We start from the raw sequence: 54,883 nt of genomic DNA, 5'->3' as shown, positions 1-54,883 counted from the left end.
GAATGATCGATCCACCTTCCAGACGCAGATACGCCGGTTGACGCGGTAAGCGCTCAAGTTCCAGGGCCGAGGCCAGGCCGATCACCTCAATCTCGAATCGATAAGGCTGGTTGAGTTTTTCCTGACCGCTGAAGTGCAGTACCTGCAGGCTCAGGTCAGCGTCCAGCAGGGTCAGGGTGTAGGGACTTTCCTTGTCATTGTGCATGGAACGCGCTTCTGCCATGGGGACGGGCGCTGAGGGTACGAAAACGTAGGCCTTTTGGGTCACTCTAAACCCACATTTCAGAATTGCCCTACATGCTTGGGTGAATAAGTTGATCAGGCATGGCGGTGAGCGGCTCGAATTTTTGGTCGATTGCCAACTTTAGGCCGTATAAACTTGCGCAAAGCGTCGGCCAATAGATGTCTCGGCGCCACAGACAAGAGAGTGAGTAATGGGCGCACAGTGGAAGGTTAAACACAAAGAAGCGGCATCCAACGCCAAAGGCAAAATCTTCGGCAAGCTGGTGAAGGAACTCACCATTGCTGCGCGCAACGGTGCCGACACTGCCACCAATGCCCACCTGCGTCTGGTGGTCGAGCAGGCCAAAAAAGCTTCGATGCCGCGTGAAACACTGGAGCGTGCAATCAAGAAAGGCTCGGGCCAGCTCGGCGAAACCGTGCAATACCACCGCGTCACTTACGAGGGTTTTGCACCGCATCAGGTGCCGCTGATCGTGGAATGTGTGACGGACAACATCAACCGCACTGTTGCCGAAATCCGCGTTGCGTTCCGCAAGGGCCAACTCGGTGCTTCCGGTTCGGTGGCCTGGGACTTCGACCACGTCGGCATGATCGAAGCATCGCCGGACAGCCCGGATGCCGACCCGGAAATGGCGGCGATCGAAGCCGGTGCACAGGATTTCGAACCGGCTGAAGACGGTGCGACCCTGTTCATCACCGAGGCGGCTGACCTCGACGCCGTGCAAAAAGCCTTGCCGGAGCAGGGGTTCACGGTGCTGTCGGCGAAGCTCGGTTACAAACCGAAAAACCCGGTCAGCGGCTTGAGTGATGAGCAAATGGCTGAGGTCGAATTGTTTCTTGAAGGCCTGGATAACCATGATGACGTGCAGGATATGTTCGTCGGCCTGGCTGGCTGAGTCTCACTGAGCCTGTGGCGGAAGGTGAAGGGCTTGCCTGTGGTGATGGGGCTTGCCTGTGGTGAAGGGCTTGCGTGTGGTGAAGGGGCTTGCCTGTGGTGGAGGGGCTTGCCTGTGGTGAGGGGCTTGCCTGTGATGGAGGGGCTTGCCTGTGGTGAGGGGCTTGCCTGTGATGGAGGGGCTTGCCTGTGGTGAGGGGCTTGCCTGTGGTGAGGGGGCTTGCCCCCGTTCGGTTGCGCAGCAGCCGTCGCTTTTGGGGTCGCTTTGCAACCCAACGGGGGCAAGCCCCTCACCACAGGGAGCCCCGTCCAGATGCGCAGCAGCCGTCATTTTTTGGGGTCGCTTCGCGACCCAACGGGGGCAAGCCCCCTCACCACAGGCAAGCCCCTCCACCACAGGAAGCCTCTTACGGGAGCCCCTGACCACAAATATGTATCCGCCTACTCACCCGCGAACGCAGCCAATTCCCGCTCAATCTCGCCAAACCCCGGCCGCGCCAGCACATCGGGCTGACAGCAACGCTGATGCAATGTCTCCAGTCGAACGCGCGCCGCATCGCTCAACCCTGAATCGATCCGCTCCAGCAATTCCCCCAGAAGAACCCCGAACGCCCGTACTTCAATGCGCTGCAACGCGCGGCTCTCCCGGCTGTCCGCCGTGGCGTGGAATGACGCTGCGCCGAAGTCTCCAAGCAAACAATCCCCGCGCTCGTTGCACATAATGTTGTGGCCATACAGGTCGCCGTGGGTGATGCCCTGCCGGTGCAGATGCTCGGCCACCGATGCGATGCCGGTGGCGATGCGCAACGCCACCTTTGCGCTGAACCCCGCATCGTTGGCGTAAACGTCCCGAGTGCACGAGGCCAGGCTTGGCAGTCCCGCGAGGTTGGCGAAGCCTGGATCAACCAGCTCCATCACCAGGCCCTTCTGCGCCTCAGGATGCCCGTCGATACGGCCTTGAACCCGGATCAGATTGGGATGCAATCCGGCGGTGATGCAGGCATTCATTTCGTGCAGCGGCGAGCCGTCACTGGTCATCTCGCCTTTGTACAGTTTGACCGCGACCTCGGTGGCGGGTTGGCCCTGTCGTTGCCACACCGCTCGGTAAATAACCCCCGAGGCGCCTTCGCCCAATTGCGCTTGCAGGCCCAGCGTAGACCAGGCGATGACGGGCGTCGCGTCGAGCGCGGCGGCGTCGGCTTCGGTTTCCAGCGGATTGCCGGCGTAGGCCAGCCAGCTCAGGCCAGGCAGGGTCAGCAGCCACGGCGGCAGCCTGGTGAGACGGTTGGCAGCGACGCGAATCAGTTCCAGCCGATGGCATTGATGAAGGGACTCGGGCAACCGCTGCAGACGATTTCCCGACAGCATGAGTTTCTGCAGATGCGGGCGTTCGCCCAGCTCGCTCGGCAGTTCGCGGATGCAGTTATCGGTGAGGATCAACCACTGCAACGACGTCGGCAGGGAAGCGCCTGGCACGCTTTCGATTTTGTTGGCCTTGAAGCCGACCATGGTTAGCGCCGTGCATCGACCCAGGCATACCGGCAGTTCGGTGAACAGGTTGTCCGAACAGAAAATCACCCGAAGATGCGTCAGCCGATACAAATCATCGGGCAGGCTGCTCAAGGCGTTGCCGCTGAGATTGAGCACTTCGAGCGAATCGGCCAGCGCAAAAATTTCCCGGGGAAACTCGCTCAGTCCACAGGACAGGTCCAGGCGAGTGATGCCCGACAATTGGCCGGCACGTAGTTGGGCGAGGGTGTGCATGAACGGATTCGCTTTTGATTGTCGAGGTGGCGCGTGCCCTGGGAATGACCGACATGATAGCGGGAAAGTTGCCGTCGTCAGGACGCTTTGACGTTCACTAGTTGGCCCAACCGGCTGCGGGTACGGGCCAGATCAATCGCATCACCGCTGAGACTTTCGCGCAACGAGTGCTGGCTCAGCAAAATCAGGTGCTTGTCCTGATCATAAAGAACATCCACCAGGTTGATGAACCGTTGCTGCGCAGCGATCGAACAGTCATTCAGCAAGGGCAGTTCATCGATGATCCAGCGATCAAAGCGCCGGCATAACTCCAGGTAATCCACCACCGCAGTGGTCTGATCGCACAGGTCGCTGAAGGTAAACCCGACCGTGCGAGCTTCACAGAAGCGGGCGCGCAAATGCCGGGTCCCGACAGGCAAGGCAACGGTGGGAGCGTCAGGGGCGGGGATGTTCAACGCCTCGCGCTGCGCCACGCTGGCAGGCCAGACGTACCGGCCTTGAGTGAACAACTGATGGGCATTGGGTTTTGCCTGGCTGCGATAATCGTGGTCACCGCCGACTTCCATGACTTGCATGCGTGCATTGATCAGTTCGATCACCGGTTTGAAACGCGCGTGATAAAGCGGGTTGGGCAACAGGCCTTCCGGCGGGTAGTTGGAGGTGACCAGCAGCAGGATGCCACGCTGGAACAGTGCCTTGAACAACCGCGTGATCAGCATCGCGTCGCCGATGTCGTGTACGTGAAACTCGTCAAAACACAGCACCCGACAATCCTGCAGTATCGCGTCGAGCGTTGCTGTCAGCGCATCCGGATGATCGCGATGGGTGAACATGCCTTGATGTAACTGCGCGAAGAATGGGTGAAAGTGCAGGCGTTGTTTTTGCGCGATTGGCAGCGCCTGGAAGAACCCGTCGAGCAGCCAGCTCTTGCCGCGGCCGACAGCGCCGAACAGGTACAAACCGGGCAAGGTTTTCCTCGAATCACTCAGCAGCACGCTGGCGTGCTGCGCCATGCTGTCGATGACCCGCTGCTGGCTGTGGCTGAGGGTGTAACCCTGAACGTGTGCTTTTTGCCGAAAAAAATCGTGAATCACGCGATTCGTTGTCGCGCTGCCAGGTACGGGCGCAGAAAGCTTGCCGAATAGTCGTTGCAGGGGAGACCAGCGGGGTATGAAGCGTGAACGGCTGGGCGGTCGAACGGCCACTGTGAAGTCATCCCGTTAAGGTCATGCAAGCTCGCCGGGAGGCGGCGCCGTATTGTAAACAAATCGGCAAGTTTGCTTCCAGCAATGTCAGTGTTTAAGCGAACGGAAAAGGCCACCCACAGAATTGGCTCGCGATCAAAATTGCTCGGTCTGCTTAAGCATCTGCGCAGCCGCTGTATCCGTCGGGCTGACCATCGCATAGTTGTAGCCGGCGCCGGACCAGTACTCGGCCTGCAACTCTCCGTCACTGCGACTGCCCCGGGGCAGCAGAAAGTTTTTCGGTCCGGGTGGACGCACGTAGAAACTGATTTTTTGCCCGCGCGAGTCTTCGTAAACCACCATTGCCGCTGGCCCTTGCTCGGTGATGAGCAGGCGACCGCTGACCGGTTTGAAACCCGCGTCGGACAAGTCCGGGAGGCGATTGGCCTGAGTGAAGTAGCGGTCGAGCCAGCCCTGCATATCGCCGTTGCCATTAACTTTGTAATCGGCAGGCAGCAGGCCTTTTTGCGCGAACAGCCGGTAAGCCTGCATCGCATCGCCCATCGGCTGCGCAGCGCTGAGCAGTGTCATCTCCCGCGCCTGCCAGCCGCTGAAACCGCCGATGCTGACAGCGATCAGCAACACCGCCGCGCTGGCCAGATGGCGCCGCGACTGACGTTTCAGCCGCTGGCGAATCAACGCAGGATCAAGGTCCGGATTGGCTGGTTGCTGCAGGGCGCCGCTCAGTGCCGCTCGCAACTGCTGAGCGTCCTGTTGCCAGGCGCGCACTTGGGCAGAAACGTCGGCATTGCTTGCCAGAAAAGTGTCCACCAGACGCCGGTCTTCGTCGCTGAGTTGATGGTCGATGTAAGCGTGCAGGTCGCGCTCGCTCGGGGGCATGCTGATCATTTGAGTCTCCGCAGGGAAGGGCGGGTGATTTCGCCGTCGCTGAGTTCGCGCAAGGCCTGGCGGGCACGGGACAGGCGCGACATGACGGTGCCGGTGGGCACGTCGAGGATCTGCGCGACCTCTTTGTAGCTCAGGCCTTCGACCGACACCCACAGCAACAGTGCACGTTGTTCGCTATTCAACTGATCGAACGCTTGCAGGGTCGATTGCGCGATCACCGTGCGCTCGACCGAGGGTTGAGCATCGTCACGACCGGTAAAAAATTCGAGCATTCGTGCGTATCGGCGCGAGCGTCGGTGCGCATCCAGGAACTGCCGGTACAGAATCGAAAACAGCCAGGCGCGTAAATCGCCATCGGGACGCTTGTCGCCCCAACTTGTCAGTGCACGCTCAAGGCTCGCCTGCACGAGATCGTCTGCGCTGGTGGAATTGCGCGTCAACGACACCGCGAAACGGCGCAGTCTGGGAATAATTTCTCGCAGTTGTTCGTCGATCTCGTTCATGAAGTTCTGGCTAGTCACTACGCTGTGGACTAGAGAGACGCCCGGCACTCAAGGTTATTCCACGCTCGAAAAAATAAATACGCAGCGATGGAATAAACATGCGTGGGGTTCGTCTGCCTGTTTCTTCTCACTTGTGGCCGATGGCCCTGGAGTCTTTCATGGTAGATCGCTCATCACCGCCCACCCGGCCGCCGCTGAGTGCAGCAAGCCTGACCTTGCGCCTGGCGGCCATTGCAGTGGTCATTGCCGCCGTGGCCGGGGCTTTTGCCTACGTCAACGGCACCTTCGACCCACAACGTCTGACCCCGACGAAGCTGGTCAATGTGCTGGAAACCAACAACGGTGTGCACCCCGGATTTCGCCGCAACCATTCCAAAGGTGTGTGCGTGATTGGCTATTTCGAGAGCAGTGGCGAGGCCCGCAGCTACTCTACGGCTCAGGTGTTCAATGAGGCGCGCACGCCAGTGGTGGGGCGTTTCGCATTGCCGGCCGGTAATCCCTATGCGCCGGACAGCAGCGTGCCGATCCGCAGTCTGGCGTTGCGCTTCACCCAGGCCAATGGTCAGCAGTGGCGCACCGGGATGAACAGCATGCCGGTGTTTCCGGTGGGCACGCCCGAGGCGTTCTATCAATTGCAACAGGCTCAGTCGCCGGATCCCGCCACCGGAAAACCAAACCCGGCAGCGGTGCCCGCATTCTTTAAATCGCACCCGGAAGCCGGGCCGTTTCTGGCCTGGATCAAAAACGCAAAACCTTCGGCCAGTTACGTGACGGAAACCTACAACAGCGTCAACGCGTTTTACCTGATCGATGCAGCCGGGCAAAAGCAAGCTGTGCGCTGGAGCATGGTACCGGTGGCGCGCGATGCAGCCGGTGCAACGGCGCCGGAAGGCGCTGATTTCCTCGAAAAAGATCTGCAACAGCGAATGGGCGCTGGCCCGTTGCGTTGGCAATTGAACCTCACGCTGGCCAATCCCGGCGATCCGGTCAACGACGCAAGCAAGACTTGGCCGCAGGACCGCAAGGTGCTGAATGCCGGAACACTTGTACTTGAAAGCGCTCAGCCGCAATTGAATGGCGAGTGCCGCGACATCAACTACGACCCGCTGGTGTTGCCATCCGGCATCGAAGGGTCTGACGATCCGTTGCTGGCCGCCCGTTCTGCCGGTTACGCCAGTTCCTACCTGCGTCGCACCAGCGAAGTCAGCCAGTTGCCTGCCGCTAAACAGGAGACTCAACAATGAGCGCTCAACCGAGTCATTTCGCGCCTTTGGCGCGACTGCTGCACTGGCTGATGGCGTTGATGATCATCGCCATGCTGTTTCTCGGCGCGGGCATGGTCGCTTCGGTGTCCGAGCGTCATGAGTGGCTGCTCAATCTGCACAAACCGCTGGGCATCACGATTCTACTGCTGGTCATCGTGCGGCTGGGCGTACGCTTCTCAACCCGGCAACCTCCGCTCCCGGCTGATCTGCCAACCTGGCAAGCGCTGGCCGCCAAGGCTTCGCATCTGTTGCTGTATTCGCTGATGTTCATTCTGCCGCTGCTCGGCTGGGCGATGATTTCGGCAGCAGGCGATCCGGTGATGCTCAGCAGTTCGCTGCAACTGCCGTCGATCCTGCCGGCGGATGCGCAAGTGTTTGCGTTCCTGCGCAAGGCGCACGGGTATATGGCTTATCTGTTGTTTTTGACAGTGTTGCTGCATCTGGCGGCGGCATTGTTCCACGCTTGGGTGCGCCGCGATGATGTGCTGGACAGCATGTTGCGAGGCAGGGATCGCGGCTGAACTCGGCCCTCAGACGTGCACGTACAACGTAGGATTTGCCGAAGGCTGCGATCTTTTGCTGAAAATCTGCCAGGACGCACACATCCAATGTAGGAGCTGCCGAAGGCTGCGATCTTTTTGCTCTGAAAATCGAGAGTTCCTTCAAAGCCAACGATCGCAGTGTTCGACAGCTCCTACGGTCTCAGTGACTGAATCAACGTGAAGCTGCTTCTACGGGCTGGTTTCGGGCAGCCAGCGTTCGCCACCAATAAATCAACGCTGCCGCGTTGATCCCTGCCCCCAACAGACAAACACCGGTCCACCCGGCCCACGCATACATCGCCGTCGAACCGATCGAACCCAGCGCACTGCCGATCGAATAGAACAGCATGTAGCCCGCGGTCAGACGACTTTGTGCTTCGGGGCGCACGCTGTAGATCATGCTCTGGCTGGTGACATGCACCGCTTGAAGACCCAGATCGAGGGTGATCACGCCAAGTAACAAGGCCCACAGCGAGGATTGAGTGAGGGCCACAGGCAGCCACGACACCAGCATCAGCAGCAATGACAAGCCACTGATCCAGTGTCCCCAACCCCGATCGGTCAGATGCCCGGCGCGAGCAGCGCCCAGTGCCCCGGCGGCTCCAGCCAGACCAAACAAGCCGATTTGCGTGTGGGACAGTGACAGCGGTGGGGCGCTGAGCGGCAACACCATGGGCGTCCACAGCACCATGGCGCTGGCAAAGGTCAGCAGTGCCAGAACCGCCCGCTGGCGCAGCACGGGTTCCTCCCTGAACAACACGAACACCGATTCCAGTAACGACGCGTAGGATTGTGCGGGTTGCGGGTCTTCATCTTTGGGCAGCACCCGCAACAGCAACAGGGCCATCAGCAGGGTCAAACCTGCCGACAGCAGATAAACCGAACGCCAACCCGCCAGATCGGCCATGCCACCGGCCACAGTGCGGGCCAACAGGATGCCGACAACGATGCCGCTGGTGACCACGCCCACTACCCGGCCGCGCTCGGCCGGGATCGCCAGCCTTGCAGCGTAGGCCACCAACACTTGGGTGACGACTGCCAAAAAACCTGTCAGCGCCATCCCGCTTAACAGCCAGGTGCTGTCGGTGGCTAAAGCGATCATCAACAGCGCCAGCGCCGACAGCAGCGTTTGGGAGACAATCAACCGCCGCCGGTTCAGCAGATCGCCAAGCGGCACCAGCAGCACCAGCCCCGCGCCGTAACCGACCTGAGTCAGCGTGACGACGATGCCGATGGTGGCCGGCTCCATTGCAAAGGTCTCGGCGATAGCATCGAGCAGAGGCTGTGCGTAATACACATTGCCCACGGCTAACCCGCAGGCCACGGCGAACAGCAGCACGACGCTCGTGCTCAGGGTTGACGGGCTGTTTTTCATGCGCAACTCCAAAGTGGTTTCTAAATAAAACCAGTTGAACGGTAGAGAGTCCGGTTTTATATTGCAACCACATTTGTGTTGGAGAGTGTCTTCGTGGCCAAGCGAACGAGTATGGAAAATGCCGAGTGCCCGGTTGCGCGCTCACTGGATGCCATTGGCGACTGGTGGTCGTTGTTGCTGGTGCGCGATGCGTTCGATGGAGTCTGCCGGTTTGGAGAGTTTCAGCGCAGTTTGGGCATGGCGAAAAATATTCTGTCCGCTCGTTTGCGCACCTTGGTGACCCACGGGATTTTCGATCTGGTGCCAGCGTCGGATGGCAGCGCGTATCAGGAATATGTGCTGACGGAGAAAGGCAAAGGGCTGTTCCCGCTGATCGTCGGTCTGCGGCAGTGGGGCGAGGCTTTTTTCTTCGAGGAAGGAGAGGCGCATTCCCGGGTGGTCGATCGCCTTCAGGGTCAGCCGGTACGACCGCTGGAATTACGCGCCGAAGATGGGCGTTTGCTGGGGCCGGAGGATTGCGTGCGGATCGCAGCCGGATAATTGCCGATCTGCAGGCTTCGCCACGCTTCAGAGCTGGCGCAGCCTGCATCGTCAGACCCTCGCTCAGCGCAAGTGATCGACCATCTCCGCCACGGTCGTCAGCACGTCCTTGCCCAATTGCTTCGAACGTTTGCCGGACCAGCCCGTCAGCGGGTCGGGCTTGTCATTGTTGTCCTTGAAAGGCATCTCCAGGGTCAATGACAGGCAGTCGAATTTTTCGCCGACGCTGTTGCACGCGAGGGTCATGTTGGCTTTGCCGGGCAGGTCGCGGGTGTAACCGTATTTGGTCTGGAAGTCCTTGGTCAGGTTCTTCAGATGGCCACGAAAATGCTCTTCGAGTTTTTCCAGACGCGGTGTGTAGCCCGGGTTGCCTTCACATCCGGCCGTGAAGACGTAGGGGATTTCTTCATCGCCATGGATGTCGAGGAACAGGTCGACGCCGTACTTTTCCATTTGCTGTTGAGCGAACAGCACCTCCGGACTGATTTCCTGGCTGGCGCTCTGCCAGGCCCGGTTCAGGTCCTGGCCCATGGCATTGGTGCGCAAATGGCCGTGGAAGGCGCCGTCCGGGTTCATGTTTGGCACCAGGTACAGGTCGGCGCCGGCGAGCAGTTTCTGCATGACCGGATCATCGTGATTTTCCAGGCGTTCGATCACCCCTTCCATGAACCACTCGGCCATGTGCTCACCCGGGTGTTGCTGCGCAATCATCCAGACTTTGCGCTGGCCTTCAGCACCGCTGCCTTTACGCAGCAGCTGAATGTCACGGCCCTCAACGCTCTTGCCGGTGGCCAGCAGTTCGGCGCCGGCCTTGGTCAGCGCCTGCTCGATGAGCCAGTCATGGCGACCGCGGCTGTAAGGTTCGAAATAAGCAAACCATGCGTGCGTGGCGGTGGCTTCGAGGCTGAAACGCAGGCAATCGCCTTCGAAGATTGTCGGCACCCGGAACCAGTTGACGTGATCGTAAGAGGCGACCGCCTGGTAACCGTCCCAGGCTTTGTTATAGGAAGACTGGCTGGCATTGTTCAGACGAAACCAGTGCTCTTGACCCACATGCAGGCCGCTGGCCTTAAAATGAAACCACTGGAAATGCTTGCTGCGAGTGTCGGGCCGAATGGCGAGCAGCGCTTGGAGCGGATTGCTGATGTCCAGCACTTCGATATTGCCGCTGTCGAAGTTTGCACTGATGCCGAATGAGGATTTAGCCACGGTCATAATCGGTTCCTGAATATGATTTTTATGGCTGCTACTTTACACGCTGAAGAGGAGGGAATCGGTACAAAATGCGCAGTAAATAGGGGGGCGTCTTCCCTGACGCCGGCGCAGCTTAGAGACTGCGCGATTGATTCTCAAGTGCTATTTTTGATTAGTTTTGACCAATGATGACGGGGCTGTATTGCCATTTAATGTTCCTTTGCTATCATCCGCGCCATTGGATTAGCCACCCCCTAAGACTTCATTAGCCTGAAGGTAAAGCCGGAATAACCGGCAAAAAAAGACCCGGCGAAAAGCCGGGTCAAAAACCGTGATTAGCCTGATGAGGAGATCGTTCAGGAGACCGACCTAAGGTCACCTGGACAATCGACTGATCTCGCGACCAGCTGCATGCAATAATAATCATTCTCGTTTGCAAGTCAAATGATTTTATCGCCGCTATAGGATTACTGCGTCTCGGCGACGTTCTGAAAATCCTCCAGCTTTATTTGCCCCCTTGCAAGGAACGGTCGACCATCGCTTTCGCCATGTCGATCATGTGCACTGTGGAAAAAGCCAGGTCTCGGTTGACGCCCTGCAGATGGCTGGCCGACTCGTAGGCAATGGCAGCTGCACAACGTAGCAAATCCGTTGCATGCACCAAGGCCTCTTCGCTGCTGATATTGCGGCTTACATCAAAGAACCGATCCTCGACCACCTCATCTGAAACAGCCGGTTTCAAGTAATAGTCCAGCGCGCGCTGAGCGGCAGCGGAGCCTTTTGCAGAGGTGAGCGAAGTGTCGATGGGTACGTCGGGTATGTCGTGGCTGGGGATTGACGGGGTCATGGTCCACTCCTTGAAAGACTGATATCCGTCATCCAATCTTAGTACAGGCTGTATTTGTTACCAGCATTTAACTACTACAATGTGTGTTTTGCAGGCGGGAGTCGCCCACGTATCGTACCGCCCATGGATAAATGGATAGAGCTGGTCAAAGCCAAGATGAGTGAGCTGAAAATCACTCAGGAAGTTCTCGCCGATCGCCTCGGTATGTCCCAGGGCGGCGTAGGGCATTGGCTGAATAAACGTCGTGAGCCGGGTATCGATGACATGAATCGAGTACTTCGCGCGCTTGGCATGGAGTTTCTCGAAGTGGCACTGGTCATCAGGGAGCCGGACCCTGCTGCGGATGAAAGTCAGGACCTCGTGCAAAAATACAATCCGTTCTTCCGTTACCCGGTCAGCGACTGGCGGGAGACTGGCGAGGTACGCGACGGCGAGCGGACCGTGTACCGCAAGCCGCAGTTCGAATTGACCGATTACCACGCCCGGGGCGCAGCGTTCTGGCTGAGAGTGGTGGGCGATGCGATGACCGCACCCAGCGGCCTCAGTATCAGCGAAGGCATGATGATTCTGGTCGATCCGGACATTGTCCCGGAACCGGGAAAAATGCTGATTGTGCAGTGGCCCGACAGCAGCGAAGCGACTTTCCGCAAGTTGATCGAAGAGGGCGGTCAGCGTTACCTGGTCCCGCTCAATCCCACTTATCCGAAAGCGCTGTTCACCGAAACGTGCCGAATTATCGGCGTGGTGGTCCAGGCGACTGCCCGATTCTAGTCAGACCGGTTCTGCGCAACTGCAGGACCGATCTTCATTTCACGCTTCCTCCAGTTCTACCAGCGCAGCGCCCTCGCTGACCATTTCGCCTTCCTGGCAATACAGCGCCCTGATTACTCCGGCGTGCGGCGCGCGAATGCTGTGCTCCATCTTCATTGCTTCCAGCACCACCAATTGAGCGCCGGCTTCAACCGTTTGCCCGGGTTCAACCAAAATTCTTACGATGCTCCCGTTCATCGGTGCGGTCAGTCCGCCCTGATGGCTGTGACTGGCTTCGACAGCACTGATCGGGTCGTAAGATTCGATGCGCCGCAGCTCACCTTCCCATTGCAGATAAACAACGTCGTCGCTGCGAATAGCGCGATGCTGGCGGCGCATCCCGTTGTGCTCGGTGGACAGATGATCGCCGTTGAGGTGCGCTGAAGCTACATCGCCCAACGTCAGCGCCCGGTCCTGACCTTCGCACATCAAATGCAGGGTCGTCTCGCTCGGCAGCCCAACCCGAAAACCGTTGCTGGTCGCCCACGGTGAAGCAGGATCATCGACACGGGGAATGCTCGGCCGGCTTTGCGCAAACGCCTGCGCGGCGGCTTGCCAGAATTCATCACTCAGGGCCGCAGCCGGCGGCAGCAATTGCTCGTGATAGCGAGGAATAAACCCCGTATCGAGTTCCGCTGCGGCGAAGGCTGGATGAGCGATGATCCGCCGCAGAAAATTGATGTTGGTCTTGAGCCCGCCAATCGCAAATTCATCGAGCATACTCAGCAATCGCAAGCGTGCCTGCTCACGGTCCTCGCCCCAGGCAATCAATTTGCCAAGCATAGGATCATAGAATGGCGAAATCTCGTCGCCTTCTTCAACACCGCTGTCGACCCGACGTCCCGGACCTGGCGCGGATTCGCGATACAACTCCAGTTGGCCCGTCGCGGGGAGGAAATCATTGCCAGGGTCTTCGGCATACAAACGCACTTCAATGGCGTGGCCCAGCAGCGGAACCTGATCCTGTCTCATCGGCAGCGCTTCACCCCGCGCTACGCGGATTTGCCAGGCGACCAGGTCGAGCCCGGTAATGGCTTCGGTGACGGGATGCTCGACCTGCAGACGTGTGTTCATCTCCATGAAGAAAAACTCACCGCGCGCATCCAGCAAAAACTCTACAGTACCGGCGCCGACATACCCGATGGCTTGTGCGGAACGCACGGCGGCTTCACCCATGGCCCGACGCAGTTCTGCGCTCAACCCGGGTGCCGGGGCCTCTTCGACGACTTTCTGGTGACGTCGCTGGATCGAGCAATCACGCTCGTTGAGGTACAGACAGTTACCGAGCTGGTCAGCGAAAATCTGGATTTCGACGTGGCGCGGTTTCAGCAGGTATTTCTCCACCAGCATGCGCGAGTCGCCAAACGAGGACTGCGCTTCGCGTTGAGCCGAGGCGAGGGCTTCGGCCAGTTGGCTGACTTCCTCGACGACTTTCATGCCTTTGCCGCCGCCCCCGGCCGTGGCCTTGAGCAGCACCGGGTAGCCGATGCGTTCGCAGGCATCGCGGAAGGTGTCGAGGTCCTGGGCTTCGCCGTGATAACCCGGCACCAATGGCACTCCGGCGGTTTCCATCAACGCCTTGGCTGCGGATTTGCTGCCCATCGCGTCGATGGCCGAGGCGGGCGGGCCAAGGAAGATAAGCCCGGCGGACTCGATGGCGCGGGCGAACCCGGCGTTCTCAGACAAGAAACCGTAACCCGGATGAATCGCCTGGGCTCCACTGGCCTTTGCAGCGGCGATCAGTTTATCAATTTGCAGATAACTGTCGGCGGCCTTGCTGCCACCGAGGTCTACGCGAATATCCGCTTCGCGGCTGTGCCGGGCATCACGGTCGGTCGCGCTGTGCACGGCCACGGTGGTCAGGCCCAACGCTTTGGCGGTGCGCATCACTCGGCAAGCGATTTCGCCACGGTTGGCCACCAGCAAAGTGGTAATGACAGGTGCGCTCATCAACGCGGCTCCTTGGTTGCGGCATGCCAGTTGGGTGGACGTTTTTGCAGAAAGGCCCGCAAACCCTCCTGGCCTTCAGGGCTGACGCGGATACGGGCGATCGCATTTTCGGTGTAGCGGCGCAGCGCCGGCGTCAGTGCGCCGTTACCCACTTCGCGCAGCAGGTCCTTGCTGACGCGCATGGCGGCCGGGCTGTTGAGCAACAGGTTGTCGATCCATTGCTCGACACTCCGCTCCATTTCGGGGGCGGGATAACTCTCCGACAACAAGCCGATCTCCCGCGCCCGTTGTCCGCCAAATCGCTCGGCAGTCAGGGCATAACGGCGCGCCGCCCGTTCGCCAATGGCCTGCACCACGAACGGGCTGATCACCGCAGGGGCCAGGCCGATGCGCACTTCCGACAGGCAAAACTGCGCGTCATCGGCACCAATCGCCATGTCACAGCAACTGATCAAACCCAGCGCGCCGCCGAATGCTGCGCCCTGCACCACGGCAAGGGTCGGGATTTTCAGTTTGGCGAGGTTGTACATCAACTCCGCCAGTTCCCGCGCGTCATCAAGGTTGGTGTGGTAATCGAGTTCGGCCGATTGCTGCATCCAGGCCAGATCGGCACCGGCGCTGAAATGTTTGCCGCGCCCGCGCACCAGCAGAAACCGCAGGCTGGCGTCGCTCGACACCTTGTCCAGCGCGAGGATCAGCTCGCGGATCATCTCGGCGTTGAAGGCGTTGTTCTTTTCTTCACGGCTGAGCCACAGGGTGGCAAAACCCCGCGGGTCGTTCAGCAGTTCGATGGTATTGAAGTCACTCATATTGGTCCGTCTCCACAACTCATGTGGGGGGATTGCCGGGGATGGCGATTGCTTCGCAATCGAACGGGGGCAACCCCCCTCGCCACACAAGCCCGCTCCCACAGAAAATCACATCCGGAACACGCCGAAGCGGCTCGGTTCGATTGGCGCATTCAGCGACGCAGACAGAGCCAGCGCCAATACGTCGCGGGTCTGCGCCGGGTCGATGACACCGTCATCCCAAAGTCGCGCGCTGGAGTAGTAGGGGTGACCCTGCTTTTCATACTGATCGAGAATCGGTTGCTTGATCTCGGCTTCCTGCTCGGCGCTGAAAACCTGGCCACTGCGCTCGGCCTGCTCGCGCTTGACCTGCGCCAGCACGCCGGCGGCTTGTTCTGCGCCCATGACGCCGATGCGCGCGTTCGGCCACATCCACAGGAAACGCGGATCGTAGGCCCGTCCGCACATCCCGTAGTTACCGGCGCCGAAGCTGCCGCCGATGATCACGGTGAACTTGGGCACCTTGGCGCAGGCGACGGCAGTCACCAGTTTTGCACCGTGCTTGGCGATACCGCCGGCCTCGTATTTCTGGCCGACCATGAAGCCGGTGATGTTCTGCAGGAACAGCAGAGGAATGCCGCGCTGACAGGCCAGTTCGATGAAGTGCGCGCCTTTTTGCGCGGCTTCGGCGAAGAGGATGCCGTTGTTGGCGAGGATCGCGATCGGGTAACCGTGCAGATGCGCGAAGCCGCACACCAGCGTGGTCCCGAACAGCGCCTTGAATTCATCGAACACCGAACCGTCGACCAACCGCGAGATCACTTCACGCACGTCGAACGGTTGCTTGGCGTCGGCCGAGACCACGCCGTACAACTCGTCGCTGGCGTACAGCGGGGCGATCGGGGTGCGTTGCTGGACTTCGCCAAGTTTGCGCCAGTTGAGGTTGGCGATGCTGCGCCGGGCAATGGCGAGAGCGTGTTCGTCGCTCTCGGCATAATGGTCGGCAACCCCGGAGATCTTGCAGTGCACATCGGCACCGCCGAGGTCTTCAGCGCTGACTACTTCACCGGTCGCCGCTTTCACCAACGGCGGGCCGGCGAGGAATATGGTTGCCTGCTGGCGCACCATGATGGCCTCGTCCGCCATCGCTGGCACATAGGCGCCGCCCGCAGTGCAAGAGCCCATCACCACGGCGATTTGCGCAATGCCCATGGCGCTCATGTTGGCCTGGTTGAAGAAAATCCGACCGAAGTGTTCACGGTCCGGAAATACTTCGTCCTGACGCGGCAGGTTGGCACCGCCCGAGTCCACCAGATAAATGCACGGCAGTCGGTTCTGCTGGGCGATGGTCTGTGCGCGCAGGTGTTTTTTCACGGTCAGTGGATAATACGAGCCACCTTTGACCGTGGCATCGTTGGCGACAATCATGCACTCCACGCCTTCGACGCGGCCGATCCCGGCAATGACGCCAGCGGCCGGAACGTCTTCGCCGTACACCTCGTAGGCGGCGAGTTGGCTGATCTCGAGGAATGGGGATCCCGGATCGAGCAAACGATTGATGCGCTCGCGGGGCAGCAGTTTGCCTCGTGAGGTATGACGTTCCTGCGCTTTGGCGCCGCCACCTTGCTGCACTCTGGCGAGCAGGGTCTGCAGCGCGTCGACTTGTTCAAGCATCGCCGCACGGTTGCTGGCGAACTCCGCTGAGCGCGGGTTGAGCTGGGTATGCAAAATCATCGGGCTACTCCGTGGCAGCTTCAAGCTTCAAGCGACAAGTCAGAAGCAAGAGCGCTTGTTCCTTGCTGCTTGAACGTGTCGCTTGCCGCTAACGACATTTATTTCGTTTCGTTGAACAGTTCGCGGCCGATCAGCATGCGACGGATCTCACTGGTGCCGGCGCCGATTTCGTACAGCTTGGCGTCACGCAACAGACGTCCAGCGGGGAATTCGTTGATGTAACCGTTACCGCCCAGAATCTGGATCGCGTCGAGGGCCATTTGCGTGGCGCGCTCAGCGCTGTAGAGGATCACGCCGGCGGCGTCCTTGCGGGTGGTTTCCCCGCGTTCACAGGCTTGCGCGACCGCGTAGAGGTAGGCGCGGCTGGCGTTGAGCTGGGTGTACATGTCGGCGACTTTGCCTTGTATCAACTGGAACTCGCCGATGCTCTGGCCGAACTGCTTGCGGTCGTGGATGTACGGCACGATCAGGTCCATGCACGCTTGCATGATCCCGGTCGGGCCACCGGAAAGCACGACGCGCTCGTAATCGAGCCCGCTCATCAGCACTTTCACGCCACCGTTGAGCACGCCGAGAATATTTTCTTGCGGCACTTCAACGTCGTCGAAAAACAGCTCGCAGGTGTTCGAACCGCGCATGCCGAGTTTGTCGAATTTGTTGCTGCGGCTGAAGCCTTTCCAGTCGCGCTCGACGATAAAGGCGGTGATCCCGTGCGGGCCTTTTTCCAGGTCGGTCTTGGCGTAGATCACGTAAGTGCTGGCATCGGGGCCGTTGGTGATCCAGGTTTTGCTGCCATTGAGCACGTAGTGGTCGCCGCGTTTGTCGGCCCGCAGTTTCATTGAAACCACGTCGGAGCCGGCATTCGGCTCGCTCATCGCCAGCGCACCGACGTGCTCGCCGCTGATCAGCTTGGGCAGGTATTTTATTTTCTGTTCGTGATTGCCGTTGCGGTTGATCTGGTTTACGCAGAGGTTGGAATGTGCGCCATATGACAGCGCGACCGATGCCGAGCCCCGGCTGATTTCTTCCATCGCCACTACGTGCGCCAGGTAACCCAGGCCTGCGCCGCCGTACTCTTCCGGCACGGTCACACCGAGCAGGCCCATGTCGCCAAATTTGCGCCACAGATCGGCGGGAAACAGGTTGTCGATGTCGATTTGAGCAGCGCGTGGAGCGATCTCTTTGGCGACGAAGGACTGAACCTGATCGCGCAGCATGTCGATGGTTTCACCGAGGGCGAAGTTCAGGGATGGGTAGCTCATGGGGCACCTTTTGGCTTTTTTGTAGGGCGGGGAGGGCATGATGCGAGCTCTCACCTTTACGTTAACGTAAACCTGTGATGAATGGCTGTCAATCGCCCTTTACGTTAACGTTAACTTGAGTGATTCTGTAGCAGCAAAGCTTGCTCGCGAAGGATTCAGCTCCAGAGGCGCCGGCGTGACAAAACCGATGCTCTTATCTCGGCGAGCGGACACGTTCTTACAAAAACAATAGGGGACGCCACTTCATGGATCAGCCCGGCGCAACACCGCAGCGCAGCTACACCTGTGGTTCTCACGACATACCGCTATTGGCGATGACCATCGGCGAGGCGTTCGATAAAACGGTCAAGCAGCATCCCCACGGTGAGGCGCTGGTCGTCCGGCATCAGCAGTTGCGTTACACCTGGCAGCAACTGTCCGACGCTGTTGACCTTTACGCCCGGGCTCTGCTGGCACTGGGCCTGCAAACCGGCGACCGCTTGGGCATCTGGGCGCCGAATTGCGCGCAGTGGTGCATCAGCCAATTCGCCAGTGCCAAGCTGGGCGTGATTCTTGTCAACATCAATCCGGCTTACCGCAGTTCCGAGCTTGAGTACGTGCTGAAGCAGTCAGGCTGCCAGTGGCTGGTCTGCGCCGGTGCTTTCAAAACCTCGGATTACCACGCGATGTTGCAGGGGTTGGTGCCGGAACTGGCCGAGCAATCGATCGGGCAGTTACACAGCAAGCGCCTCCCGGATCTGCGTGGCCTGATCAGTCTGGATTCGCAGCCACCCGCAGGATTTCTGCCGTGGGCGCAATTGGCCGATCTTGCGCTCGGCGTTTCGCCGCAGCAGTTGCGCGAGCGTCAGGACAGCCTGCACTTTGACCAGGCGGTGAACATCCAGTACACCTCGGGCACCACGGGGTTTCCCAAAGGTGCGACCCTCAGTCATTACAACATTCTCAACAATGGCTATATGGTCGGCGAAAGCCTCGGGCTGACCGCGAACGATCGTCTGGTCATTCCTGTACCGCTGTACCACTGCTTCGGCATGGTCATGGGCAATCTGGGGTGCATCACCCATGGCAGTACCATGATTTATCCCAATGATGCATTCGATCCACAACTGACGCTGGCCACCGTCGCCGAAGAAAAAGCCACCGCGCTTTACGGCGTACCGACTATGTTCATTGCCTTGCTCGATCAGCCGCAGCGTGCCGAATTCGATCTGTCGAGCCTGCGCACCGGGATCATGGCTGGCGCAACTTGCCCGATCGAGGTGATGCGTCGCGTCATCAGTGAATTGCACATGAGCGAAGTGCAGATTGCTTACGGCATGACGGAAACCAGTCCGGTGTCGTTGCAGACCGGCCCGTCGGACGAGCTGGAATTGCGCGTCACCACCGTCGGGCGCACTCAGCCGCAACTGGAAAGCAAGATCATCGATGAAGCGGGTAACCCGGTGCCCCGCGGCACCATCGGCGAACTGTGCACCCGCGGTTACAGCGTCATGCTCGGCTACTGGAACAATCCACAAGGCACCGCCGAAGCCATTGATGCGGCCGGTTGGATGCACACTGGCGACCTGGCGAGCATGAACGATGACGGCTACGTGTGCATTGCCGGGCGCAACAAGGACATGATCATCCGCGGCGGTGAGAATATTTACCCGCGGGAGCTGGAGGAGTTCTTCTTCACCCACCCGGCGGTTGCGGATGTGCAGGTGATCGGCATTCCGTGCTCGCGTTACGGCGAAGAAATCGTTGCCTGGATCAAGTTTCATCCGGGCCACAGCGCTAACGAACTGGAATTGCAAACCTGGTGCAAGGAGCGCATTGCCCACTTCAAGACGCCTCGGCATTTCAAATTCGTCGAGGAGTTTCCGATGACGGTCACTGGCAAGATTCAGAAATTCCGCATGCGCGAGATCAGTATTGAGGAGCTGCGCGAAGAGCCGTTATGACAATTTCTCCCCTTGTGGGAGCCAGCCTGCTGGCGATAGCGGTGGTTCAGATACGCGAATGTTGATGGACACTCCGCAATCGCCTGCAGGCTGGCTCCCACAGAGGTGGTGAGCAAACCCGAATCGCAGAAAGCACAAAGGGGAGCCGAAGCTCCCCTTTAATTTGTCGTTGCGTGCTCTTTTTTATTATTGAGGGGCGGCCTTTGTTGTTTTTGGAAACCGTGACCCTTTACCGCTGTTTTTGTCGATCCCCATCCGGGATCAAGAGCAAACGTATTTTTTTGAGCGCTGATCTACTTTTTCGCTGAGCGATCCAACCAGTACGGGAGCTACCTGAAGGTAGTTTTATTATTCTCTGTCCGGTTGCGGGTTACTCCGAAAAGCACCCTGAAAAGCACATCCTCTCCAAAAAAATCTGTTAGCTGCGTCTCTGCCGTGTTGTTCTTGTTATGTCAGAGTCGTTTCATCTTATTTTTATTGGTTTGCTGCTTTTTATTCTTGTTATGCCATAGAGATAGCAGATGCCGTGCCAACTTTATAAAACCCTTTAAATTCAAGGGGTTGAAAATTTGTAGGAATTTTCTTTCAGGTGAAATCCGACAATTTGTTTCCGTGTTACTCGTTTGTGCCCCACATTCCAGACCGCACGGTAACACCTTGTTCACATCTGTCCGCTCACAGTGCGCTCCGCACCTTGGCCACCCGCGAACCGGTCGGGCGACCCAGCACCGTGCAGATCTGCTGACCCGCCAGAATCAGGGCTTCAAGATCAATCCCAGTGTCGATGCCCAAACCATTCAACAAATAAACAACGTCTTCGGTCGCGACGTTACCGCTGGCGCCTTTTGCGTAGGGACAGCCGCCGAGACCGGCGATGGAGCTGTCGAACACCGAGATGCCTTCGAGCAGGCTGGCATAGATATTGGCCATCGCCTGGCCATAGGTGTCGTGGAAATGCCCGGCCAGTTTTTCCCGAGGCACATCCGCCGAAACCACTTCAAACATCGTGCGGGTAGCGCCCGCAGTGCCAGTACCGATGGTGTCGCCCAGAGACACTTCGTAGCACCCCATCGCATACAGCTCCCGGGCGACCCGGGCAACTTGCCCGGGTTTGACGTCGCCCTCATATGGGCACCCCAGGACGCAGGAGACGTAACCGCGCACCTTCACACCGTGCTGCCGGGCGGCGTCCATGATCGGCTCGAAGCGCTGCAGGCTTTCGCTGATCGAGCAATTGATGTTGCGCTGGGAGAACGCTTCCGAAGCGGCGGCAAACACCGCGACTTCCTTGACCCCGGCGGCAATTGCATCTTCGAAACCGCGCAGGTTCGGCGCGAGGGCGGCATAGGTCACCCCCGGTTTGCGCTGGATCTGCGCGAAGACGTCAGCGGAGCCGGCCATTTGCGGCACCCATTTGGGCGATACGAAACTGCCGACTTCTATATAGCTCAGGCCAGCGGCGGTCAGCGCGTCGACCAGTTGTACTTTGTCGGTCACGCTGATTGGCTGAGCTTCGTTTTGCAGACCGTCGCGAGGGCCGACTTCGACCAGGCGTACGTGGGAGGGTAGGGGCATGGGAATCGACCTGTGCTGATTGACTGAGTGCACTGAAGACCTGTGGGAGCGGGCTTGGTCTGGGCGGCATTCCGACGAAGCGGTGTATCCGCCAACATTTTTGTTGAATGTGAGCCCGCATTCGTCGGAATGCCGCCCAGACCAAGCCCGCTCCCACAGGAGACAGCGTGAACCTACTGAATTGATTGACTCTTGATTGTCTGTTCCAGCGCCTGAGTGCAGCGCTCCTGCGCGGTATCAAGCTCCAGCTTCATCTGCTCGATGTCGAGCATCTGTTGCTCCAGCTGTTCACGACGCTCGGCGATCTTCAACAGCATGGTTTGCAATTGCTTCTGATTGCCACCTGTAGGGTCGTAGAGCTCGATGAGCTCCCGGCATTCGGCCAGCGAAAAGCCGATGCGCTTGCCGCGCAAAATCAATTTGAGGCTGACTTTGTCGCGGGGCGAATAAATACGTTCCTGGCCGCGCCGCTCCGGGCTGAGCAGGCCTTGCTCTTCGTAAAAACGAATCGCCCGGGTGGTGATATCGAGCTCGCGGGCGAGGTCGGAGATGCTGTAGGTCTGGCTGCTCATGGAAGCGCTCTCAAAGGTCATGGCGCTAAGCTAATGGCAGGTTGACGTTTACGTCAAGGGGCGCGGTTCCATGGTATTGCCGCTGGCCTCATCGCGAGCAGGCTCGCTCCCACATATAAGCGCATTCTTTCGAGAGGACTTGAACGAATATGGGAGCGAGCCGGCTCGCGATGAGGGCGGCCGGGTTACGGCTCCTAAACCTTATCGAGCTTCTTCTCATGCGCCGTGACTTGCTGACACAGTTCGATCATCTGCTCGCGCATCCAGCGGTTAGCCGGGTCCTGATCGGTGCTTTCGTGCCAATAAAGGTGAGTTTCCACCGGTGGCACGTCATTCACGGGGAGGCTGAAGGCATGCAGATCGTTGCGCCGGGCAAAGCGCTCCGGCACGGTCATGACCATGTCGGTCTGTTGCAACACTTGTGAAGCCATCAGGTAATGCTGAGAGCGCAGGGCAATCTTGCGTTGAATGCCCATTTTGCCCAACGCCAGGTCAACGTGACCGAGGCCACTGCGGCGACTGGAAATATGAATGTGGGTCAGCGCCAGGTAATCATCGAGGGTCAATTTATCTTTGCCGGCCAGTGCATGCCCCTTGCGCATGGCGCACACGTAGCGGTCTTCCATCAACTTGACGTGGCGCACTTGTGGGTCGGTGTTGAGCGGCGCATCCACGGCGAAGTCGAGACGACCGGCTGCCAGTTCCTTGGTGGTTTCGCGGCGCTTGGACAGGAAACTTTCGATGATAACCGTCGGCGCCAGGCGGCGCAGGCGCTGGAACAGCGGCGGCAGGATCACCGCTTCGGTCAGGTCGGTCATGCTGATGCGATAGGTCTTGGCCGCCTGCAGCGGGTTGAAAATGCGGCTCTCCTGCACGGAAACCCGCAGCAGCGACAATGCGTTACGCACCGGGCCAATGATGTTCTGCGCCATGGGTGTCGGCACCATGCCCTGGGCCGTACGCACGAACAATGGATCGTTGAACGTCTCGCGCAGGCGGGCCAGAGCGTTCGAGACCGCCGGTTGAGTGATGCCGACAATCTGCCCCGCGCGGGTCAGGTTGGCTTCGGTGTAGATCGCGTCGAAGACGATGAAAAGGTTGAGGTCGACCTTGCTCAGATTCATTGCGCGGCACTCTTATTGTTGGGGTCTCAATCAGCCGATCATATATCGGTGATGAATGTTAATACACGCCGAGAATAGGCTAGGTAAATTTTCGTAGCTGTTCTAGCATCGATTTCATGATCTGAACAACTCCTCTGAAACCTCATTCTCAAAGGTAGAGCTGCCCATGGATTTCGCTTATTCGCCCAAGGTGCAAGAACTGCGTGAGCGCGTGACCGCGTTCATGGACACTTACGTTTACCCCGCCGAAGCCGTATTCGAGCGTCAGGTTGCCGAGGGCGATCGCTGGCAGCCGACGGCAATCATGGAGGAGCTCAAACTCAAGGCCAAGGCTGAAGGGCTGTGGAATTTGTTTCTGCCTGAGTCGGAACTTGGCGCCGGCCTGACCAACCTCGAATACGCGCCACTGGCGGAGATCATGGGCCGCTCGCTGCTAGGGCCAGAGCCGTTCAACTGCTCGGCACCGGACACCGGCAACATGGAAGTGCTGGTGCGCTATGCCAACGAAGAGCAGAAACAACGCTGGCTCGAGCCGCTGCTGCGCGGCGAAATTCGCTCGGCATTTGCCATGACCGAACCGGACGTGGCTTCATCGGACGCCACCAACATGGCCGCCCGCGCCGTGCGTGATGGCAATGAGTGGGTGATCAATGGCAAAAAATGGTGGACCTCCGGCGCTTGCGATCCGCGCTGCAAGATCATGATTTTCATGGGCTTGAGCAACCCCGACGCGCCGCGTCACGCTCAGCACTCGATGATCCTGGTGCCGGTGGATACCCCCGGCGTGAAGATTGTCCGTCCGCTACCGGTGTTCGGTTACGACGATGCGCCTCACGGTCATGCTGAAGTGCTGTTCGAAAATGTCCGCGTGCCGTACGAAAACGTTCTGCTGGGTGAAGGACGCGGCTTTGAAATCGCTCAAGGTCGGCTCGGGCCAGGCCGGATTCACCACTGCATGCGTTCGGTCGGCATGGCGGAGCGTGCGCTGGAATTGATGTGCAGACGCTCGGTCAACCGCAGCGCTTTCGGTAAACCGTTGGCGCGCCTGGGTGGCAATATCGACAAGATCGCCGACTCGCGGATGGAGATCGACATGGCACGCCTGCTGACGTTGAAAGCGGCCTACATGATGGACACCATCGGTAACAAGGTCGCCAAGAGTGAGATCGCGCAGATCAAGGTGGTTGCACCGAACGTGGCGCTGCGGGTGATTGACCGAGCGATCCAGATTCATGGCGGGGCAGGGGTGTCCAACGATTTCCCGCTGGCCTATATGTATGCGATGCAACGCACGCTGCGCCTGGCCGATGGTCCGGACGAAGTACACCGCGCGGCGATCGGCAAATTCGAAATCGGCAAATACGTGCCGAAGGAAATGCTGCGCAGTAACCACTGACTCTGGTTAAAACGCTATCTCGTAGCAGCTGGCGCAGCCTGCGTCCCATCTCGGCCGGAGCCCTCGCCAAAGGCTGCTAAATTTGTGTTGCGTCCAAGGACGGCATACCAAAAAAAGCCCGCGCACACGCGGTCGTGTGCGCGGCTAGATCTTCCTCGCTTTCCCCGCGATGCACTGCCACTTCCCGCAACACTTCGGTCAAATACGCCGGCTCGTTGCGGCCGTTTTTTGGCTTCGGCCGCAAGCTGCGTGGCAACAGGTAAGGCGCATCACTCTCCAGCATCAACCGTCCGCATTTGATCTCCTTCACCAGCGGATGCAGATGAGTGCCACGGCGTTCATCACAGATCCAGCCGGTGATACCGATGTGCAAGTCCAGGTCGAGGTAGCTGAACAGCGCCTTTTTTTCGCCGGTGAAGCAATGCACCACGGCGGCAGGTAGTTGATCGCGATAATCGCGAAGGATTTCCAGCATGCGCTGATTGGCGTCGCGCTCATGCAGAAACACCGGCAATTGCAGTTCGACTGCCATCGCCAGCTGTTCTTCGAGGACCTTTTCCTGCTGTGGACGAGGCGAGAAATCACGATTGAAATCCAGCCCGCATTCACCCACCGCGACCACTCGTGGCTCTTTGAGCAAGCTGCGCAGACGCTGAGCGCTGTCAGCGTTCCAGTCGCTGGCCGAATGCGGATGAAGGCCGGCGGTGGCGAACAACCGCAGCGCCGTTTCATCCAGCTGCTGGCACAGCTCCAATGCCTGCTCGCTGCCCTCGACACTGGTGCCGGTCAACACCAGTTGGCAGACGCCTGCTGCATAGGCGCGATCAAGCACAGCCTGATGTTTGTCGGCGAAACCGGGGTTGGTCAGGTTGACGCCAATATCGATGAGTTGCATGGTGCTACCTCGGACCAAAGGCCGGAAAGCATATCAGAGCTGAACATTTATAAGAAAAGCCAAGAACTACAAAGGGTTGTGGCGGTCTGCTGATGCCTGAAGACTGGCCGGATTGGCAAGGTGCTATCACTGTGCCAGTCTTGCGCACTCGCTTGGGCTCAATGCGCTCTGTTTCTGTCGTTCGATTTGCCGGCATTTTTCGCAATCGCCTCAGTATTCTTCCCGGAGAGTGGATGACACGTCCCTCGATTCTGCTACTGCTGTGTTGTTCATTGCTGCTGCCGATGCCGGCGGTCGCACGACTCGCCGGCCCGCTGCAAGCCGTGCCGGCGGCGAAGGTCCGCGATCTCGCTGAGATCCGCAGCAGTCGTGTACTGCGCGTACTGGTCAATCAGAGCCGCAACAGCTCCGGCGAAGTGCAGGGCCAGGCGATCGGTGTCGAATATCATCGTCTGCGCGCCTTCGAGCAATACCTGAATGGCCACGCCCGTGATGGTCAGGAAATCACTCTCAAGATCATTCCCAAAGCCAAGGATCAATTGCTCGGCGCGTTGCAGCGCGGCGAGGGCGACCTGGTCGCGCCCGGTGAACTGCTCGATCTGCAGCCCGGTTATGCGGTGAGCTCAAGCGAACCGGTCGCCCGGAATGTGCCGTTACTGCTAGTGGGGATCAAAGGTGAACGGCGCTATACCCGACTGGAACAGCTCTCCGGCAAAACCCTTGCGTTGCCAACCGGCAGTGCCGCGGGGGATGCCGTCAGCCAAATCAACCAGAAGCTGGCGCTGCACAAGCTGCCGCCAGTGAACATCGAATGGGTCGACCCCAGTCTGGCAGTCGAGGATGTGCTGGAAATGGTTCAGGGCGGGATCTTCCGCCTGACTATCGTTGAGCAACCCATTGCCGAACGCTGGGGCAAGATTTTGCCGAAGTTGCGTTTCGATCGGCAGGTACTGATCAGCGATCCGGGCGAGGAGTTCTGGTTCGTGCGCCGCGATGCATCGATGCTGCGTGCCAGCATCGATCGTTTTCTGACTGGCTATAAAAAGCCCTCGGATCAGGACGTGGCGTTTCTGCGCATCTATCGACGTTTGTATCAGGTGCACTATCCGTTGGCGAAAGCGGATCGCAAACGGCTCGAAAGCCTGCGGCCTGTGCTGCAGAAACACGCCGATGCGCAAGGCATGGACTGGTTGAACCTCGCGGCGCTGGCGTTCAAGGAGTCGCGCTTGCAACCCAATGCGCGCAGTGGCAGCGGCCCCACCGGCTTGATGCAAATCACGCCATCGGCAGCGCAGCGGGTCGGGGTCAACAATATTCAGAATCTTGATGCCAATGTGCAGGCCGGTGCCAAGTACCTGGCAATGATAAGACGCAAGTTCTTCGCCAGCCCCAGACTCAACGAACGCGAGCGCATGGCGTTTGTGTTGGCCGCCTACAACATTGGGCCGGAGCGTGTTCAAGCGATGCGTGCCGAGGCGCGGCGACGAGGCCTCAATCCTAACCAGTGGTTTTTCCAGGTCGAGCGTATTGCCATGGAGCAGGTGGGAATGGGACCTGTCAGCTATGTTAATAGCGTGAACAAGTATTACTTGGCGTTCGATCGCGAGCGGGAGTCGCTGGAGCCCCGAGGGCAAAAAGTCCTCTCTCGCAAATGATCAGATAAATTGATGATTATGACGAGATATATGCGCTTTTAACATTTGCCAATTCGATTAAGATGGCGGCCAATCACACACAACTCTCAAAATGGATGACACATCATGAGCTCGATGATCAACAAGGTTTTGTTTTCCCGCGCCGGCTACGGTCTGACAGTTTTGCGTATTTTCGTCGGTATCATCTTTGCTGCACACGGTGCCCAGAAGCTTTTCGGAGCGTTTGGCGGACACGGGCTGGCGGGGACTGCGCAGTTCATGGAAAGTCTTGGGCTGGCTCCAGGCTACTTGATGGCGACGCTCGCCGGCGGTACCGAGTTTTTTGGCGGTCTGGCTTTGATCATCGGCCTGCTGGCTCGTCCTGCGGCATTGGGTCTGACGTTCGTTTCACTGGTGGCGATTTTCACGGTGCACATCAGTAATGGTTTGTTTATGGCCAACAATGGCTATGAGTTTGCGCTGGCGCTGCTCGGCGGGAGCATTGCGGTGTTGATCGAGGGGGCTGGTAAAATGTCGGTTGATCGGGCCATTGCCGGGTAATACCGCGAGTGCCGAGGCTGCCTACGAGGTAGCCTGACCTGGACGGGTGTGCAGTGGAGACAATGGACGCAGAGCATCCATGACCTCTCACTGCACACCCGTTTTTTCTTGCGCGTCATTCTTGACACTGCTCGGTCAGCTTCTCTAGGATGCTGCTCATGCGCCGATTTAAACAGCTACTTGCGGGGCGCCAGGTGACTCACAGAGTTGCCGACAGAAGCTTGCGACACAGCTTCGAAATACCGCTAAAGCGCTGGTTCGGTGTTGCCTCTCACCTGCCATGCAGACTTTTGAGGCAGAGACACGACACGATGAATGCACTAAGCCCCGTTGCACGCCCCGCGCCGATCACGGCACACCTCACCCAGCGCAATCCAAAAATCCTGCTTGGCGGCAAGCATCAGCCGACGCTTCTGCGTTACCTCGATGGCTGGCCACGTCGTAACGGCGGGCCTGCGGCTTTTCTCATCCAGTTTGTCGAAGACGGCGAATCACTGGCACGTTTCGCCAGCGACAGTTTCGATCTGGCGGTGATTCAATCACCCAATCTGGAGAGCGCAGCTGAAGTGATCAAGCAACTGACACGCGTCGCTCGACAGGGGCTGATTACCCGGCGCTAAGGCTTACGGGTAGTCGATCGCCACGACATACACGCACTGTTCGCCGGTCGGCGTCTGGACGCGGACTTCGGCGTCCAGCGCCTTGCCGATCAGGGCGCGGGCGAGCGGTGAGTCAATGCTGATGAGGCCTTGCTTCAAGTCCAGTTCGTCAGGGCCGACAATGCGATAGCGCGATTGTATGCCGTCCTCGTTTTCAATCGTGACCCAGGCGCCGAAGTAGACCTTGTTGGGATCGCTTGGTTTTTCGCTGACCACTTTCAGCGCCTCCAGGCGTTTGGTCAGGAAGCGTACGCGACTGTCGATCTCGCGCAGCATCTTCTTGCCGTAAGTGTATTCCGCGTTCTCCGAACGATCGCCCTGGGCTGCCGCCTCGCTGACCGACTGCGTGACCTGCGGCCGGCGTACGTGCCAGAGCTCATGGAACTCCGCCCGCATTCGCGCTTCACCTTCAGGGGTGATCAGCGCGGTGCCGGCGGTGCGGGGAGGGCGATAACGGCTCATGGCGACTTCTTGTGGTTGAGAAGGCTAAAGTCTATCAACCCTCGCGCAGCACTGTCAGGGGGCTGGCGTTCAAGGCGCGTCGCGTGCCGAACACACCAGCGCCGCCGATCAGGATCGCGCCAATCACTGGCAGTACCAGCAACCAGGGGTGCGGATGCCACGGCAGGTCGAAAGCGTAGCGGTACAACACCAGACTCACCAGCTCCGAGCCCAGCGCTGCCAGCAAACCGCTGACCGCGCCAAGCAAGCCGAACTCGATTCGCCGGGCCTTGACCAGCAACTGCCGCTCAGCCCCCAGCGCTCGCAGCAGCGCGCCTTGGCGGATGCGTTCGTCCAGCGTCGCTTGCAGCCCGGAGAACAGCACGGCCATCCCGGCAGCCAAGACAAACAGCAACACGTATTCTACCGCCAGGGTGACCTGGGCGAGGATGCTGCGCAGTTGTTCCAGCAATGCCTCGACGCCCAGAATGGTCACTGCCGGGAAACTGCGCGACAGATCGACGATCTGTTGGTCGTGACCGGCCGCCAGATAGAAGCTTGTGAGGTAAGTCGCCGGCAGGTCCTTCAAAGTGCCGGGCTGGAAAATCATGAAGAAGTTCGGCTGGAAATTGTCCCAGTTGATGTCCCGCAAGCTGGTGACTTTTGCTTCGCGATTGACCCCGCCGACGGTGAACACCATGTGATCGCCGAGCTTGAGTTTGAGGCTTTCGGCAACCTTGCCTTCGACCGAAACGCCCGGGATTTCATCCGGCGGCTGCTCGGACCACCAGTTGCCGGCCGTGAGTTTGTTACCCGCAGGCATGTCTGCGGCCCATGTCAGGCTCAGGTCGCGCTGGATCGCGCGATCACCGGCGGAATCCTTGCTCACGATGTCCTGCACCGGCTCGCCGTTGATGCTGATCAGTCGTCCGGGCACCACCGGGTAGAGCGGCGCCGAGTGCGCCGACAGTTCGATCAGGCGGTCAGTGAATGCCTGTTTGTCCGCTGGCAGAATGTTCAGCGCGAAATAATTCGGAGCATTCTTCGGCAGTTGATTTTGCCAAGTGTCCAGCAGTTCACCGCGCAGTAAAGCGATCAGCGCCATCGACAGCAGGATCAAGCCGAAGGCCAGCGATTGGCCCGCCGCCGCCAATGGGTGTCGCAGCAGTTGGCCCAGGCCGAGGCGCCATGGCAACGAAGCGCGCGCGAGCATCCGGCGCAGGCTCTTCAGCAACAGCAACAGCAAACCCCCCAGGACCAGCGCGGCAATCACGCCGCCGCCGAGCAGGGCGAAGGTCAGAACCAGGTCGAGGCTCAGGCGCCACATGATCAGGCCGAGCGCGCCCAGCGCTGCGCCGTAGACCATCCAGGTGCTGGACGGAATTGGCAGCATGTCGCGGCGCAGTACGCGCAACGGTGGCACGCGACCGAGTGCGGCGAGTGGCGGCAGGGCAAAGCCGGCAAGCGCCACCAGCCCGGTGCCGATCCCGGCGATGGCCGGGAACAGGCCACCCGGTGGCACGTCGGTCGGCAACAAATCATCCAGCAACGCGAACAGGCCGAGTTGCGCCAGCCAGCCGATCACGGCGCCGCTGATGCTCGCGAGCAGTCCCAGCACGGTCAGTTGTAAACTGAACAAGAGCAAGGTTTCCCGGCGCGACAAGCCCAGGCAGCGCATCAACGCACTGGCGTCGAATCGTCGTGTGGCAAAGCGCGTCGCCGACAACGCCACCGCCACGCCGGACAGCAACACGGCCACCAGACTGGCCATGTTCAAGTAACGTTCGGCTTTACCCAGCGCGCCGCCGATTTGGCGGTTACCGTCGCGGGCATCCTGAATTCGTTGATTCGGTGCCAGGCCGGGTGTGATGGATTGGCGATAGGTTTCCAGCGTCTCGGCTTTGCCGCGCCAGAGTTCGCGGTAACTGACGCGACTGCCGGGTTGCACCACGCCGGTCGCTTGCAGGTCGCTGAGATTGATCAGCACGCGTGGTGTCAGGCTGTAGAAATTGCCCGCGCGGTCCGGTTCATAGGTCAACACGCGCGCCAGTTTCAAGGTGCGCATGCCGACGTCGATGCTGTCGCCAATTTTCAGATCCAGCGCAGTCAGCAATCGTGCTTCGACCCACGCTTCACCGGGTTTCGGCCCGCCGCCGACTTCTTCCGGGGCGAAGGGCGCCGGTGCGCTTTTCAATTCGCCGCGCAGGGGGTACACATCGTCGGCGGCCTTGATGCTCGACAATTGAATGCCGTTGTCGGTGGCAATCACGCTGGAAAATTCCACGACTTGCGCGTGCTCGAGTCCCAGTGCGGTGCCGCTGCTGATCTGTTCCGGGCGCGCCGGCGAGCTGCCTTCAAGGAGCAGATCGGCGCCGAGGAATTCGGTGGCGCGCAGCATCATGGCGCCGTTAAGGCGAGCGCCGAAGTAACCGATCGCGGTACTCGCGGCCACGGCGACCAGCAGGGCGAAAAACAAAACGCGCAGCTCACCGGCGCGGGCATCGCGCAGCAATTGGCGGAGGGCGATACTGAACAGGCGCAACAGCGGCAGGCGTGCCATCAAGGCTCCAGAGGGGCGACCAGCAGGCCGGCTTCAAGGCGGATCAGGCGCCGGCAGCGATGTGCCAGGCGTTCGTCGTGGGTGACCAGCACCAGGGTCGTGCCGCGTTCTTTGTTCAATTCGAACAGAAGATCGCTGATGCGCTCGCCGGTGTGGCTGTCAAGGTTGCCGGTGGGCTCATCGGCAAACAACACGTCCGGTTCGGCGGCAAACGCCCGGGCGATGGCTACGCGTTGTTGCTCGCCGCCGGAGAGCTGGCGCGGCGAGTGAGTCAGGCGCTGACCGAGGCCGACCCGTTGCAGCAACTGGGTGGCGCGTTCGCGGGCATCCTTGCGACCGTCCAGTTCCAGCGGCAGCATGACGTTTTCCAGGGCATTGAGGCTGTCGAGCAATTGAAATGACTGGAACACGAAACCCACGTGTTCGGCGCGGATGCGTGCGCGCTGGTCTTCGTCGAGATTGCTCAGTGCCTGGCCGGCGAGGGTGACTTCACCGCTGCTCGGCAAGTCGAGACCGGCGAGCAGACCGAGGAGGGTAGATTTGCCGGAACCGGACGCGCCGACGATAGCCAAGCTATCGCCCTTGTTCAGTTCCAGGCTGAGTTCGTGCAGGATAGTCAGTTCACCTTCCGCGCTGGGAACCACTTTGCTGAGGTTCTTCGCGGTGAGAATGCTTGCGCCCATGGAGAATCCGATGCGAGTGTGGTTTTTGAGTGCTGGCCTGGCCTTGATGTGCATGGCCCAGAACGCAGCGGCGGGTACAGTCCTGATCGTTGGCGATAGTATCAGCGCCGGTTTCGGCCTGGATACCCGCTTGGGGTGGGTGTCATTGCTTGAGCAGCGGCTCAAGCGCGAAGGTTTCGACGATAAGGTGGTCAATGCGTCCATTAGCGGCGACACCAGTGCCGGAGGTCAGGCGCGCCTGCCCGCGCTGCTTGCAGAGCATAAGCCCGAACTGGTTATCCTCGAGTTGGGGGGCAACGACGGCCTGCGCGGAATGCTCCCCACTCAATTGCAACAAAACCTTGCAGCGATGATCGACAGCTCGCGCGCCAGTGGCGCCAAAGTGTTATTGCTCGGCATGCAGCTTCCGCCTAATTATGGTGCGCGTTACACCAAGGCTTTTGCCGAGGTCTACCCCTCCTTGGCGGAGCAGAAAAAAGTCCCGTTGGTGCCGTTTTTTCTCGAGGGCGTAGGCGGTCATCCGGACTTGATGCAGGCTGATGGTTTGCATCCGGCTGCGGGGGCTCAGGGGAAGTTGCTGGAAAATGTCTGGCCGGCACTGAAACCGCTGCTTTGACGCTTTTCTAGTGGCGGTGTTTCGGCTAAGGTGGCGCCCCCGATTTGGAGCCCCCGATGCCGCGTCCCGCCTGGTCCCTTTTTGCCTACCAACTGATCGAGCCCGACGAGCAGCTGGACCTGTTTGCTTGTCAGGAAGTGCGGGTGCATCTGGTGGCGCGTCAACTCGAACTCGGCGGCTCAGCTGATCGCACCTTGTGCGGCAGCCTGTTGCCGGCACAACCGCGCTGGTCCACGGTTGATCGCCGGGTATTTCAGGATCAGCGGCTGTGCTCGCTGTGCCGAGCCATTCTGGAGTCGCAAAAGCGCGGCACTTCGCCGATCTGGCCCGAGCTGCGCTTCGAGCTCTAAATCGCCATCGCGAGCAGGCTCGCTCCCACATTGAGTGGTGGCGAGCACAAACGCCACGTCCGGCACTCACCTATGTGGGAGCAAGCCTGCTCGCGAAGAGGCCGGTACGGCCAGCCATTTTTCCGGCTCAAACCGCCTTGCATCGCCTGCCACGCCCCGGCTTCCCCGAAATAACGGTCGTCAGTGTACAATCCGTTTTTATACCCTTGTCGATCATGCGAAGGATTTTCCGGATGTTGCCGCGTTTTCCTGCCGTCACCCGCTGCCTGACTCTTGCCGCCCTGTGTGTGGCAGGTCCCGCTGCAGCATTGGAGCTGCCCCTGCCGCCACCCGGTGAAGACATCATCGGCCAGGTGCAGGTGATCCAGGCCAAGTACGAAGACACTTTTGCCGACCTTGGCACGACCTACGATCTGGGCTATTCGGAAATGGTCGCCGCTAACCCGGGTGTTGATCCGTGGTTGCCGGGCGCTGGCACCGAGATCGTGCTGCCGACACGCTTCATCCTGCCGCCTGGGCCGCGTGAAGGCATCGTCATCAATCTGGCTGAATACCGCCTCTATTATTTCCCCAAGGGCCGGGACGTCGTTTACACCTTCCCGCTTGGCATCGGTCGTGAAGGCTGGGGGTCGCCGATTGCGCACACCAGCATCATTCGCAAGACACCGAATCCAACCTGGACGCCACCGGCCTCGATCAAGGCCGAACACGCCGCCGATGGTGATCCGCTGCCAAACGTGGTGCCGGCCGGTCCGGACAATCCTTTGGGGCCTTTCAAGTTCACCTTGGGCACCCCGGGTTACCTGATCCACGGTTCGAACAAGAAATTCGGCATCGGCATGCGCACCAGCCACGGCTGCTTCCGTATGTTCAACAACAACGTGCTGGAAATGGCCGATATGGTTCCGGTGGGTACATCGGTGCGCATCATCAGCGATCCGTACAAATTCGGTGTGAGCGGCGGCAAGGTTTACCTTGAAGCGCACACGCCGCTGGACGACAAGGGCAACCCTTCAGTGGTCGACAAGCACACTGCCGTGATCAACGCGATGCTCAAGCGTGAGGACATCACCAACAACCTGCGCATGAACTGGGATGTCGTGCGTGACGTGGTCGCTGCTGAAGATGGTTTGCCGGTCGAGATCGGCGTGCCGAGCACTTCCGCGCCGATGGTCTCGAGTGCAGAGCTGGACCCACTGCAGTAACCCTTGAAAAACCCGCCGAGGCTGACTGCTTCGGCGGGTTTTTTATTGCCTGAAGCAAACGTCAGGCATTAAAAAGCCGACCCAAAAAATGGGTCGGCTTGATAACAATCCCGAGGGACTATTACTTGCGGCTAGCTTTTTCCAGCATGCGCAGAGCACGCTCGTTAGCTTCGTCAGCAGTCTGTTGTGCTTTTTGAGCAGCAGCCAGAGCTTCATCAGCTTTACGGTAAGCTTCGTCTGCACGAGCCTGGGAGCGAGCTGCTGCGTCTTCGGTAGCAGTCAGACGTGCTTCGGTTTCTTTCGATGCGCTGCTGCAACCGGTAGCCAGAACTGCGGCCAGAGCCAGAGCAGAGAATTTCAGAACGTTGTTCATCGTGTTCCCCTTCAAGGACTTTCTATTAAGTAGCTGTCTCCTCAGAGTGAGGAAATAGCCGGCGTACATACTACCCATTAGTTGTAGTAAGTAAACGGACGTGAAGCGTGAAGCCAAAAAAATTGTAGGCGTTGATTCTTTTTCGGGCAACTTTTAACTGCACGGTCAAACGAATATCCAGCTACAACCCCCGTACAGAGCGAGTTTGCCAGAAAAAGTTCCGCGCTCACGCGACTGTTTTGCAGTCTTCCCTAAACTCTGCGTATATGAGTTCGTCTACACTTTTGTTCGAATTTTGCGCAACGCCTCGCATAATCTTTATCCATGTTGAGGTGACTTTAAAAAAGCATGCTCGTCTTAAGTCTCAACATCCGGCAATGTTCAGGCTGTCGATCTGCGAAGAGCATTGGTCGAGCCGCCTCTGCGAAACCCGGAGCAGCACCTGCAAACCTGCGCGATGACGAGCGCACCTTGAGTAAATGTGCCAAGGGTGCCTACTATTTCATACGTGCCCGGTTGTACGAAATGTGTGGCTTTTTCAGTGTCCATTGAGGCACAGGGTGGCGTAGATGTTCCTTCGCCGGAAAAACATCGGTAAGGTAGGGGTCAGAATTCAAGACCCGCGAGGAGTAGTGATGAGCGAGGCGTTGTCCATCCACCATGACCAGGCTGGTCATCAGTTCGAGACCACCGTGGACGGTCATCGTGCCTACCTGACCTACATGGATCTGGGAAAACAGACCCTGGATATCTATCGTACTTTCGTGCCCAATGCGCTGCGCGGTCGCGGCATTGCTGCAGCCCTCACTGAGAAAGCCCTGCAGTTTGCTGACGAAATGGGTTACACAGTGATTCCATCGTGCTCCTACGTTGAGCGCTACATGGAGCGTCACCAGCGGCATGCCGCCAAGCTGAGCCAGTAAACAACTGCTGATAGCGAACACAAAAACGCCGGGATTCAGCCCGGCGTTTTTGTGTGCGTGGCAAACCTTGATCAGCTGCGGGTGCGTTTCGGCAACACGTCCTTGAGCTTGGCGTGCATGCTGCGCAAGGTGGTTTCCGTCGCGGACCAGTCGATGCAGGCGTCGGTGATCGACACGCCATATTGCAGGTCGGCGAGGTCTTTCGGAATCGCCTGGCAGCCCCAGTTCAGATGACTTTCGACCATCAGACCGATGATCGACTGGTTGCCTTCGAGGATCTGGTTGGCGACGTTCTCCATCACCAGTGGTTGCAGGGCCGGGTCCTTGTTGGAGTTGGCGTGGCTGCAATCGACCATGATGTTCGGCTTGATCTTCGCCTTGTTCAGCGCTTGCTCGCAGAGCGCGACGCTGACCGAATCATAGTTCGGCTTGCCATTGCCACCGCGCAGCACCACGTGACCGTAGGCGTTGCCCTTGGTGGTGACGATCGACACGCCACCTTCCTGGTTGATGCCGAGGAAACGGTGCGGGCTGGAAACCGACTGCAACGCGTTGATCGCCACGGTCAGGCCGCCGTCGGTGCCATTCTTGAAACCGACGGCCGAGGACAGACCCGAGGCCATTTCACGGTGGGTCTGGGATTCGGTGGTACGCGCGCCGATTGCCGACCAGCTGATCAGGTCCTGCAAATATTGCGGAGAGATCGGGTCGAGGGCTTCGGTAGCGGTGGGCAGGCCCATTTCGGCCAGGTCCAGCAGCAACTGCCGACCGATGTGCAGACCGTCCTGAATCTTGAAGGAATCGTCCAGGTACGGATCGTTGATCAAGCCCTTCCAGCCAACGGTGGTGCGTGGCTTCTCGAAATACACGCGCATGACCAGATACAACGTATCGGACACTTCCGCAGCCAGCACCTTGAGGCGCTCGGCGTATTCGTGAGCCGCCTTGATGTCGTGGATCGAGCAAGGCCCGATGACGACGAACAGGCGGTGGTCAGTGCCATCAAGAATGTTGCGAATGACTTCACGGCCCTTGGTGACGGTGCGCAGGGCAGCATCGCTCAGGGGGATGTCACGCTTGAGCTGATCGGGAGTGATCAGCGTCTCGTTGGAAGCGACGTTTAGGTCGTTGATCGGTAAATCAGCCATCGTTTACTCGTCAGGTCACGGGTGCCGGCCGCCAGCGAACCCGCGCGGCGGTGCACAGCAAATTTAAGCGCGTCGGGGTGCCGAACCTTAGCGCGTTACACCGTGGCTCGACAATGGGCAGACACGGGTTTAATCCAGCACAGACAGTGCAAAAGCCTTGCGAACCGTGTCATGGGAGAATTCGTCGGCGTGCTCGCGGACCCATTCGAGAGCGAGGGCCTGAATATCCTGCAGATCGTTGTGCGTGTCGTGCATGCGGCAATAATGTTCGATCTGACAGACCTGCTCGCCCATTCGCGCGCTGAACAGGGTCTGTTCATCGACAAAGGCAATGCCCACCAGATAGCCGCGCTTGCGGCGCAGGCACCAGGCAACATAGCCGGGATAGCGCGCGTCGGGATTCAACGTGGGCATGCGCACTTCCAATGCAGTCCCGTGCCGCCATGCGCGGTGGTAATTGCAAGCCATGCCCCCGAGGCTGATAGTGTGCAGCTGTTGCCGAGAAATACACTCGGGTGTAAGCAACGTGAGTTCAACAGGCACATCGTCAGGATGAGGAATGAAACGTCCCATGAACACGGACTCCCTGCGTCGGCCATCTGACATTATTTCCCCCAGTATAGTGGTCGAATTGGAATTGACTGATTTCGACGCCGACCAACGGCTGCTGGCGATGAGTGGTGTTTCGCTGGTGATTTTCACCAGCGTCGGCTGCGCCAGTTGTCGTTACGCGCGTGCGCAACTGCCGGGACTCGATCTGAATGTCGACCGTGTGTGCTGGATCGATGCCGGGGACAACGGTGGGGTGGTCGAGCGTTATCGGGTTTTTCATTTGCCCGCGCTCTATGTGGTGCGCGATGGTGAATTTTTTGGAGCAGTGCAATCGCTTTTGACTGCCACCGAGCTTAATGAAGCCGTGAGTCAGGCATTGCTCGCAACAGCGGAGGAGTTGCCATGATCGATGCAATTGCCAAGCCCCGCGTAGGCATCATCGGCACCGGTGCCATTGGCGGTTTTTACGGGGTGATGCTGGCGCGTGCCGGCTTCGATGTGCGTTTTTTGTTGCGCAGCGAATTTTCCGAGGTGGCCGAGCACGGGCTGCACGTTGACAGTGCCGTGCACGGTGCGCTGACATTGAAACCGGTGCAGGCTTACTCTTCGGCGCAAGACATGCCGCCCTGCGACTGGCTGCTGGTCGGCGCAAAAACCACCAGCAATGCCTGCCTCGCGCCGGCGATTATTGCTGCGGCGGCGCCGAACGCCAAGGTATTGCTGCTGCAAAATGGCCTGGACGTAGAAGACGATTTGCGTGCAGGGCTGCCCCATTCACTGCACATTCTCGGCGGTTTATGCCTGGTGTGCGTGCACCGCAGCGGACCGGGAACGATCACCCACCAGGCGCTGGGCACGGTCAATGTCGGCTACCACAGTGGCCCGGCCGCAGACGAGCCAGCGCGCGTGGCGATTGTCGAAGAGGGCGCGGGGCTGTTTCGCAGCGCTGGCATCGAATCCCAGGCGATGGCGAATCTGCACCAGGCGCGCTGGCAAAAACTGGTCTGGAATATTCCTTACAACGGTCTGTCCGTGCTGCTCGGCGCGGGTACCAGGCAATTGATGGCGGATGCCGACAGTCGCGAACTGATCAAGGCGCTGATGGCGGAAGTGGTGCAGGGCGCCGAAGCCTGCGGTCACCCTATGCCGGCCGGGTGCGCCGATTATCTGTTCACGATGACTGAAAAACTGCCGGATTACTGGCCAAGCATGTACCACGATTTCCTGCACAAACGGCCGCTGGAACTGGCGGCGATTTATGCGAGGCCGTTGGCAGCCGCCCTGGCGGCAGGCTGCGAATTGCCACGAATCGACGCGCTGTACCGCAGTTTGAGTTTTATTGATCGACGTAACACCTGAGTCGGTCAACCAAGGGGGAAGGGCATGGCAAAGACGATTGACGACAAACTGGTGCTGGCGATTTCCTCGAGCGCGCTGTTCGATCTTGGCGAAAGCCACAAGGTTTACCTGTCGCGCGGCGTTGAGGCGTATCGGCAATATCAGATCGAGCACGAAGACGAAATCCTGGTGCCCGGCGATGCTTTTCCATTGGTGGAGAAACTCCTTAACCTCAATAACAGTCTGGGTCGTGCCCGGGTCGAAGTGATTCTGGTTTCGCGCAACAGTGCCGACACCGGTCTGCGGGTATTCAATTCGATCCACCATTACGGCTTGGCCATTTCCCGCGCCGCGTTCGTCGGCGGCCGCAGCCCTTACCCATATCTCAAGGCGTTCGGCTGCGATCTGTTTCTTTCAACCCATGCCGACGATGTGCGCAGCGCGCTGGACGCAGGTTTCGCTGCGGCGACTATTCTGTCGGGTGGCGCCAGTCGCGCCGCGAGTGACGAACTGCGCATCGCCTTCGACGGTGACGCGGTGCTGTTCTCCGACGAGTCGGAGCGGGTCTACCAGTCGAGCGGTCTGGAAGCGTTTCAGGCCAGCGAGCGTGAATCCGCGCGCGAGCCATTGCGCGGCGGACCGTTCAAAGGCTTTCTGGCGGCGCTTAACCTGTTGCAGCGCGAGTTCCCGGACGGTGCCTGTCCGATTCGCACGGCGTTGGTCACGGCGCGTTCGGCACCGTCCCATGAGCGGGTGATTCGCACGCTGCGTGAATGGGACATTCGCCTGGATGAATCATTATTTCTGGGTGGTCTGACCAAGTCAGCCTTTCTTGAAGCCTTCGCCGCCGACGTTTTTTTTGACGATCAGGCCGGTCATTGCGAGCTGGCGCGCGAGGTGGTGGCGACTGGTCATGTGCCCCATGGCATCAGTAACGAGCAGAAGGTTTAAGCCTGTGCTTCAACGTGTTGCGCAGGCCGTCGCACTCGCCAAGGCACTGCTAAGCTGAATCAATCTCCGCCATGTTGGCACGCGAGGAGGTCATATGATTCGGTCGATGCTGTATGCCACTGACCTCGGCCTGTATGCGCCATTGGTAATGCAGCACGCTTTGACGCTGGCCCGCACATTCAATGCCGACCTCTATGTGGTGCACGCGGTAGAGCCCATGGGGCTGTTTGCGGAATCTGTTTTACAGAGCTACCTGGATGAGCAGGCGCTGAACGATTTTCACAGCCAGGGTCTGAACACAGTCATTGCCAATATCGAACAGCGAGTGCTGGACAGCTTTCGTGAGGAGTTCGGCGAGGAAGACGAGCTGGAGCGAATTCAGGCGGTGCGTGTGCTGCAAGGCGATCCGTCGCAGGTGATTCTCGATCAGGCGCAGAAACTCTCGGTGGATTTGTTGATCGTAGGGAGCCATAGCCACGGTACGGGGGCGGAGACCCCATTGGGCAGAACTGCCGCGAGGGTTCTGCAGTTGGCCCGGGTGCCGGTCTACCTGGTGCCACTGGTAGAGCGCCGACGGCTAGGGGATCGTTGACAATGCAATAGTGGCGGCGTGATAAAAAAGTTCTAGATTTATTCTTCAAACCATTAATATAGTTATATACCGTCGCTGATGCCCGTGGCGTCTACCTTGCTTTGAGGGATTCATATGAAGCTTCAACAATTGCGCTACATCTGGGAAGTGGCGCACCACGACCTCAACGTCTCCGCTACCGCCCAGAGCCTTTACACCTCGCAGCCGGGCATCAGCAAGCAGATCCGTCTGCTGGAAGACGAATTGGGCGTCGAGGTTTTTGCGCGTAGCGGCAAGCACCTGACCCGCGTCACCCCGGCCGGCGAACGCATCATCACCACCGCCGGTGAGATTCTGCGCAAGGTAGAAAGCATCAAGCAGATCGCTCAGGAATTCTCCAACGAGAAAAAGGGCACGCTATCAATCGCGACAACGCACACCCAGGCGCGTTATGCGTTGCCGCCGGTGATCAGCAATTTCATCAAGCAATATCCGGACGTTGCCCTGCACATGCATCAGGGTTCGCCGATGCAGATCGCCGAAATGGCCGCTGACGGCACCGTCGATTTCGCCATTGCCACCGAAGCGCTCGAACTGTTCGGGGACCTGGTGATGATGCCGTGCTATCGCTGGAACCGTTGCGTGGTGGTGCCGCAAGGACATCCGCTAACCAAGGTGTCAAAGCTGACGCTGGAAGCCTTGGCTGAATACCCGATCGTGACGTACGTGTTCGGGTTCACCGGTCGTTCCAAACTCGACGAAGCGTTCAGCCATCGCGGCTTGACGCCCAAAGTGGTGTTTACCGCTGCCGACGCTGACGTGATCAAGACTTACGTACGGCTGGGTCTGGGCGTGGGTATCGTGGCGAAAATGGCGGTCGATACCAAACTGGACAACGACCTGGTGGTCCTCGACGCCAGCGAACTGTTCGAATCCAGCGTGACTAAGATCGGCTTCCGTCGCGGCACCTTCCTGCGCGGTTTCATGTGCGATTTTATCGAGAAATTCGCGCCGCACCTCACCCGCGAAGTCATGGCCAAAGCCATACAGTGCCACAACAAGCAGGAACTGGAAGAATTGTTCGACGGTGTCGAGCTGCCGGTTCACTGATACCTGTTCAGACCACCTCGGTAACAGCAAACTGTTGCCGAGCGCCCGCCACCAGAATCTCCACCTGATCCCCCTCGAACTTGCCCAGCAGGCTTTTGCCCAGCGGTGAGCGTGGGGTTATGACGGTAATAAACTGTCCCACCAGGTCGACCTTCAAGCCTGCCGCGTCGGGGGCAAGAAACAGCCATTGTTCGCGTCCGTTTTCATCTTCGAGACCGAGCAGAGCGCCGACTTCTATTCCACGCTTGTCGTCATACGCGCGCAAGGGCAAATTCTGACACAGGGTCAATGACTGGCGGATTTCCTCAACGCGCCTGGCTTGCCCGGCGGCGAGGTACGACGCTTCGAGCCCCAAGGTGTCGTACTTGTTTTCGGCAATATTCTCTTCGTGCGTGGCGGTTTCGTATGCGGTTTGCGCAGCGCGTTCGGCGATGTCGAGATCGATGCGCAGCTTGTTTATGATCAGTTGGTGAACAGTGTTCTTATTCATGTTCACTCGCAGAACTGCAAGACGTTGGCGCGGCTTTTTTCGCTCGGCGCGTTCTGGTCCTGTTGCAGCCAGAACTGACACTTGGCGTTCGACAGATTGCGCTTGCTGCTGCGGGCCTGCTCGACCATTTGTTGTTGCTCGTTATGGCGCAGGTTCTCTTGATATTGGTCGAACATCGAATTTTGCGGCGAGGGTTCTGGCGCAGGTTGTGTTTGCGGCGGGTTGGCCAGTTGCTGCACGGCTTGGGCCACTGGTGCCAGTTGCTCGCTGAACAACAGACGGGAGGCGAGCCAGCAGGTCAGCGCAATCGCCAGGAACCCCAGCCACAGGCCGAGGGCAATACTGCAGGTCAGTTGCAGCGTGTTGAGCTGCACCGGCAGGCGGCGGCGCGAGTGGGAACGGTAGGGCATGGTTGCCTCCTGGCGGATGATCGCGGGCGAGTGGCGATTGTCGCATGTAGATTAATCGCCGTCGGCTCTTCTGTACGAGGCCATTTATGCGGACAATCGGTATTCGGACAATCGGCGCCTTTGCCAATGGGAGCCTGGAATGCCTGAACTGAACCCCCGCTGGGACATTTTTTGCACTGTTGTGGATAACTTCGGCGACATCGGCGTGACCTGGCGCCTGGCCCGGCAGCTGGTGGCCGAACATTCGGTGGCGGTGCGTTTATGGGTGGATGACTTGCGTGCTTTCGAGCGACTTTGCCCGCAGATAGATATCCGGCTGAGCCAGCAGTGGCAGGAAGGTGTCGAAGTGCGTCACTGGTCTACGGATTGGCCAGCCGCCGACGCTGCCGATGTAGTGATTGCCGCGTTCGCCTGCCAGCTGCCCGGCGCCTACATGGATGCCATGGCGGAGCGGGAACAACCGCCGCTGTGGATGAACCTTGATTATTTGAGTGCTGAAGACTGGGTCATTGGCTGCCACGGCTTGCCTTCAGTGAAATACAAAAGTGTGCAGAAGTTTTTCTTCTTTCCGGGTTTTCAGCCGGGAACAGGCGGCCTGCTGCGGGAGAAAAATCTGCTGGAACGGCGTCGGCAATTTCAACAAGACGCCGAGGCTCAGCGTAATTTCCTGCAAAGTCTCGGTATCAATCGTGCGCAGGGCGCGCACCTGATATCGCTGTTTGCCTACGAAAATAAAGGCCTGTCCAGCTGGTTCGACGCCATGGCCTCCGATGCGACGGCTACACATCTCCTGATCCCGGAAGGTCGGATAATTGCGGATGTCGAACACTGGCTCGGCATAGACGATCTCAAGGCCGGCGCGATTCATGTGCGTGATGCCCTGACCGTGCAAATCCTGCCGTTTGTCCGGCAGGATCAATACGATAGGTTGCTATGGAGCTGCGATTTCAACGCGGTGCGCGGCGAAGACTCATTCGTCCGCGCGCAGTGGGCGGGGCGACCGCTGCTCTGGCACATCTATCGCCAGGACGAAGACATTCACCTCGACAAGCTGGAAGCCTTCATCGAGCTTTATACAAAAGGCCTGTCCGAGCCCGCGCGCGAGGCGATGAGCGGTCTGTGGCGCGCATGGAATGCCGATGAGGCAATGGCCGACCACTGGCAATCAACGCGCAAACACTGGCCAGAACTGCAGCAACACGCTGAAGCGTGGTGTCTGGAACAGGGCTTGCAGGCGGATCTTGCCGCGGCGCTGGTACAGTTTTATGTAAATTGGATATGATACGCGGCCTAGATTTTTGTAAATCCCATCCAAATTCGGATAATCGCAATGAAAACTGGTAAAGAACTGAAACCCGGTACCGTGATCCGTCTCGAAAACGATCCTTGGCTGGTTCAGAAAGCTGAATTCACCAAGTCGGGTCGTAACAGCGCGATCATGAAGACCAAGCTGAAAAACCTGCTGACCGGTTACAAGACCGAGATCGTTTACAGCGCTGACGACAAACTGGACGACGTGATCCTCGACCGCAAAGAAGCGACCCTGTCGTTCATCAGCGGCGACACATACACGTTCATGGACACCACCGACTACACCATGTACGAGCTGAACGCTGAAGACATCGAGGCCGTTCTGCCTTTCGTTGAAGAAGGCATGACCGATGTCTGCGAAGCGATCTTCTTCGAAGAGCGTCTGGTTTCCGTAGAGCTGCCGACCACAATCGTGCGTCAGGTTGACTACACCGAAGGTTCCGCTCGCGGCGACACTTCCGGCAAGGTGATGAAGCCTGCCAAACTGAAGAACGGTACCGAACTGTCGGTTGCTGACTTCATCGAAATCGGCGACATGATCGAAATCGATACTCGCGAAGGCGGTTCCTACAAAGGCCGTGCCAAATAAGCACCGCTTCAGGAATGTAAAAGCCCGACCAGTGAGTCGGGCTTTTTTGTGGCCGAAGATCAGGATCAAGTGATCGCAGCCTCGTTTCACTCGACAGCTCCTACAAGGGGCTCGGATTTCCTGTAGGAGCTGTCGAGTGAAACGAGGCTGCGATCTGTTGCTCCATCGCTTAGACAGTCACATGCAAACGCACATCGACGTTGCCACGGGTGGCGTTGGAGTACGGGCAGACCTGGTGAGCAGCGTCGACCAGCGACTGCGCGTCGGCTTGTTCCAGGCCTGGCAGGCTGATGTGCAGATCGATGTCCAGACCGAAACCGCCAGGGATCTGACCGATGCCGACATGGGCAGTGATCGCGGCGTCGTTTGGAATGCTGCGTTTGGTCTGGCTGGCAACGAATTTCAGCGCGCCAATGAAGCAGGCCGAGTAACCGGCAGCGAACAATTGTTCCGGGTTGGTCGCTGCGCCACCAGCACCACCGAGTTCTTTCGGGGTGGCGAGTTTGACGTCGAGGATGTTGTCGCTGGAAACCGCACGACCGTCACGGCCGCCAGTGGAGGTTGCGATTGCGGTGTAGAGAGTTTGCATGGTGTCGGCCTCGTTCTGTTTGATTGTGTTTGCGCTAAATATTTGCGCGCTAAGTAAGTGCGATGTGAATGTATCGCGCAAGTATTTTGCGCGCAAGATAAATTTTCGAACAATTTCGATGAACGTCCGATGGGTGTTCGAAAACTGCTGATTTAGAGAGGTTCAGGCGGGAAGTGTGGAAGGAAGATTTTTCGCGCCCACAGGGAATCGGTCAGGCTACAAAGATTACAGACTGTCTTGCAGGTGGCTGCGAAGAATCTGCAGCTCCGCCTGGAGGTTCTGCAGTCGTTCTACCGACATTCCGGTAGCACCCAGGATGCACTGCGGAATGCCGCGGGCCTTGTCGCGCAGCGCGCGGCCCTGTTGGGTCAGTTCAACGATCACCACACGCTCATCCTCACGGCTGCGCGTACGGCTCAGCAATCCTTCCACTTCCAGGCGTTTCAGCAAAGGCGTCAGCGAGCCTGGGTCAGTCAACAGGCGCGTGCTGATTTCTCCCACGGTCAAACCGTCCTGTTCCCACAACACCATCATCGCCAGGTACTGCGGATACGTAAGCCCCAGCGCCTGCAACAACGGCTTGTAGACCTTGGTCATCAGCAGCGAGGTGGAATGCAGGGCAAAGCAGGCCTGATTGTCCAGAAGCAGGTCGTCGCAATTATCCGGGGTGTTGCGCTTGGTGGTCATTTCAAAGCCTTGATCAATAATCTTCATGAATCTAGCGGGCGAACCTTTAATGCGCCAGATAATTCTGACTTAGTGTCTACCCAGCGTGGTTTGCAGCGCGAGGTCCCATGGCGGTGCCGGGCTGAAACGGGTTTTCAAGTACTCCAACAACAAGCGGCTGCGCGAGTTGGGTTGTTGTGCCAGTCGCAGGGCGTAAATCCCGGTGGTCTCTGCGGGCGGCAAGCCGTTTTCGCAAAACAGCGGTAGCAGTTCGCCGCGCAGCAGGCATTCGCTGGTCAGCCAGGTGGGCAAGTGGGCGATTCCCAGCCCGGCCAACGCGCCGCATAGCAGCGCTTCGGCATTGTTGGCCCTCATGCGGATACGGCCGGGGCGGTGCAAGTGCATGTGTCCGCTGCGTTCGAACCGCCAGGCGAACGGTGGAGCGAGGCCATCCCAGTCGAGGCCATCGTGCTCCGTCAATTGTGCCGGATCGCTCGGTACCCCGCGCCGCTGCAGGTAATCGGGGCTGGCGCAGGCAACGCGCACCATGCTCGCCAATGGGGTCGCGACCAGTCGGGTGTCGGCCATTTGCCCGGCGCGCAGCACCAGATCGACCTTGCCCAGATTCAGCCCCTGCATGTCGACGAAGCTTTCGATCAGGTGGAGCTGTACGTCGAGACCGGGATAAAGCATCAGAAAATCGGCAATCACTGGCGCCAGGTGCCGTCGCCCGAAACCCGCCGGTGCATCCAGCCGGATCAGGCCTTCCGGTGCACTGCTCAGCGACACCGCTTCGGCACGGGCGAGCTGCAGCTCCGCGACGATTCGCCGTGCCCGTTCGGCAAACGCCAGCCCCGCTGGCGTGGCGCGCACGGCGTGAGTGCTGCGGATGAACAATTGGCTACCGACGGCGTTCTCCAGACTATCGATACGTCGCGCGACGGCGGAAGGCGTCATAGGATGTCGGCGGGAGGCGGCGGAAAAACTGCCGCTCTCCAGTACGTCGAGAAAAAGGCCTAACTGGTCTGTCAGCTGATTGGGATTCATGGCGTCGTATGCTTGTGCGAGATTGGCATAGCCATTGTGCGTTGCTGTGCGTTTCCGCACCAGACGCGACTGAGTAGCATGGGAAGACTGCAATGAAGGGAAACAAATCGTGATCGAGATTTTGATGTATCTGGTGTTCGGCGCCGCTCTGGGAACCCTCGGCGGATTATTTGGCATCGGCGGCGGTTTGATTGCCATTCCGATGCTGGGCGTTTTATTCGGGCTCGATCAGCAGATTGCCCAAGGCACGGCGTTGGTAATGGTTGTGCCAAACGTGATGCTGGCGCTGTGGCGTTATCACCAGCGCAACAAGATCGAACTGCGCCATGCCATGCCGCTGGCGTCAATGGGGTTCGTTTTCGCCTGGCTCGGTTCGATCTGGGCAGTGGGCATTGATGCGCAAACCATGCGCGCGGGATTCGTCGCATTCCTGGTCGTACTGTCGGCTTACAATCTGTTGCGTATGTTCACCGGCAACGCACCGGCTTCTGCGCAAATGCGTTATTCATGGCCGTGGCTGGGTGTGCTCGGCGCGGCATCCGGTACCATGGGCGGGTTATTCGGCGTGGGTGGGGCAGTGGTTGCAACGCCGGTACTCACCAGCGTGTTCGGCACGACGCAGGTAGTCGCCCAAGGTTTGTCGCTGGCGCTGGCCTTGCCGAGCACCGGCGTCACGCTTGCCACCTATGCCGTGCATCACCAGGTGGACTGGATAATTGGCGTGCCTCTGGCAGTTGGCGGTCTGTTGAGTATCAGCTGGGGCGTGAAAATTGCCCACGCCCTGCCGGAGCGCCTGTTGCGTGGGTTGTTCTGCGGTTTTCTGGTGCTCTGCGCAGTGATGCTCGCCTTTAAAGTTTGAAGCCTTCAACGATGTGCTCGGCCAGGCATTCGGTGATCGGCGAGGGGTTGTGCAGGTTACGCAGCAACATGATGCTGGCCTCCGGCAATATCGGCAGGTCCTCAGCCTCACCGAGAATGCGCAAATCGGGGGTGATCAGGCTTTCCAGTTGCGCGGTAACCGCCAGTCCGGCACTGACTACTGCCATGATCGCTGACAAGCTGGAACTGTTGTAGGCCACGCGGTAGTCGCGGCCCATCGCGTCCAGCGCGTTGCACGCCCACAGCCGACAGAAGCAGTCGCTGTTGAACATTGCCAGCGGCAGCGGCGTCTGTTCATGGGCACTGAAGCACTGCGCCTCGGCCCAGACGAAGCGCTCCTTGCGCAACAACTGGCCGATCTCGTTGCCCGGCTCGCGGGTGACGATCGACAGGTCGAGGTCCTGACGTAGCAGCAATTGTTTTGATGATTCGCAATGCACTTCGATCTGGATCAGCGGATACGACTGGGCAAACCGTCGCAATATCCCCGGCAGAAAACGCATCACGTAATCGTCCGGCGTACCGATGCGTACGGTGCCAACCATGTGCGGCTCGCGCAGTGTGTTGAACACCTCGCTGTGCAATTTGAGAATGCGCCGCGCGTAGCCCAGCAGCACCTGACCTTCCGCCGTCAGGCGCACCTGACGCCCGTCGCGCTGGAACAACTGGCGCTGCAGCACATCTTCTTCCAGCCGTTTCATCTGCATGCTTACGGCAGATTGCGTGCGGTTGATCAATTCGCCGGCGCGGGTGAAGCCGCCTTGATCGGCGATGGCGACAAAGGTGCGCAGCACGTCGGTGTCGATACTCGGGTAGGCAGACATCCATCAATCTCCGAGATGTGTGGCATCAGAAACATTCGTTGGATTGATCTTAAGCCCGGCGCGACACTTGAGCCATCCCAAACGGAGGGCAACAAGATGAAAGGTCAAAAAGGTTATGTCGAGGTAGAGAAGCATTCCGTCCACGTCGTCTCGGATCTGCTGCACAAGATCAGCCGCTGGTACGAATTGCACCGTGAACGCGAGCTGCTGGCGAGCATGAGCGATGAAGCATTGAAGGACATCGGAGTCAGTCGGGCAGACGTCGAACATGAAGCCATCCGCCCATTCTGGGATGACCCGATGCACAAATGAGTCATCCACAACTACACAAACCGTCTTCCGGTGAGGTAGGTTGCGAGCAGACAAGGAGATGTTCATGCCCGCACCACTGTCCTTATCCCTCAAACAGGCTCGGCGTCTGGCGCTGGCTGCCCAAGGGTTCCACGGGCGCCAGCTGCCAGCGACGATCACCGCGGTTCAGCTCAATCGGCTGATCGAACGGCTGGGCATTCTGCAGATCGATTCGGTCAACGCGTTGGTGCGCTCGCACTACCTTCCCTTGTTTTCTCGCTTAGGCAATTATTCGCCCGACCTGCTCGACCAGGCCGCCTGGAGTTCAGGCCGGCGGCGCACGCTGTTCGAATATTGGGGCCATGAAGCTTCGTTGCTGCCGCTGTCGATGTACCCGTTGATGCGCTGGCGCATGCAACGTGCGGCGCGTGGTGAGGGGATTTATCAGCAATTGGCGCGTTTCGGTCGGGAGCAGCAGGACACGATCCACCGGGTGCTGGCCTCGGTCGAGAAGCTCGGCGCGCTGGGTGCCGGCAGCCTGTCGACGCGGCAGGAGCGGGCCGGGCCCTGGTGGGACTGGAGCGCGGAGAAGCACGCGCTGGAGTGGTTGTTCGCTGCCGGTGAAGTGACCGTGGCCGGACGGCGCGGGTTCGAGCGTCTTTATGATTTGCCGGAACGGGTGATTCCTGCGGCGACCCTTCAGCAGCCGTTACTCAGCGAGGCCGAGGCGCAGCGCGGATTGCTGCTGCACGCTGCAAGCGCCTTGGGGGTCGCGACGGAAAAAGACCTGCGTGATTACTTCCGTCTCAACCCTGGCGATTCGCATCTGCGCCTGGCCGAGTTGGTGGAGGCGGGCGCCTTGCAAATGTGCGAAGTGCAGGGCTGGCGGCAACCCGCCTATTGCCTGCCCGAGCCTACGTTACCGCGCAAGGTTGAAGCGAGTGCGTTGTTGTCGCCGTTTGATTCGCTGATCTGGGAGCGCAGCCGCACCGAGCGCCTGTTCGATTTTCGTTACCGTCTGGAAATTTACACGCCTCGGGAGAAGCGTATTTACGGCTATTACGTACTACCGTTTTTGCACAATGAGCGGATCGCCGCGCGCGTCGATTTGCGCGCTGAGCGGGCGCTGGGTCGGTTGGCGGTGCATGCGGTGCATGAAGAGGAGCCGGGTCTGGATGACGCGGGGATGCTGGCGTTAGCGGTGAATTTACGGCGGATGGCGGATTGGCTTGGTCTTGAGCGGGTGCAGTTGAATTGTCAGCGGGCGAGTGCGGAGCGGTTGCGGGTGGCATTGGCCAGTATCGGATGTGACTGAACTGACGCCTTCGCGAGCAAGCCCGCTCCCACAGAGGAAACACATTCCAATGTGGGAGCGGGCTTGCTCGCGAAGGCGATGTATTGGCCGGCTGAGAGCCTGCTGGTTTACCGGCGAACTTGCTTCAACGTTTCGGCAATCAAAAACGCCAACTCCAACGACTGATCCGCGTTCATCCGCGGGTCGCAATGGGTGTGGTAGCGATCCGACAACCCGTCCTCGGTGATCGGCCGCGCCCCTCCAATGCACTCGGTTACATTCTGCCCGGTCATCTCGATATGGATGCCGCCCGCGTACGTGCCTTCCGCCTCATGCACCTGGAAGAACTGCTTCACCTCACCAAGGATCTGCGCAAAATCGCGGGTCTTGTAGCCGCTGCTGGCTTTGATGGTATTGCCGTGCATCGGGTCGGAACTCCACAGCACCTGCTTGCCTTCACGCTGGACCGCGCGAATCAGTTGCGGCAGATGCTCGCCGACCTTGTTCGCACCCATCCGCGCGATCAGGTTCAAGCGACCGGGATCGTTGTCCGGGTTGAGCACATCGATCAGGCGAATCAGGTCTTCGGGGTTCATGCTCGGGCCGACTTTCACCCCGATCGGGTTGTTCACCCCGCGCAGAAATTCGACGTGCGCGCCATCAAGCTGACGGGTGCGGTCGCCGATCCACAACATGTGTGCCGAGCAGTCGTAATAATCGTTGGTCAGGCTGTCGCGACGCACGAAGGCTTCTTCGTAGTTCAGCAGCAACGCTTCGTGGGCGGTGAAGAAACTGGTCTCACGCAGCTGTGGCGAGCTGTCCATGCCGCAGGCGCGCATGAAGGCCAGGGTTTCATCGATGCGATCTGCCAGGTGGCTGTATTTTTCCGCCAGCGCCGAGTTGGCGATGAAGTCCAGGTTCCACTTGTGCACCTGATGCAGGTCGGCAAAACCGCCCTGGGCGAAAGCGCGCAGCAGGTTCAGGGTCGCGGTCGACTGGTGATAGGACTGCAGCAGACGTTCCGGATCCGGCACGCGGCTTTTTTCGTCGAAACCGATACCGTTGACGATGTCGCCGCGGTAGGCGGGCAGGGTCACGCCGTCGATGGTTTCGTCATTGGCCGAGCGCGGTTTGGCAAACTGCCCGGCCATGCGTCCAACCTTGACCACCGGGCAACCGGCGGCGAAGGTCATGACGATCGCCATTTGCAGCAATACTTTAAACGTGTCGCGAATTTTCGCGGCGGAGAATTCCGCGAAGCTTTCGGCGCAATCGCCCCCCTGCAACAGAAACGCACGGCCCTGGGTGACCTCGGCAAACTGGCGGCGCAACTCGCGCGCTTCACCGGCAAACACCAGCGGCGGATAACTGGCCAGGGTTTGCTCGACGTGCGACAGGTGCGCGGCGTCGGGGTATTGAGGTTGTTGCTGGATCGGCAGGGCGCGCCAGCTGTCAGGGCTCCACGGTTGGCTCATCACGGTCTCGGTTGGTTTACGCTCGGGCGCTCATGTTATCAGCAATTAGTGCGTGACCCGCCGCCGTTGCTTCGCCGACAATCGCGCCTTTGCCGCTATATGTTGCGGTGTGTCGTGTTGCCCCGAGCGGTGACGATCAGGAGACCTAATGACTGAGGAGCGCGTCGAGCATCTGCTCGCCGAGGTACAAGACGAGTTTGGCGTGATTCGCGTGCTGGAAGTGGCCGATTATCGTTTTCTCGAGTTCGGTGATGCCATCGAACAGAGCTGCGTGTTCACCGCCGACCCGAGCTGGCTTGAATACGATTACACCCGTGCCATGCTGATCGGTGCGTTGTGCCACGAGCAGCCGGAAAGCGCACTGTTTCTGGGGCTCGGCGCGGGCACGTTGACGCAGGCTTGCCTGAAGTTTTTACCGCTGGAGGATGTCGAAGCCATCGAGCTGCGCCCCGACGTTCCGCGTCTGGCGATCGAGTTTCTCGGGCTGGATGACGACCCGCGGCTGTTCATTCGTGTGGGCGACGCGCTGGAACTACTGGGTACCGCCGAGCCGGCGGACCTGATTTTCGTCGACCTCTATACCGACGTCGGCCCCGGTGTCGGCCATCTGGCCTGGAGTTTTCTCGAGAACTGTCAGAAACGCCTGAATCCGGGCGGCTGGCTGGTGATCAATCAGTGGGCTACCGATGATGGCAAACCGTTAGGCGCGGCGCTGTTCCGTGGTTTGTATCACCGACACTATTGGGAATTACCTGTGAAGGAGGGCAATGTGATTCTGATCGTGCCGTCGGAGCTTGATCAGGAATTGGACCTGCAGGGTCTGACCGCCCGGGCCGAGGGGCTTGCGCCGCGGTTGGGGTATTCGTTGCAATCGTTGATCAAGGCGATTCGGCCGGCGACGTAACTCGGGTGTCGGTGCGGCCTCATCGCGAGCAGGCTCACTCCCACAAGGCTATGCATTCCAGTGTGGGAGCGAGCCTGCTCGCGATGGGGCCTTCACCGCCAATATATCCGTCAAAGACCTCTGAAATTGCCCGGCCGCTTCTCGACCAGCGACCGCACGCCTTCCTGTGCATCCTCGCTCCCCAGCAAGCGCTTAGCCAGCGCGGGCAACGCCTGCGCCGCTGCGATTTCACCTTCATGACGCGCCTGCCGCGCCGACATCAGCGTCGCCTGCACCCCCAGCGGCGCCTGGCACGCAATCCGCTGTGCCAACTCCATGGCTCTGGGTAGCAAGTCCTCACTGGCCATGACTTCCTGCACCAGGCCCAGGCGCAACGCTTCATGGGCATCAAACTCATCGCCTGTGAGCAACCAGCGCATGGCATTGCCCCAACCGGCCAGCTGGTGCAGGCGCAAGGTCGCGCCACCAAACGGGAAGATCCCGCGTTGCACTTCCTTCTGCGCGAAACGGGTATTGCTGGCGCACAGGTTGATGTCCGCCGCGAGCATCAGCTCGATGCCGATGGTCAGGCAGTAGCCCTGCGCTGCGACGATCACCGGTTTGCTCACCCTCGGGCCGACAAACACACCCCATGGATCACAGCCGCCGGGCGGCGCCTGCCAGCCTTCGGCCAGCGCCGCACTGGCATTGACCAGATCGAGCCCGGCGGTGAAATGCTCACCATGCCCGAACAGCACCGCCACCCGCGCTTCGCGATCAGCCTCGAATTCGCCATAGGCCAGACTCAGCGCGTTCAGCAGTTCGAGGTCGAAGGCGTTGCGCTTGGCGACGCGATCCAGACCGATCATCAGGACGTGGCCGTGCCGCTCGCAGGTGACACGGCTCGAAGGGCTCTGATTCATCAAGCAATTCCTCGTGCGGGAAGGAGCGCGCGCCGGTGTGCGTGATTCAGGTGAACCGATTTAGCGCGATTACCAGCGGGGCCGGGCCATTGAAAAGTAGACGGTGTATCGAATCTGCGCAAAGCGCGTGACGTAAAGGCATACGCGTCAGTTTTCCGACAAATAATGCTCCCTTTTTGGCCGAATTCCGGTATAGTGCGCGCCGGCCTTTAACCGGGCCGCGTTTAGGTAGCGCAATTCCCCGAAGTCAGCTTCGGCTGCACGTCCGCACAGCGGACTCTCCCTTGACGAATCTTTTTCATTCATTCGTTTTCGCAAATCCCCGCCGACAAAGCAGCCAGGGCGACTCTTGAGTCTTACACGGCATGCGCAGCTTTGGAGCATGGGTCTTTGCGGATGCACTTAGAGGCAGACCCATGACCCAGGAAACCGGCGGATTCGCCGCTTTTAATCTTAATCCGAACATTCTTGCAGCCGTCATCGCGACTGGCTACGAAGAGCCTTCGGCTATTCAGCAGCAATCGATCCCGATCATCATGGCCGGCCAGGACATGATCGGTCAGGCGCAAACCGGTACGGGTAAAACCGCCGCGTTCGCTCTGCCAATTCTTCATTGCATCGATCCTGCAAAGCGCGAACCGCAAGCCCTGATCCTGGCGCCAACCCGTGAGTTGGCGCTGCAAGTAGCAACCGCTTTCGAAACCTACGCCAAGCAAATGCCGGGCGTGACCGTTGTGGCCGTTTACGGCGGCGCCCCAATGGGCCCACAACTGAAAGCAATCCGTAATGGCGCACAGATCGTTGTCGCCACTCCGGGCCGTCTGTGCGACCACCTGCGTCGTGACGAAAAAGTCCTGTCGACCGTGAACCATCTGGTTCTCGACGAAGCCGATGAGATGCTCAAACTGGGTTTCATGGACGACCTCGAAGTCATCTTCAAGGCCTTGCCAGCTACCCGTCAGACCGTATTGTTCTCGGCGACCCTGCCGCAGTCGATTCGCGCCATTGCCGAACGCCATCTGCGCGATCCGCAACACGTGAAGATCCAGACCAAGACCCAGACCGTTACCGCGATCGAACAGGCTCACCTGTTGGTTCACGCTGACCAGAAGACCTCGGCTGTATTGAGCCTGCTGGAAGTCGAAGACTTCGACGCCCTGATCATGTTCGTGCGCACCAAGCAAGCGACCCTGGACCTGGCCAGTGCCCTGGAAGCCAAAGGCTACAAAGCCGCTGCGCTGAACGGTGACATTGCTCAGAACCAGCGTGAGCGCGTGATCGAATCCCTCAAGGATGGCCGTCTGGACATCGTTGTGGCGACCGACGTTGCCGCTCGTGGTCTGGACGTTCCGCGCATCACTCACGTGTTCAACGTTGACATGCCGTACGATCCGGAATCCTACGTTCACCGTATCGGCCGTACTGGCCGTGCCGGTCGCGAAGGTCGCGCATTGCTGCTGGTGACGCCGCGTGAGCGCCGCATGCTGCAAGTGATCGAGCGTGTAACCGGTCAGAAAGTTGCCGAAGTCCGCCTGCCGGATGCTCAGGCCGTTCTCGATGCCCGCATCAAGAAACTGACCAACAGCCTGTCGCCGCTGGTTGGCGATGCCGAGTCGACCCATGGTGATCTGCTTGATCGCCTGACCGCCGACATCGGTTGCAGCCCGCGTGCCCTGGCCGCAGCCCTGCTGCGCAAGGCAACCAACGGTCAAGCGTTGACTCTGGCAGCAATCGAGAAAGAGCGTCCACTGGTGCCGAACAATGCACCGCGTGGCGATCGTCCAGAGCGTACCGGTGATCGTCCGGACCGTGGTGATCGTGAGCGTCGCGCTCCGGTTGCATTGGCCGAAGGTCGTGCTCGTTGCCGTACCGCGCTGGGTGCGCGTGATGGTATCGCTGCCAAGAACCTGCTGGGCGCCATCCTCAACGAAGGTGGTCTGGCTCGCGAAGCAATCGGTCGCATCCAGGTGCGTGACAGCTTCAGCCTCGTCGAGCTGCCGGAAGACGGTCTGGAAAAGCTTCTGACCAAGCTGAAGGACACTCGCGTTGCCGGTAAGCAGTTGAAGCTGCGTCGCTATCGCGAAGATTGATCGGCTCCTGGGTTGATTGATCGAACATAAAAAATCCCCGACTGGTTCGGGGATTTTTTATGCCTGCATTTTTTGTCTCAGCTCAGATCCCCGTAGCCGCTGCCGAGCCTACGAGGCTGTGCAGCCGTCGCCAAACC

Annotated in this window: 56 protein-coding genes (1 of these 56 cut by a window edge); 26 read left to right on the top strand and 30 right to left on the bottom strand. The window is 59.3% G+C overall.

Annotation, left to right across the window (positions count from 1 at the left end):
* A protein-coding gene (locus tag F8N12_RS13585; protein WP_150580878.1) for a type VI secretion system Vgr family protein crosses the window boundary here: on the bottom strand, positions 1-205 show its start. The gene continues 1,115 nt to the left of window position 1, outside the view; the window shows 205 of its 1,320 coding nt (coding positions 1-205); its start codon is at positions 203-205; the stop codon falls past the left edge of the window.
* Positions 206-434: 229 nt separating this feature from the next.
* Between F8N12_RS13585 and F8N12_RS13580 the strand changes: the two genes are divergently transcribed.
* Entirely contained in the window at positions 435-1,139 is a 705-nt protein-coding gene (locus F8N12_RS13580) for a YebC/PmpR family DNA-binding transcriptional regulator (RefSeq protein WP_150580877.1), read from the top strand.
* Between the two features lie 440 nt (positions 1,140-1,579).
* On the opposite strand, the gene F8N12_RS13570 is transcribed toward F8N12_RS13580, so the two are convergent.
* The 4 genes from F8N12_RS13570 to F8N12_RS13555 all read right to left on the bottom strand — a co-directional run bounded on the left by F8N12_RS13570 (position 1,580) and on the right by F8N12_RS13555 (position 5,498).
* A complete protein-coding gene (locus F8N12_RS13570) occupies positions 1,580-2,902 on the bottom strand; it encodes a leucine-rich repeat-containing protein kinase family protein (RefSeq protein WP_150580875.1) in 1,323 nt (440 codons plus the stop codon).
* A 77-nt stretch (positions 2,903-2,979) separates the two neighbouring features.
* Positions 2,980-4,107 (bottom strand): cell division protein ZapE, encoded by a 1,128-nt coding sequence (gene zapE, locus F8N12_RS13565; RefSeq protein ID WP_150580874.1) that lies wholly within the window; start codon positions 4,105-4,107, stop codon positions 2,980-2,982.
* 135 nt (positions 4,108-4,242) lie between these two features.
* Positions 4,243-4,995, bottom strand: coding sequence for an anti-sigma factor family protein (locus tag F8N12_RS13560; protein ID WP_150580873.1), 753 nt, complete (start codon positions 4,993-4,995; stop codon positions 4,243-4,245).
* Entirely contained in the window at positions 4,992-5,498 is a 507-nt protein-coding gene (locus F8N12_RS13555; RefSeq protein WP_150580872.1) for a sigma-70 family RNA polymerase sigma factor, read from the bottom strand. Before F8N12_RS13555 ends, F8N12_RS13560 begins: the two co-directional genes overlap by 4 nt.
* A gap of 158 nt (positions 5,499-5,656) precedes the next feature.
* On the opposite strand from F8N12_RS13555, the gene F8N12_RS13550 reads away from it, so the two are divergent.
* Both F8N12_RS13550 and F8N12_RS13545 read left to right on the top strand, forming a co-directional pair.
* A complete protein-coding gene (locus F8N12_RS13550; RefSeq protein WP_150580920.1) occupies positions 5,657-6,742 on the top strand; it encodes a catalase family peroxidase in 1,086 nt (361 codons plus the stop codon).
* Positions 6,739-7,284, top strand: a complete 546-nt coding sequence (locus F8N12_RS13545) for a cytochrome b (protein ID WP_150580871.1) — start codon at positions 6,739-6,741, stop codon at positions 7,282-7,284. The genes F8N12_RS13550 and F8N12_RS13545 overlap by 4 nt, the downstream gene beginning before the upstream one ends.
* 193 nt (positions 7,285-7,477) lie before the next feature.
* On the opposite strand, the gene F8N12_RS13540 is transcribed toward F8N12_RS13545, so the two are convergent.
* Positions 7,478-8,680, bottom strand: a complete 1,203-nt coding sequence (locus F8N12_RS13540) for an MFS transporter (protein ID WP_150580870.1) — start codon at positions 8,678-8,680, stop codon at positions 7,478-7,480.
* 93 nt (positions 8,681-8,773) lie between these two features.
* Between F8N12_RS13540 and F8N12_RS13535 the strand changes: the two genes are divergently transcribed.
* Positions 8,774-9,220 (top strand): winged helix-turn-helix transcriptional regulator, encoded by a 447-nt coding sequence (locus tag F8N12_RS13535; RefSeq protein WP_150580869.1) that lies wholly within the window; start codon positions 8,774-8,776, stop codon positions 9,218-9,220.
* A 63-nt stretch (positions 9,221-9,283) separates the two neighbouring features.
* Here F8N12_RS13535 and F8N12_RS13530 read toward each other — a convergent pair whose 3' ends face one another.
* The gene (locus tag F8N12_RS13530; RefSeq protein WP_150580868.1) at positions 9,284-10,435 is read right to left on the bottom strand and encodes a M14-type cytosolic carboxypeptidase; all 1,152 of its coding nucleotides are present in this window, start codon (positions 10,433-10,435) and stop codon (positions 9,284-9,286) included.
* A gap of 484 nt (positions 10,436-10,919) precedes the next feature.
* Positions 10,920-11,261, bottom strand: a complete 342-nt coding sequence (locus tag F8N12_RS13525) for a DUF6124 family protein (RefSeq protein WP_150580867.1) — start codon at positions 11,259-11,261, stop codon at positions 10,920-10,922.
* A 123-nt stretch (positions 11,262-11,384) separates the two neighbouring features.
* On the opposite strand from F8N12_RS13525, the gene F8N12_RS13520 reads away from it, so the two are divergent.
* Positions 11,385-12,032 (top strand): LexA family protein, encoded by a 648-nt coding sequence (locus F8N12_RS13520; protein WP_150580866.1) that lies wholly within the window; start codon positions 11,385-11,387, stop codon positions 12,030-12,032.
* Between the two features lie 39 nt (positions 12,033-12,071).
* Here the strand turns inward: F8N12_RS13520 and F8N12_RS13515 are convergent, their stop codons facing one another.
* The 4 genes from F8N12_RS13515 to F8N12_RS13500 all read right to left on the bottom strand — a co-directional run bounded on the left by F8N12_RS13515 (position 12,072) and on the right by F8N12_RS13500 (position 17,805).
* Positions 12,072-14,021: an acetyl/propionyl/methylcrotonyl-CoA carboxylase subunit alpha gene (locus F8N12_RS13515; protein ID WP_150580865.1), complete on the bottom strand. Its 1,950-nt coding sequence runs from the start codon at positions 14,019-14,021 to the stop codon at positions 12,072-12,074.
* Positions 14,021-14,830 (bottom strand): gamma-carboxygeranoyl-CoA hydratase, encoded by an 810-nt coding sequence (locus F8N12_RS13510; protein WP_150580864.1) that lies wholly within the window; start codon positions 14,828-14,830, stop codon positions 14,021-14,023. Before F8N12_RS13510 ends, F8N12_RS13515 begins: the two co-directional genes overlap by 1 nt.
* A gap of 108 nt (positions 14,831-14,938) precedes the next feature.
* The gene (locus F8N12_RS13505; protein WP_150580863.1) at positions 14,939-16,543 is read right to left on the bottom strand and encodes a carboxyl transferase domain-containing protein; all 1,605 of its coding nucleotides are present in this window, start codon (positions 16,541-16,543) and stop codon (positions 14,939-14,941) included.
* 98 nt (positions 16,544-16,641) lie between these two features.
* Positions 16,642-17,805 carry an isovaleryl-CoA dehydrogenase gene (locus F8N12_RS13500; RefSeq protein WP_150580862.1) on the bottom strand — a complete coding sequence of 388 codons (1,164 nt, stop codon included), beginning with the start codon at positions 17,803-17,805 and terminating at the stop codon, positions 16,642-16,644.
* 245 nt (positions 17,806-18,050) lie between these two features.
* Between F8N12_RS13500 and F8N12_RS13495 the strand changes: the two genes are divergently transcribed.
* Complete coding sequence (locus tag F8N12_RS13495) at positions 18,051-19,748, top strand: AMP-binding protein (protein ID WP_150580861.1); 1,698 nt, start codon at positions 18,051-18,053, stop codon at positions 19,746-19,748.
* A 675-nt stretch (positions 19,749-20,423) separates the two neighbouring features.
* Here F8N12_RS13495 and F8N12_RS13490 read toward each other — a convergent pair.
* The 3 genes from F8N12_RS13490 to F8N12_RS13480 all read right to left on the bottom strand — a co-directional run bounded on the left by F8N12_RS13490 (position 20,424) and on the right by F8N12_RS13480 (position 23,019).
* Entirely contained in the window at positions 20,424-21,323 is a 900-nt protein-coding gene (locus F8N12_RS13490; RefSeq protein ID WP_150580860.1) for a hydroxymethylglutaryl-CoA lyase, read from the bottom strand.
* 173 nt (positions 21,324-21,496) lie between these two features.
* The gene (locus F8N12_RS13485) at positions 21,497-21,895 is read right to left on the bottom strand and encodes a MerR family transcriptional regulator (RefSeq protein WP_150580859.1); all 399 of its coding nucleotides are present in this window, start codon (positions 21,893-21,895) and stop codon (positions 21,497-21,499) included.
* A gap of 194 nt (positions 21,896-22,089) precedes the next feature.
* Positions 22,090-23,019, bottom strand: a complete 930-nt coding sequence (locus tag F8N12_RS13480; RefSeq protein ID WP_150580858.1) for a LysR family transcriptional regulator — start codon at positions 23,017-23,019, stop codon at positions 22,090-22,092.
* Between the two features lie 166 nt (positions 23,020-23,185).
* On the opposite strand from F8N12_RS13480, the gene F8N12_RS13475 reads away from it, so the two are divergent.
* Complete coding sequence (locus F8N12_RS13475; RefSeq protein WP_150580857.1) at positions 23,186-24,415, top strand: acyl-CoA dehydrogenase; 1,230 nt, start codon at positions 23,186-23,188, stop codon at positions 24,413-24,415.
* Between the two features lie 76 nt (positions 24,416-24,491).
* Here the strand turns inward: F8N12_RS13475 and F8N12_RS13470 are convergent, their stop codons facing one another.
* Complete coding sequence (locus F8N12_RS13470) at positions 24,492-25,310, bottom strand: TatD family hydrolase (protein ID WP_150580856.1); 819 nt, start codon at positions 25,308-25,310, stop codon at positions 24,492-24,494.
* A 233-nt stretch (positions 25,311-25,543) separates the two neighbouring features.
* On the opposite strand from F8N12_RS13470, the gene F8N12_RS13465 reads away from it, so the two are divergent.
* The 3 genes from F8N12_RS13465 to F8N12_RS13455 all read left to right on the top strand — a co-directional run bounded on the left by F8N12_RS13465 (position 25,544) and on the right by F8N12_RS13455 (position 28,125).
* Positions 25,544-26,965, top strand: a complete 1,422-nt coding sequence (locus F8N12_RS13465; protein WP_150580855.1) for a transglycosylase SLT domain-containing protein — start codon at positions 25,544-25,546, stop codon at positions 26,963-26,965.
* Positions 26,966-27,070: 105 nt separating this feature from the next.
* Complete coding sequence (locus tag F8N12_RS13460) at positions 27,071-27,505, top strand: DoxX family protein (RefSeq protein WP_150580854.1); 435 nt, start codon at positions 27,071-27,073, stop codon at positions 27,503-27,505.
* 311 nt (positions 27,506-27,816) lie between these two features.
* Positions 27,817-28,125 carry a class I SAM-dependent methyltransferase gene (locus F8N12_RS13455; RefSeq protein WP_150580853.1) on the top strand — a complete coding sequence of 103 codons (309 nt, stop codon included), beginning with the start codon at positions 27,817-27,819 and terminating at the stop codon, positions 28,123-28,125.
* Between the two features lie 3 nt (positions 28,126-28,128).
* On the opposite strand, the gene greB is transcribed toward F8N12_RS13455, so the two are convergent.
* From greB to F8N12_RS13440, 3 genes are read right to left on the bottom strand one after another with little or no spacing between them, the layout of a single operon-like run.
* A complete protein-coding gene (greB, locus tag F8N12_RS13450; protein ID WP_150580852.1) occupies positions 28,129-28,626 on the bottom strand; it encodes a transcription elongation factor GreB in 498 nt (165 codons plus the stop codon).
* Between the two features lie 34 nt (positions 28,627-28,660).
* Positions 28,661-31,165: an ABC transporter permease gene (locus tag F8N12_RS13445; RefSeq protein ID WP_150580851.1), complete on the bottom strand. Its 2,505-nt coding sequence runs from the start codon at positions 31,163-31,165 to the stop codon at positions 28,661-28,663.
* Positions 31,165-31,848, bottom strand: a complete 684-nt coding sequence (locus F8N12_RS13440; RefSeq protein ID WP_028619977.1) for an ABC transporter ATP-binding protein — start codon at positions 31,846-31,848, stop codon at positions 31,165-31,167. The genes F8N12_RS13445 and F8N12_RS13440 overlap by 1 nt, the downstream gene beginning before the upstream one ends.
* A gap of 10 nt (positions 31,849-31,858) precedes the next feature.
* Here F8N12_RS13440 and F8N12_RS13435 point away from each other — a divergent pair, with 10 nt between their 5' ends.
* From F8N12_RS13435 to F8N12_RS13425, 3 genes are all read left to right on the top strand, one after another.
* Positions 31,859-32,464 carry an arylesterase gene (locus tag F8N12_RS13435; RefSeq protein ID WP_150580850.1) on the top strand — a complete coding sequence of 202 codons (606 nt, stop codon included), beginning with the start codon at positions 31,859-31,861 and terminating at the stop codon, positions 32,462-32,464.
* A 56-nt stretch (positions 32,465-32,520) separates the two neighbouring features.
* A complete protein-coding gene (locus F8N12_RS13430) occupies positions 32,521-32,814 on the top strand; it encodes a hypothetical protein (protein ID WP_150580849.1) in 294 nt (97 codons plus the stop codon).
* 233 nt (positions 32,815-33,047) lie between these two features.
* On the top strand, positions 33,048-34,019 hold the full coding sequence (locus F8N12_RS13425) for a L,D-transpeptidase family protein (protein WP_150580848.1): 972 nt from the start codon (positions 33,048-33,050) through the stop codon (positions 34,017-34,019).
* Between the two features lie 121 nt (positions 34,020-34,140).
* On the opposite strand, the gene oprI is transcribed toward F8N12_RS13425, so the two are convergent.
* The gene (gene oprI, locus F8N12_RS13420; RefSeq protein WP_003183784.1) at positions 34,141-34,392 is read right to left on the bottom strand and encodes an outer membrane lipoprotei OprI; all 252 of its coding nucleotides are present in this window, start codon (positions 34,390-34,392) and stop codon (positions 34,141-34,143) included.
* A gap of 635 nt (positions 34,393-35,027) precedes the next feature.
* Here oprI and F8N12_RS13415 point away from each other — a divergent pair.
* Positions 35,028-35,315, top strand: a complete 288-nt coding sequence (locus tag F8N12_RS13415) for a GNAT family N-acetyltransferase (RefSeq protein WP_150580847.1) — start codon at positions 35,028-35,030, stop codon at positions 35,313-35,315.
* A gap of 71 nt (positions 35,316-35,386) precedes the next feature.
* Here F8N12_RS13415 and F8N12_RS13410 read toward each other — a convergent pair whose 3' ends face one another.
* Positions 35,387-36,463: a 3-deoxy-7-phosphoheptulonate synthase gene (locus tag F8N12_RS13410; RefSeq protein ID WP_150580846.1), complete on the bottom strand. Its 1,077-nt coding sequence runs from the start codon at positions 36,461-36,463 to the stop codon at positions 35,387-35,389.
* 129 nt (positions 36,464-36,592) lie between these two features.
* Positions 36,593-37,036 carry a PilZ domain-containing protein gene (locus F8N12_RS13405; protein ID WP_150580845.1) on the bottom strand — a complete coding sequence of 148 codons (444 nt, stop codon included), beginning with the start codon at positions 37,034-37,036 and terminating at the stop codon, positions 36,593-36,595.
* Here F8N12_RS13405 and F8N12_RS13400 point away from each other — a divergent pair.
* The 5 genes from F8N12_RS13400 to cysB all read left to right on the top strand — a co-directional run bounded on the left by F8N12_RS13400 (position 37,035) and on the right by cysB (position 40,985).
* Positions 37,035-37,421 (top strand): thioredoxin family protein, encoded by a 387-nt coding sequence (locus tag F8N12_RS13400; protein WP_150580919.1) that lies wholly within the window; start codon positions 37,035-37,037, stop codon positions 37,419-37,421. The two genes, F8N12_RS13405 and F8N12_RS13400, sit on opposite strands and share 2 nt — an antisense overlap.
* A complete protein-coding gene (locus F8N12_RS13395) occupies positions 37,418-38,374 on the top strand; it encodes a putative 2-dehydropantoate 2-reductase (protein WP_150580844.1) in 957 nt (318 codons plus the stop codon). The genes F8N12_RS13400 and F8N12_RS13395 overlap by 4 nt, the downstream gene beginning before the upstream one ends.
* A 24-nt stretch (positions 38,375-38,398) precedes the next feature.
* Positions 38,399-39,304, top strand: coding sequence for a 5'-nucleotidase (locus F8N12_RS13390; protein WP_150580843.1), 906 nt, complete (start codon positions 38,399-38,401; stop codon positions 39,302-39,304).
* A 94-nt stretch (positions 39,305-39,398) separates the two neighbouring features.
* Positions 39,399-39,896, top strand: coding sequence for a universal stress protein (locus tag F8N12_RS13385; protein ID WP_150580842.1), 498 nt, complete (start codon positions 39,399-39,401; stop codon positions 39,894-39,896).
* Between the two features lie 114 nt (positions 39,897-40,010).
* Positions 40,011-40,985, top strand: a complete 975-nt coding sequence (cysB, locus tag F8N12_RS13380; RefSeq protein ID WP_150580841.1) for an HTH-type transcriptional regulator CysB — start codon at positions 40,011-40,013, stop codon at positions 40,983-40,985.
* Positions 40,986-40,992: 7 nt separating this feature from the next.
* Here the strand turns inward: cysB and F8N12_RS13375 are convergent, their stop codons facing one another.
* Together F8N12_RS13375 and F8N12_RS13370 are read right to left on the bottom strand one after the other, a co-directional pair.
* Complete coding sequence (locus F8N12_RS13375) at positions 40,993-41,475, bottom strand: GreA/GreB family elongation factor (RefSeq protein WP_150580840.1); 483 nt, start codon at positions 41,473-41,475, stop codon at positions 40,993-40,995.
* A gap of 2 nt (positions 41,476-41,477) precedes the next feature.
* Positions 41,478-41,885 (bottom strand): hypothetical protein, encoded by a 408-nt coding sequence (locus F8N12_RS13370; protein WP_150580839.1) that lies wholly within the window; start codon positions 41,883-41,885, stop codon positions 41,478-41,480.
* 139 nt (positions 41,886-42,024) lie between these two features.
* Here F8N12_RS13370 and earP point away from each other — a divergent pair, with 139 nt between their 5' ends.
* On the top strand, positions 42,025-43,167 hold the full coding sequence (gene earP, locus F8N12_RS13365) for an elongation factor P maturation arginine rhamnosyltransferase EarP (RefSeq protein WP_150580838.1): 1,143 nt from the start codon (positions 42,025-42,027) through the stop codon (positions 43,165-43,167).
* A gap of 48 nt (positions 43,168-43,215) precedes the next feature.
* On the top strand, positions 43,216-43,785 hold the full coding sequence (locus tag F8N12_RS13360) for an elongation factor P (RefSeq protein WP_007943632.1): 570 nt from the start codon (positions 43,216-43,218) through the stop codon (positions 43,783-43,785).
* 169 nt (positions 43,786-43,954) lie between these two features.
* Here F8N12_RS13360 and F8N12_RS13355 read toward each other — a convergent pair whose 3' ends face one another.
* From F8N12_RS13355 to F8N12_RS13345, 3 genes are all read right to left on the bottom strand, one after another.
* Positions 43,955-44,374, bottom strand: coding sequence for an organic hydroperoxide resistance protein (locus F8N12_RS13355; protein ID WP_028619994.1), 420 nt, complete (start codon positions 44,372-44,374; stop codon positions 43,955-43,957).
* A 225-nt stretch (positions 44,375-44,599) separates the two neighbouring features.
* Positions 44,600-45,061: a MarR family winged helix-turn-helix transcriptional regulator gene (locus tag F8N12_RS13350; protein ID WP_150580918.1), complete on the bottom strand. Its 462-nt coding sequence runs from the start codon at positions 45,059-45,061 to the stop codon at positions 44,600-44,602.
* Positions 45,062-45,130: 69 nt separating this feature from the next.
* Positions 45,131-46,087 (bottom strand): LysR family transcriptional regulator, encoded by a 957-nt coding sequence (locus tag F8N12_RS13345; protein WP_150580837.1) that lies wholly within the window; start codon positions 46,085-46,087, stop codon positions 45,131-45,133.
* Positions 46,088-46,196: 109 nt separating this feature from the next.
* On the opposite strand from F8N12_RS13345, the gene F8N12_RS13340 reads away from it, so the two are divergent.
* On the top strand, positions 46,197-46,946 hold the full coding sequence (locus F8N12_RS13340) for a sulfite exporter TauE/SafE family protein (protein ID WP_150580836.1): 750 nt from the start codon (positions 46,197-46,199) through the stop codon (positions 46,944-46,946).
* On the opposite strand, the gene F8N12_RS13335 is transcribed toward F8N12_RS13340, so the two are convergent.
* On the bottom strand, positions 46,936-47,790 hold the full coding sequence (locus tag F8N12_RS13335; RefSeq protein ID WP_150580835.1) for a LysR substrate-binding domain-containing protein: 855 nt from the start codon (positions 47,788-47,790) through the stop codon (positions 46,936-46,938). The genes F8N12_RS13340 and F8N12_RS13335 overlap by 11 nt on opposite strands.
* 96 nt (positions 47,791-47,886) lie before the next feature.
* Between F8N12_RS13335 and F8N12_RS13330 the strand changes: the two genes are divergently transcribed.
* Together F8N12_RS13330 and F8N12_RS13325 are read left to right on the top strand one after the other, a co-directional pair.
* Positions 47,887-48,102, top strand: a complete 216-nt coding sequence (locus F8N12_RS13330; RefSeq protein WP_150580834.1) for a DUF1127 domain-containing protein — start codon at positions 47,887-47,889, stop codon at positions 48,100-48,102.
* 64 nt (positions 48,103-48,166) lie between these two features.
* The gene (locus F8N12_RS13325; RefSeq protein WP_150580833.1) at positions 48,167-49,396 is read left to right on the top strand and encodes a winged helix-turn-helix domain-containing protein; all 1,230 of its coding nucleotides are present in this window, start codon (positions 48,167-48,169) and stop codon (positions 49,394-49,396) included.
* 107 nt (positions 49,397-49,503) lie between these two features.
* On the opposite strand, the gene F8N12_RS13320 is transcribed toward F8N12_RS13325, so the two are convergent.
* On the bottom strand, positions 49,504-50,850 hold the full coding sequence (locus tag F8N12_RS13320; RefSeq protein ID WP_150580832.1) for a class II 3-deoxy-7-phosphoheptulonate synthase: 1,347 nt from the start codon (positions 50,848-50,850) through the stop codon (positions 49,504-49,506).
* 148 nt (positions 50,851-50,998) lie between these two features.
* Here F8N12_RS13320 and F8N12_RS13315 point away from each other — a divergent pair, with 148 nt between their 5' ends.
* Entirely contained in the window at positions 50,999-51,754 is a 756-nt protein-coding gene (locus F8N12_RS13315; RefSeq protein ID WP_150580831.1) for a spermidine synthase, read from the top strand.
* 110 nt (positions 51,755-51,864) lie between these two features.
* On the opposite strand, the gene F8N12_RS13310 is transcribed toward F8N12_RS13315, so the two are convergent.
* Complete coding sequence (locus F8N12_RS13310; protein WP_150580830.1) at positions 51,865-52,656, bottom strand: crotonase/enoyl-CoA hydratase family protein; 792 nt, start codon at positions 52,654-52,656, stop codon at positions 51,865-51,867.
* Positions 52,657-53,072: 416 nt separating this feature from the next.
* Here F8N12_RS13310 and F8N12_RS13300 point away from each other — a divergent pair, with 416 nt between their 5' ends.
* Entirely contained in the window at positions 53,073-54,746 is a 1,674-nt protein-coding gene (locus F8N12_RS13300; protein ID WP_150580829.1) for a DEAD/DEAH box helicase, read from the top strand.
* Positions 54,747-54,883: the final 137 nt, after the last annotated feature.

It is taken from the genome of Pseudomonas fluorescens (assembly GCF_902497625.1).
Classification (GTDB): domain Bacteria; phylum Pseudomonadota; class Gammaproteobacteria; order Pseudomonadales; family Pseudomonadaceae; genus Aquipseudomonas; species Aquipseudomonas fluorescens_BQ.
The sequence above is the reverse complement of the archived record's forward strand: the minus strand, read 5'-3'. Positions and strand labels throughout refer to the sequence as shown.

What these genes read in the sequence shown, in the direction of transcription:
- oprI (WP_003183784.1), bottom strand. Translation starts at nt 34,392, where the DNA reads ATGAACAACGTTCTGAAATTCTCTGCTCTGGCTCTGGCCGCAGTTCTG.
- F8N12_RS13545 (WP_150580871.1), top strand. Translation starts at nt 6,739, where the DNA reads ATGAGCGCTCAACCGAGTCATTTCGCGCCTTTGGCGCGACTGCTGCAC.
- F8N12_RS13415 (WP_150580847.1), top strand. Translation starts at nt 35,028, where the DNA reads ATGAGCGAGGCGTTGTCCATCCACCATGACCAGGCTGGTCATCAGTTC.
- F8N12_RS13390 (WP_150580843.1), top strand. Translation starts at nt 38,399, where the DNA reads ATGGCAAAGACGATTGACGACAAACTGGTGCTGGCGATTTCCTCGAGC.
- F8N12_RS13300 (WP_150580829.1), top strand. Translation starts at nt 53,073, where the DNA reads ATGACCCAGGAAACCGGCGGATTCGCCGCTTTTAATCTTAATCCGAAC.
- F8N12_RS13510 (WP_150580864.1), bottom strand. Translation starts at nt 14,830, where the DNA reads ATGAGTGACTTCAATACCATCGAACTGCTGAACGACCCGCGGGGTTTT.
- F8N12_RS13540 (WP_150580870.1), bottom strand. Translation starts at nt 8,680, where the DNA reads ATGAAAAACAGCCCGTCAACCCTGAGCACGAGCGTCGTGCTGCTGTTC.
- F8N12_RS13525 (WP_150580867.1), bottom strand. Translation starts at nt 11,261, where the DNA reads ATGACCCCGTCAATCCCCAGCCACGACATACCCGACGTACCCATCGAC.
- F8N12_RS13555 (WP_150580872.1), bottom strand. Translation starts at nt 5,498, where the DNA reads ATGAACGAGATCGACGAACAACTGCGAGAAATTATTCCCAGACTGCGC.
- F8N12_RS13515 (WP_150580865.1), bottom strand. Translation starts at nt 14,021, where the DNA reads ATGAGCGCACCTGTCATTACCACTTTGCTGGTGGCCAACCGTGGCGAA.
- F8N12_RS13405 (WP_150580845.1), bottom strand. Translation starts at nt 37,036, where the DNA reads ATGGGACGTTTCATTCCTCATCCTGACGATGTGCCTGTTGAACTCACG.
- F8N12_RS13370 (WP_150580839.1), bottom strand. Translation starts at nt 41,885, where the DNA reads ATGCCCTACCGTTCCCACTCGCGCCGCCGCCTGCCGGTGCAGCTCAAC.
- F8N12_RS13505 (WP_150580863.1), bottom strand. Translation starts at nt 16,543, where the DNA reads ATGATTTTGCATACCCAGCTCAACCCGCGCTCAGCGGAGTTCGCCAGC.
- F8N12_RS13335 (WP_150580835.1), bottom strand. Translation starts at nt 47,790, where the DNA reads ATGTCTGCCTACCCGAGTATCGACACCGACGTGCTGCGCACCTTTGTC.
- F8N12_RS13410 (WP_150580846.1), bottom strand. Translation starts at nt 36,463, where the DNA reads ATGGCTGATTTACCGATCAACGACCTAAACGTCGCTTCCAACGAGACG.
- F8N12_RS13455 (WP_150580853.1), top strand. Translation starts at nt 27,817, where the DNA reads ATGAATGCACTAAGCCCCGTTGCACGCCCCGCGCCGATCACGGCACAC.
- F8N12_RS13480 (WP_150580858.1), bottom strand. Translation starts at nt 23,019, where the DNA reads ATGAATCTGAGCAAGGTCGACCTCAACCTTTTCATCGTCTTCGACGCG.
- F8N12_RS13325 (WP_150580833.1), top strand. Translation starts at nt 48,167, where the DNA reads ATGCCCGCACCACTGTCCTTATCCCTCAAACAGGCTCGGCGTCTGGCG.
- F8N12_RS13530 (WP_150580868.1), bottom strand. Translation starts at nt 10,435, where the DNA reads ATGACCGTGGCTAAATCCTCATTCGGCATCAGTGCAAACTTCGACAGC.
- F8N12_RS13485 (WP_150580859.1), bottom strand. Translation starts at nt 21,895, where the DNA reads ATGAGCAGCCAGACCTACAGCATCTCCGACCTCGCCCGCGAGCTCGAT.
- F8N12_RS13580 (WP_150580877.1), top strand. Translation starts at nt 435, where the DNA reads ATGGGCGCACAGTGGAAGGTTAAACACAAAGAAGCGGCATCCAACGCC.
- F8N12_RS13320 (WP_150580832.1), bottom strand. Translation starts at nt 50,850, where the DNA reads ATGAGCCAACCGTGGAGCCCTGACAGCTGGCGCGCCCTGCCGATCCAG.
- cysB (WP_150580841.1), top strand. Translation starts at nt 40,011, where the DNA reads ATGAAGCTTCAACAATTGCGCTACATCTGGGAAGTGGCGCACCACGAC.
- F8N12_RS13315 (WP_150580831.1), top strand. Translation starts at nt 50,999, where the DNA reads ATGACTGAGGAGCGCGTCGAGCATCTGCTCGCCGAGGTACAAGACGAG.
- F8N12_RS13500 (WP_150580862.1), bottom strand. Translation starts at nt 17,805, where the DNA reads ATGAGCTACCCATCCCTGAACTTCGCCCTCGGTGAAACCATCGACATG.
- F8N12_RS13440 (WP_028619977.1), bottom strand. Translation starts at nt 31,848, where the DNA reads ATGGGCGCAAGCATTCTCACCGCGAAGAACCTCAGCAAAGTGGTTCCC.
- F8N12_RS13400 (WP_150580919.1), top strand. Translation starts at nt 37,035, where the DNA reads ATGAACACGGACTCCCTGCGTCGGCCATCTGACATTATTTCCCCCAGT.
- F8N12_RS13495 (WP_150580861.1), top strand. Translation starts at nt 18,051, where the DNA reads ATGGATCAGCCCGGCGCAACACCGCAGCGCAGCTACACCTGTGGTTCT.
- F8N12_RS13560 (WP_150580873.1), bottom strand. Translation starts at nt 4,995, where the DNA reads ATGATCAGCATGCCCCCGAGCGAGCGCGACCTGCACGCTTACATCGAC.
- F8N12_RS13395 (WP_150580844.1), top strand. Translation starts at nt 37,418, where the DNA reads ATGATCGATGCAATTGCCAAGCCCCGCGTAGGCATCATCGGCACCGGT.
- F8N12_RS13355 (WP_028619994.1), bottom strand. Translation starts at nt 44,374, where the DNA reads ATGCAAACTCTCTACACCGCAATCGCAACCTCCACTGGCGGCCGTGAC.
- F8N12_RS13430 (WP_150580849.1), top strand. Translation starts at nt 32,521, where the DNA reads ATGCCGCGTCCCGCCTGGTCCCTTTTTGCCTACCAACTGATCGAGCCC.
- F8N12_RS13570 (WP_150580875.1), bottom strand. Translation starts at nt 2,902, where the DNA reads ATGCACACCCTCGCCCAACTACGTGCCGGCCAATTGTCGGGCATCACT.
- F8N12_RS13330 (WP_150580834.1), top strand. Translation starts at nt 47,887, where the DNA reads ATGAAAGGTCAAAAAGGTTATGTCGAGGTAGAGAAGCATTCCGTCCAC.
- F8N12_RS13345 (WP_150580837.1), bottom strand. Translation starts at nt 46,087, where the DNA reads ATGAATCCCAATCAGCTGACAGACCAGTTAGGCCTTTTTCTCGACGTA.
- F8N12_RS13385 (WP_150580842.1), top strand. Translation starts at nt 39,399, where the DNA reads ATGATTCGGTCGATGCTGTATGCCACTGACCTCGGCCTGTATGCGCCA.
- earP (WP_150580838.1), top strand. Translation starts at nt 42,025, where the DNA reads ATGCCTGAACTGAACCCCCGCTGGGACATTTTTTGCACTGTTGTGGAT.
- F8N12_RS13375 (WP_150580840.1), bottom strand. Translation starts at nt 41,475, where the DNA reads ATGAATAAGAACACTGTTCACCAACTGATCATAAACAAGCTGCGCATC.
- F8N12_RS13360 (WP_007943632.1), top strand. Translation starts at nt 43,216, where the DNA reads ATGAAAACTGGTAAAGAACTGAAACCCGGTACCGTGATCCGTCTCGAA.
- F8N12_RS13465 (WP_150580855.1), top strand. Translation starts at nt 25,544, where the DNA reads ATGACACGTCCCTCGATTCTGCTACTGCTGTGTTGTTCATTGCTGCTG.
- F8N12_RS13490 (WP_150580860.1), bottom strand. Translation starts at nt 21,323, where the DNA reads ATGCCCCTACCCTCCCACGTACGCCTGGTCGAAGTCGGCCCTCGCGAC.
- greB (WP_150580852.1), bottom strand. Translation starts at nt 28,626, where the DNA reads ATGAGCCGTTATCGCCCTCCCCGCACCGCCGGCACCGCGCTGATCACC.
- F8N12_RS13350 (WP_150580918.1), bottom strand. Translation starts at nt 45,061, where the DNA reads ATGACCACCAAGCGCAACACCCCGGATAATTGCGACGACCTGCTTCTG.
- F8N12_RS13310 (WP_150580830.1), bottom strand. Translation starts at nt 52,656, where the DNA reads ATGAATCAGAGCCCTTCGAGCCGTGTCACCTGCGAGCGGCACGGCCAC.
- F8N12_RS13550 (WP_150580920.1), top strand. Translation starts at nt 5,657, where the DNA reads ATGGTAGATCGCTCATCACCGCCCACCCGGCCGCCGCTGAGTGCAGCA.
- F8N12_RS13470 (WP_150580856.1), bottom strand. Translation starts at nt 25,310, where the DNA reads ATGCAACTCATCGATATTGGCGTCAACCTGACCAACCCCGGTTTCGCC.
- F8N12_RS13445 (WP_150580851.1), bottom strand. Translation starts at nt 31,165, where the DNA reads ATGGCACGCCTGCCGCTGTTGCGCCTGTTCAGTATCGCCCTCCGCCAA.
- F8N12_RS13475 (WP_150580857.1), top strand. Translation starts at nt 23,186, where the DNA reads ATGGATTTCGCTTATTCGCCCAAGGTGCAAGAACTGCGTGAGCGCGTG.
- F8N12_RS13435 (WP_150580850.1), top strand. Translation starts at nt 31,859, where the DNA reads ATGCGAGTGTGGTTTTTGAGTGCTGGCCTGGCCTTGATGTGCATGGCC.
- F8N12_RS13460 (WP_150580854.1), top strand. Translation starts at nt 27,071, where the DNA reads ATGAGCTCGATGATCAACAAGGTTTTGTTTTCCCGCGCCGGCTACGGT.
- F8N12_RS13520 (WP_150580866.1), top strand. Translation starts at nt 11,385, where the DNA reads ATGGATAAATGGATAGAGCTGGTCAAAGCCAAGATGAGTGAGCTGAAA.
- F8N12_RS13425 (WP_150580848.1), top strand. Translation starts at nt 33,048, where the DNA reads ATGTTGCCGCGTTTTCCTGCCGTCACCCGCTGCCTGACTCTTGCCGCC.